At 69.3% G+C, this 47,618-nt stretch carries 45 protein-coding genes and 1 pseudogene; 19 read left to right on the top strand and 27 right to left on the bottom strand.

Features of this window, described 5'->3' with window-relative positions; all coding sequences use genetic code 11:
* Positions 1-142 precede the first annotated feature (142 nt).
* The 4 genes from sucD to ACIHAO_RS10705 form a co-directional block, all read right to left on the bottom strand.
* Positions 143-1,030: a succinate--CoA ligase subunit alpha gene (gene sucD / locus ACIHAO_RS10690; protein WP_125788903.1), complete on the bottom strand. Its 888-nt coding sequence runs from the start codon at positions 1,028-1,030 to the stop codon at positions 143-145.
* Position 1,031: 1 nt separating this feature from the next.
* Positions 1,032-2,201 (bottom strand): ADP-forming succinate--CoA ligase subunit beta, encoded by a 1,170-nt coding sequence (gene sucC, locus ACIHAO_RS10695; RefSeq protein ID WP_396556672.1) that lies wholly within the window; start codon positions 2,199-2,201, stop codon positions 1,032-1,034.
* Positions 2,202-2,318: 117 nt separating this feature from the next.
* On the bottom strand, positions 2,319-2,678 hold the full coding sequence (locus ACIHAO_RS10700; protein ID WP_396556674.1) for a hypothetical protein: 360 nt from the start codon (positions 2,676-2,678) through the stop codon (positions 2,319-2,321).
* On the bottom strand, positions 2,675-4,525 hold the full coding sequence (locus tag ACIHAO_RS10705) for a hypothetical protein (protein ID WP_396556676.1): 1,851 nt from the start codon (positions 4,523-4,525) through the stop codon (positions 2,675-2,677). Before ACIHAO_RS10705 ends, ACIHAO_RS10700 begins: the two co-directional genes overlap by 4 nt.
* Before the next feature lie 640 nt (positions 4,526-5,165).
* Here ACIHAO_RS10705 and ACIHAO_RS10710 point away from each other — a divergent pair.
* Positions 5,166-5,852: a M23 family metallopeptidase gene (locus tag ACIHAO_RS10710; RefSeq protein WP_396556678.1), complete on the top strand. Its 687-nt coding sequence runs from the start codon at positions 5,166-5,168 to the stop codon at positions 5,850-5,852.
* A 707-nt stretch (positions 5,853-6,559) separates the two neighbouring features.
* On the opposite strand, the gene pcrA is transcribed toward ACIHAO_RS10710, so the two are convergent.
* Entirely contained in the window at positions 6,560-8,977 is a 2,418-nt protein-coding gene (gene pcrA / locus ACIHAO_RS10715) for a DNA helicase PcrA (protein WP_396556680.1), read from the bottom strand.
* Positions 8,978-9,067: 90 nt separating this feature from the next.
* Here pcrA and ACIHAO_RS10720 point away from each other — a divergent pair, with 90 nt between their 5' ends.
* The 7 genes from ACIHAO_RS10720 (at position 9,068) to ACIHAO_RS10750 (ending at position 16,079) form a co-directional block, all read left to right on the top strand.
* Positions 9,068-9,487: a DUF1707 domain-containing protein gene (locus ACIHAO_RS10720; protein WP_396556682.1), complete on the top strand. Its 420-nt coding sequence runs from the start codon at positions 9,068-9,070 to the stop codon at positions 9,485-9,487.
* Between the two features lie 167 nt (positions 9,488-9,654).
* A complete protein-coding gene (locus ACIHAO_RS10725) occupies positions 9,655-9,942 on the top strand; it encodes a chorismate mutase (protein ID WP_396556684.1) in 288 nt (95 codons plus the stop codon).
* A gap of 254 nt (positions 9,943-10,196) precedes the next feature.
* Complete coding sequence (locus ACIHAO_RS10730) at positions 10,197-10,502, top strand: hypothetical protein (protein ID WP_125788895.1); 306 nt, start codon at positions 10,197-10,199, stop codon at positions 10,500-10,502.
* 338 nt (positions 10,503-10,840) lie between these two features.
* A complete protein-coding gene (locus tag ACIHAO_RS10735; RefSeq protein ID WP_396556686.1) occupies positions 10,841-12,079 on the top strand; it encodes a hypothetical protein in 1,239 nt (412 codons plus the stop codon).
* Between the two features lie 255 nt (positions 12,080-12,334).
* Positions 12,335-13,180 carry a hypothetical protein gene (locus ACIHAO_RS10740; RefSeq protein WP_396556688.1) on the top strand — a complete coding sequence of 282 codons (846 nt, stop codon included), beginning with the start codon at positions 12,335-12,337 and terminating at the stop codon, positions 13,178-13,180.
* Positions 13,181-13,399: 219 nt separating this feature from the next.
* A complete protein-coding gene (locus ACIHAO_RS10745; RefSeq protein ID WP_396556690.1) occupies positions 13,400-15,019 on the top strand; it encodes a serine/threonine-protein kinase in 1,620 nt (539 codons plus the stop codon).
* Positions 15,020-15,032: 13 nt separating this feature from the next.
* On the top strand, positions 15,033-16,079 hold the full coding sequence (locus ACIHAO_RS10750; RefSeq protein WP_396556692.1) for a serine/threonine-protein kinase: 1,047 nt from the start codon (positions 15,033-15,035) through the stop codon (positions 16,077-16,079).
* Here the strand turns inward: ACIHAO_RS10750 and ACIHAO_RS10755 are convergent.
* Together ACIHAO_RS10755 and ACIHAO_RS10760 are read right to left on the bottom strand one after the other, a co-directional pair.
* Positions 16,076-16,381 carry an alpha/beta fold hydrolase gene (locus ACIHAO_RS10755; protein ID WP_396556694.1) on the bottom strand — a complete coding sequence of 102 codons (306 nt, stop codon included), beginning with the start codon at positions 16,379-16,381 and terminating at the stop codon, positions 16,076-16,078. The two genes, ACIHAO_RS10750 and ACIHAO_RS10755, sit on opposite strands and share 4 nt — an antisense overlap.
* 62 nt (positions 16,382-16,443) lie before the next feature.
* Positions 16,444-17,376: a LysR family transcriptional regulator gene (locus ACIHAO_RS10760; protein WP_396556696.1), complete on the bottom strand. Its 933-nt coding sequence runs from the start codon at positions 17,374-17,376 to the stop codon at positions 16,444-16,446.
* A gap of 101 nt (positions 17,377-17,477) precedes the next feature.
* Between ACIHAO_RS10760 and ACIHAO_RS10765 the strand changes: the two genes are divergently transcribed.
* Together ACIHAO_RS10765 and ACIHAO_RS10770 are read left to right on the top strand one after the other, a co-directional pair.
* Entirely contained in the window at positions 17,478-18,416 is a 939-nt protein-coding gene (locus tag ACIHAO_RS10765) for a DMT family transporter (protein WP_396556698.1), read from the top strand.
* Positions 18,413-18,757: a hypothetical protein gene (locus ACIHAO_RS10770; RefSeq protein ID WP_396556700.1), complete on the top strand. Its 345-nt coding sequence runs from the start codon at positions 18,413-18,415 to the stop codon at positions 18,755-18,757. Before ACIHAO_RS10765 ends, ACIHAO_RS10770 begins: the two co-directional genes overlap by 4 nt.
* Before the next feature lie 77 nt (positions 18,758-18,834).
* Here ACIHAO_RS10770 and ACIHAO_RS10775 read toward each other — a convergent pair whose 3' ends face one another.
* The 3 genes from ACIHAO_RS10775 to ACIHAO_RS10785 are packed head-to-tail and all read right to left on the bottom strand — an operon-like array spanning position 18,835 to position 21,268.
* Positions 18,835-19,203 (bottom strand): DUF4345 domain-containing protein, encoded by a 369-nt coding sequence (locus ACIHAO_RS10775; protein WP_396556702.1) that lies wholly within the window; start codon positions 19,201-19,203, stop codon positions 18,835-18,837.
* Positions 19,204-19,911 carry a response regulator transcription factor gene (locus ACIHAO_RS10780; RefSeq protein ID WP_125680018.1) on the bottom strand — a complete coding sequence of 236 codons (708 nt, stop codon included), beginning with the start codon at positions 19,909-19,911 and terminating at the stop codon, positions 19,204-19,206.
* Positions 19,912-19,918: 7 nt separating this feature from the next.
* Entirely contained in the window at positions 19,919-21,268 is a 1,350-nt protein-coding gene (locus tag ACIHAO_RS10785) for a PspC domain-containing protein (protein WP_396556704.1), read from the bottom strand.
* Between the two features lie 117 nt (positions 21,269-21,385).
* Between ACIHAO_RS10785 and ACIHAO_RS10790 the strand changes: the two genes are divergently transcribed.
* Positions 21,386-22,657, top strand: coding sequence for a PspC domain-containing protein (locus tag ACIHAO_RS10790; protein WP_396556706.1), 1,272 nt, complete (start codon positions 21,386-21,388; stop codon positions 22,655-22,657).
* Positions 22,650-22,892 carry a hypothetical protein gene (locus ACIHAO_RS10795; protein ID WP_125790015.1) on the top strand — a complete coding sequence of 81 codons (243 nt, stop codon included), beginning with the start codon at positions 22,650-22,652 and terminating at the stop codon, positions 22,890-22,892. Before ACIHAO_RS10790 ends, ACIHAO_RS10795 begins: the two co-directional genes overlap by 8 nt.
* Before the next feature lie 73 nt (positions 22,893-22,965).
* Here ACIHAO_RS10795 and ACIHAO_RS10800 read toward each other — a convergent pair.
* From ACIHAO_RS10800 to guaA, 3 genes and pseudogenes are all read right to left on the bottom strand, one after another.
* Positions 22,966-23,167, bottom strand: a pseudogene (locus tag ACIHAO_RS10800) (GMP synthase (glutamine-hydrolyzing)); the annotation flags it as partial.
* Between the two features lie 745 nt (positions 23,168-23,912).
* The gene (locus ACIHAO_RS10805) at positions 23,913-24,218 is read right to left on the bottom strand and encodes a hypothetical protein (RefSeq protein WP_396556709.1); all 306 of its coding nucleotides are present in this window, start codon (positions 24,216-24,218) and stop codon (positions 23,913-23,915) included.
* A 1,101-nt stretch (positions 24,219-25,319) separates the two neighbouring features.
* Positions 25,320-26,876, bottom strand: a complete 1,557-nt coding sequence (gene guaA, locus ACIHAO_RS10810) for a glutamine-hydrolyzing GMP synthase (protein WP_396556711.1) — start codon at positions 26,874-26,876, stop codon at positions 25,320-25,322.
* Positions 26,877-27,002: 126 nt separating this feature from the next.
* Between guaA and ACIHAO_RS10815 the strand changes: the two genes are divergently transcribed.
* From ACIHAO_RS10815 to ACIHAO_RS10825, 3 genes are read left to right on the top strand one after another with little or no spacing between them, the layout of a single operon-like run.
* A complete protein-coding gene (locus ACIHAO_RS10815; protein WP_396556713.1) occupies positions 27,003-27,548 on the top strand; it encodes a DinB family protein in 546 nt (181 codons plus the stop codon).
* A gap of 52 nt (positions 27,549-27,600) precedes the next feature.
* Positions 27,601-28,635: a zinc-dependent alcohol dehydrogenase family protein gene (locus tag ACIHAO_RS10820; protein WP_396556715.1), complete on the top strand. Its 1,035-nt coding sequence runs from the start codon at positions 27,601-27,603 to the stop codon at positions 28,633-28,635.
* A gap of 19 nt (positions 28,636-28,654) precedes the next feature.
* Positions 28,655-30,100 (top strand): aldehyde dehydrogenase family protein, encoded by a 1,446-nt coding sequence (locus ACIHAO_RS10825; protein WP_396556717.1) that lies wholly within the window; start codon positions 28,655-28,657, stop codon positions 30,098-30,100.
* On the opposite strand, the gene ACIHAO_RS10830 is transcribed toward ACIHAO_RS10825, so the two are convergent.
* From ACIHAO_RS10830 to ACIHAO_RS10845, 4 genes are read right to left on the bottom strand one after another with little or no spacing between them, the layout of a single operon-like run.
* Entirely contained in the window at positions 30,097-31,536 is a 1,440-nt protein-coding gene (locus ACIHAO_RS10830) for an FAD-binding oxidoreductase (protein ID WP_396556719.1), read from the bottom strand. The two genes, ACIHAO_RS10825 and ACIHAO_RS10830, sit on opposite strands and share 4 nt — an antisense overlap.
* Before the next feature lie 37 nt (positions 31,537-31,573).
* Complete coding sequence (locus tag ACIHAO_RS10835; RefSeq protein WP_396556721.1) at positions 31,574-32,368, bottom strand: ABC transporter ATP-binding protein; 795 nt, start codon at positions 32,366-32,368, stop codon at positions 31,574-31,576.
* Positions 32,365-33,423: a FecCD family ABC transporter permease gene (locus ACIHAO_RS10840; RefSeq protein ID WP_396556723.1), complete on the bottom strand. Its 1,059-nt coding sequence runs from the start codon at positions 33,421-33,423 to the stop codon at positions 32,365-32,367. Before ACIHAO_RS10840 ends, ACIHAO_RS10835 begins: the two co-directional genes overlap by 4 nt.
* A complete protein-coding gene (locus ACIHAO_RS10845) occupies positions 33,420-34,427 on the bottom strand; it encodes a FecCD family ABC transporter permease (protein ID WP_396556725.1) in 1,008 nt (335 codons plus the stop codon). Before ACIHAO_RS10845 ends, ACIHAO_RS10840 begins: the two co-directional genes overlap by 4 nt.
* Before the next feature lie 53 nt (positions 34,428-34,480).
* On the opposite strand from ACIHAO_RS10845, the gene ACIHAO_RS10850 reads away from it, so the two are divergent.
* Positions 34,481-35,464: an ABC transporter substrate-binding protein gene (locus ACIHAO_RS10850; protein WP_396556727.1), complete on the top strand. Its 984-nt coding sequence runs from the start codon at positions 34,481-34,483 to the stop codon at positions 35,462-35,464.
* A gap of 24 nt (positions 35,465-35,488) precedes the next feature.
* On the opposite strand, the gene ACIHAO_RS10855 is transcribed toward ACIHAO_RS10850, so the two are convergent.
* Both ACIHAO_RS10855 and ACIHAO_RS10860 read right to left on the bottom strand, forming a co-directional pair.
* Entirely contained in the window at positions 35,489-36,211 is a 723-nt protein-coding gene (locus ACIHAO_RS10855; RefSeq protein WP_396556729.1) for a maleylpyruvate isomerase N-terminal domain-containing protein, read from the bottom strand.
* 9 nt (positions 36,212-36,220) lie between these two features.
* Positions 36,221-37,927 carry a GMC oxidoreductase gene (locus ACIHAO_RS10860; RefSeq protein ID WP_396556731.1) on the bottom strand — a complete coding sequence of 569 codons (1,707 nt, stop codon included), beginning with the start codon at positions 37,925-37,927 and terminating at the stop codon, positions 36,221-36,223.
* A 102-nt stretch (positions 37,928-38,029) separates the two neighbouring features.
* Here ACIHAO_RS10860 and ACIHAO_RS10865 point away from each other — a divergent pair, with 102 nt between their 5' ends.
* Positions 38,030-38,425, top strand: coding sequence for a hypothetical protein (locus tag ACIHAO_RS10865; RefSeq protein ID WP_396556733.1), 396 nt, complete (start codon positions 38,030-38,032; stop codon positions 38,423-38,425).
* A 120-nt stretch (positions 38,426-38,545) separates the two neighbouring features.
* Here the strand turns inward: ACIHAO_RS10865 and ACIHAO_RS10870 are convergent, their stop codons facing one another.
* From ACIHAO_RS10870 to guaB, 3 genes are all read right to left on the bottom strand, one after another.
* On the bottom strand, positions 38,546-39,679 hold the full coding sequence (locus ACIHAO_RS10870) for a GuaB3 family IMP dehydrogenase-related protein (protein ID WP_125788875.1): 1,134 nt from the start codon (positions 39,677-39,679) through the stop codon (positions 38,546-38,548).
* Positions 39,680-39,841: 162 nt separating this feature from the next.
* Positions 39,842-40,312: a DUF3574 domain-containing protein gene (locus tag ACIHAO_RS10875; protein ID WP_396556735.1), complete on the bottom strand. Its 471-nt coding sequence runs from the start codon at positions 40,310-40,312 to the stop codon at positions 39,842-39,844.
* 81 nt (positions 40,313-40,393) lie between these two features.
* A complete protein-coding gene (gene guaB / locus ACIHAO_RS10880) occupies positions 40,394-41,905 on the bottom strand; it encodes an IMP dehydrogenase (RefSeq protein WP_125788873.1) in 1,512 nt (503 codons plus the stop codon).
* Positions 41,906-42,040: 135 nt separating this feature from the next.
* Between guaB and ACIHAO_RS10885 the strand changes: the two genes are divergently transcribed.
* On the top strand, positions 42,041-42,427 hold the full coding sequence (locus ACIHAO_RS10885) for a DUF5319 domain-containing protein (RefSeq protein WP_125788872.1): 387 nt from the start codon (positions 42,041-42,043) through the stop codon (positions 42,425-42,427).
* 115 nt (positions 42,428-42,542) lie between these two features.
* Here ACIHAO_RS10885 and ACIHAO_RS10890 read toward each other — a convergent pair whose 3' ends face one another.
* The 5 genes from ACIHAO_RS10890 to ACIHAO_RS10910 all read right to left on the bottom strand — a co-directional run bounded on the left by ACIHAO_RS10890 (position 42,543) and on the right by ACIHAO_RS10910 (position 46,939).
* Positions 42,543-43,487: an anti-sigma-D factor RsdA gene (locus ACIHAO_RS10890; protein WP_396556738.1), complete on the bottom strand. Its 945-nt coding sequence runs from the start codon at positions 43,485-43,487 to the stop codon at positions 42,543-42,545.
* Positions 43,488-44,060 carry a sigma-70 family RNA polymerase sigma factor gene (locus ACIHAO_RS10895; RefSeq protein WP_037314832.1) on the bottom strand — a complete coding sequence of 191 codons (573 nt, stop codon included), beginning with the start codon at positions 44,058-44,060 and terminating at the stop codon, positions 43,488-43,490.
* 381 nt (positions 44,061-44,441) lie between these two features.
* Complete coding sequence (locus ACIHAO_RS10900; protein WP_003073605.1) at positions 44,442-45,038, bottom strand: response regulator transcription factor; 597 nt, start codon at positions 45,036-45,038, stop codon at positions 44,442-44,444.
* A gap of 140 nt (positions 45,039-45,178) precedes the next feature.
* Positions 45,179-46,015 (bottom strand): hypothetical protein, encoded by an 837-nt coding sequence (locus ACIHAO_RS10905; RefSeq protein ID WP_396556740.1) that lies wholly within the window; start codon positions 46,013-46,015, stop codon positions 45,179-45,181.
* 9 nt (positions 46,016-46,024) lie between these two features.
* On the bottom strand, positions 46,025-46,939 hold the full coding sequence (locus ACIHAO_RS10910; RefSeq protein ID WP_396557168.1) for a MerR family transcriptional regulator: 915 nt from the start codon (positions 46,937-46,939) through the stop codon (positions 46,025-46,027).
* A 230-nt stretch (positions 46,940-47,169) separates the two neighbouring features.
* On the opposite strand from ACIHAO_RS10910, the gene ACIHAO_RS10915 reads away from it, so the two are divergent.
* Positions 47,170-47,490 (top strand): WhiB family transcriptional regulator, encoded by a 321-nt coding sequence (locus tag ACIHAO_RS10915; RefSeq protein ID WP_007031108.1) that lies wholly within the window; start codon positions 47,170-47,172, stop codon positions 47,488-47,490.
* Positions 47,491-47,618: the final 128 nt, after the last annotated feature.

Genomic DNA, 47,618 nt, shown 5'->3' on the forward strand with positions numbered 1-47,618 from the left:
CGGCACGTGGTTTCCCCCCCCTGCGGGCCCCGCCGCCCGGGGGGCGGGCTGCGGGCGCCCCCGCGCCGGGGGGCCGTGCCGGGGGGGGCGGGCCGGGGGCCGCCCCCCCCCCCCGCCGGGGAAAGCGTCAGTCTCCGAAGGATCAGAGGCTGTTGTACAGCTCGCGCGCCAGGACGGCGGTCTCGCTCGGGGTCTTCCCGACCTTGACACCGGCGGCCTCGAGGGCCTCCTTCTTGGCTGCGGCCGTGCCGGAGGAGCCGGAGACGATGGCGCCGGCGTGGCCCATGGTCTTGCCCTCGGGCGCGGTGAAGCCCGCGACGTAGCCGACGACCGGCTTCGTCACGTTGTCCTTGATGTAGGCCGCGGCACGCTCTTCGGCGTCGCCGCCGATCTCGCCGATCATCACGATGACCTTGGTCTCGGGGTCGGCCTCGAACGCCTCGAGGGCGTCGATGTGCGTCGTGCCGATGATCGGGTCGCCGCCGATGCCGACACCGGTCGAGAAACCGATGTCACGCAGCTCGTACATCATCTGGTAGGTCAGCGTGCCGGACTTCGACACCAGGCCGATCGGGCCGGCGCCGGTGATGTCGGCCGGGATGATGCCCGCGTTCGACTTGCCGGGGCTGATCACGCCGGGGCAGTTCGGCCCGATGATGCGGGTCTTGTTGCCCGTCGCGACCGCGTGCGCCCAGAAGTAGGCCGAGTCGTGCACCGGGATGCCCTCGGTGATCACCACGGCGAGCGGGATCTCGGCGTCGATCGCCTCGATGACCGCGTCCTTGGCGAACTTCGGCGGCACGAAGATGACCGACACGTCGGCGCCGGTCTCCTTGATGGCCTCCTCGACCGTGCCGAACACGGTGAGGTCCTTGCCCTCGATGGAGACGGTCTGACCGGCCTTGCGGGAGTTGACGCCACCCACGATGTTCGTGCCGGACTTCAGCATCTTGGTCGCGTGCTTCATGCCCTCGGAGCCGGTGAGCCCCTGGACGATGACCTTGCTGTTCTCGTTGATGAAGATCGACATCTCACGCACCTGCCGCGGCGAGCTCGGCGGCCTTGTCGGCCGCGTTGTCCATTGTGTCCACCACGGTGACCAGCGGGTGGTTCGCGTCGGCGAGGATCTGGCGACCCTCGACGACGTTGTTGCCGTCCAGCCGCACGACGAGCGGCTTGGTGGCCTCGTCACCCAGTATCTTCAGCGCCTCGACGATGCCGTTCGCGACCGCGTCGCAAGCGGTGATGCCACCGAAGACGTTGACGAAAACGCTCTTCACGTCGGTGTCGTTGAGGATGACGTCCAGACCGGCCGCCATGACCTCGGCCGACGCGCCGCCACCGATGTCGAGGAAGTTGGCGGGCTTGACGCCGCCGTGCTTCTCGCCCGCGTACGCCACGACGTCCAGCGTGGACATCACGAGGCCCGCGCCGTTGCCGATGATGCCGACCTCGCCGTCGAGCTTGACGTAGTTGAGGTCCTTGGCCTTGGCCTTCGCCTCGAGCGGGTTCTCCGCGTCCTTGTCGACCAGGGCCTCGTGGCCCGGCTGACGGAAGGAGGCGTTCTCGTCGAGGGTGACCTTGCCGTCGAGGGCGATGATCTTGTCCTGCGGGTCACGGACCAGCGGGTTGACCTCGACCAGGGTCGCGTCCTCGGAGACGAAGGTCTCCCAGAGCTTCACGACGACGTCGGCGGCTTCGTCGACGACCTTCTCCGGGAACTTGCCCGCGGTGAGGATCTCGACGGCCTTCGCCTTGTCGACACCGATGATCGCGTCGACCGGGATCTTCGCGAGCGCTTCGGGACGCTCGACGGCCAGCTGCTCGATCTCCACGCCGCCTTCGGCCGAAGCCATCGCGAGGAAGGTGCGGTTCGCACGGTCCAGCAGGAAGGAGAAGTAGTACTCCTCGGCGATGTCCGAGGCTTCGGCCACCAGCACGCGACGCGTGATGTGGCCCTTGATGTCGAGACCGAGGATCGCCTCGGCCTTTTCCGCGGCCTCGGCCGGCGTCTGGGCCAGCTTGACGCCGCCGGCCTTGCCGCGGCCGCCGGTCTTGACCTGCGCCTTGATGACGACCTGGTTGCCGATCTTCTCGGCGGTGGCCTTGGCTTCTTCGGGGGTGTTTGCCACGGCACCCGGCAGAACCGGTACTCCGTGGGCGGCGAAGAGATCCCTCGCCTGGTATTCGTAGAGGTCCACTACTCCAGTCTCCTGACGACACGCCACTGTGGTGGTCCGTTTCCGGACCGCGCTGTCGGACCAGTCGAGGTTAGCGACCTGCGCAGAAGCCGGGCACTCCGCACCTGGTGAAGTCGGTCACCGTACGCGGTCAGACGGTGTTTCCACGGTGTGAGACCGCACACCGGAGACCCAGTTCGCCGCCTCTTCCAGGGTTTCGAAGGCGTTCTCGAACCCGCTCGGGCCGTTACCGACCGCGAAGAAGAGAACGCCGGGAAGCGTTTCGGCGAGCCCTTCCGGTTCACTCTCGCCGCGCAGGACGCCGAGGATGTCCGGATCCTCCTGTTCGACCGTCCGGACCAGTTGTTCGACGGTGTCGAGACGCCCGGCGTAGACGACCTCCACCCCGTCGTCGCGCAGCGCCCGACCGAGCGCGACCGCCGAACCGTCCGGGACGGCGAACTCGGCCAGCACGACCCGGAGGAGGCGGCGCGTCATCCGGTCCGCCGCGCACCCGCGACGGCCATCCCGGCCGCGACGAGGGAGACGAGGGCGCCGCCAAGGGCGAGCCAGAAGCCGATCCCCGCCGACGAGCCGTCGTACTCCGAGCCGACGAGCGGCAGTTCCGCCGCGCGCAGCCCGAGTAGCAGCGCGGCACCGGCCAGGGCGGACGCCGCCGCGACCGGCCGCGAGCGCACGACGAGCGCGTACAGGCCGAGCAAGACCGCGAGCGCGCCGAGCAGGCCCCACGACGCCGCGCCGAAGTTCGACCACAGACCGGGGGCGGTGTAGCCCGGCGCGGTGAACACCGGGGTGCCGAACGCGGCGATCGCCAGGACCGCCGCCGCGACGACCGGGGTCAGCACGGTGCCGTTCGCCCGCGAACCGTCCAGCCCGCTGTCGGCCGGGGCATCGGCGGCGTCATCGGCGACATCGCGTTCCACGACGCCGGTGACCACCGCGGCGAGCGCGGCCACGGCCGCCAGCACGAGCGCGACGAACGTCCACGTGACGCCGGGGCCCGCCGAGAAGCCGACCTTGTCCGGCGACGGCACCGGGAGATCGACCCCGAACAGCGCCGGGTCCACCGCCTTGTCCTCGGTCACGGACAAGGCCGCGCTCAGCACGCCCGCGCCCGCGAGAACCACTCCCGCCCACGTCGCCGCGACGACTCCCCTGGCGAACGCCGAGAGCCGCGGCACGAAGACGAACAGCGCGGGCACGGCGAGCACGACGGCGGCGCCGAGCAGCAGCCAGCGCGCCGGCGTCTCGGGGACGGGCGCCGGACCGTTGGCCTTCAGGACCGGGGCCAGCGCACCCGCGACCGCCGCGGCGGCGGCGAGCAGTGCCAGGCCGCCGGTGGCCAGCCGCCACCAGAACAGCCCCGGCAGCCTTGCCTCGCCGGCGAGGTCACCGGTGACGGCATCGCCTGCTTCCGCGACGTCGAACCGGGTGAAGGCCAGCCCGGCCAGCGCCAGGCCCGCGACGGTCACCACCACCGAACCCGGCGCGACCGAGAGCCGGTCCACGGCGAGCCCCGCGACCACCGCCGGGATCCCGACCGCGAGCGACGCCAGCCCGGCTCCGGCGAACCCGCCCTTGCCGACTGCGGCCGAAGGCGAACTCACGGCCACGAGCACGGTCAACGGAAGCATCGCCGCGAGCAGCAGGTACCCGGCCATCGCGACCGTCGGACCCTCGAAGGCGTTCTTGGCCAGGAGATACGCGTTACCCGAACCGAAGGGTGCGAGCAGCAGGCCGATCCCGCCCGCCACGCCGAGCACGGGCCCGAGCAGCCGCCAGCGGCGCCGTCCGTCGAGTTCACCCGCCAGTTCCGCCTCGTCACGTGCGGTCCCGGCGGCGAACGCCCCGGCGGCGAGGGTGAGCAGGTGGCCTGCCACCAGCGGCCACAGGCCCGGCCCTGCCGGAGGCAGCGCGAGCAGCCTGTCGGCGAGGAACAGTTCCGGACGCGCGGCGAGGGATCCGTCCGCGAGCAACTGCAGGTCGAGCAACAGCCGCCCGGGCGCGAGCGCGGTGAGCCCGAGCACCAGCCCGGCCGTGAGCCCGGCGCGCCCGGTGAACAGCCCGTAGAGCACGGCCACCGCGGGCGCCAAGGCCAGCACGACCAGCAGCGGACCGGCGGTGAAACCGGGCGAACCACCCTGGATGACGGGCAGCAGCGCGCCGGCGGCCAGTGCGACCGCACCGGCCGACACCAGCCCCGCCGACAGCAGGAGCGCTCGCGGGCGGGAGCCCGGTTCGCTCCGGAGAAGTTCGGCGGACGCGGTACCGGGGACGGCTTGCCCGGCGGAGTCGCCGCCAGGATGCCGTGAGCGCGAAGTCATCGACGGCGACGCTAGCAAGCCGGGGACGGCCGGGCCCGGCAGCAGGGGCGCGGCAGGTCTCACCGGCGTTCGGCCAGGCCCCTGACAGCAGCTGAAGACGAGCTGCGGCCGAACTGAAGAGGCGCGGGCGAGGCATGGAAGCGGCCTAGTCCGGGTAAACCTCCTTCAACACCGTCGGGCAACCACTTATTTCCCTCATTTGCCCCCTTTCCGGCCCTTCGGTACCCCCGAACGGCCCTCTGATCTTGTAACGCAAGTCACACGGTTGTGAGTAAACCTGGTTTAACTTTGGGTAATCCCTACTGGACAACGGCCACATCGCCGTCGCCCGATCGGCCGAGAGCGCCGTCAGATCTTGCTGTCCGGGGTGCCGCTTCGTTACTGTCCCGGGGTCCCCATTACAGTCAGATCACGAATGAGAGCGCCGAACGAACCACCCCCGAGGTCGTTCACCGGGTTCCCCCGCCCGGGCTCTTGATCCGACTCCCCGAACATGGAAGGCCCCGTCTTGGCTTCACACCGCTCCCCCGGCGGCCAAGCTCCTTCCCCGGCGCTCGAGAACGCACTCGATGGTGCGGTCGTTCGCGTCCGGGGCTCGCACCGCCTGTCGCCCCCGTCCTCGGCCCTTCGCGGTCGTGTCGTGGTCGCAGCCGTCGCTGCCGGCGCCTTCGCGGCCGCCGCTGCCGGGCAGACCCTGAAGTCCGTTTCGGAATCCTCCGACGCCGCCGTCACCCCCCTGGCCAGCACCCAGGACGCGAGCGCCTCGTTCGCCCTCGGCGGCGGAGCCGGTGGTGGCGCCCCCGAACTGCTGCCGACGAGCCAGTCGACGAACGCCTCCGCCGAAGCCCAGAAGCTCTCGGAGAGCAACAGCATCACCCAGGCCCGCGTCAAGCGTGAGGCCGAAGCGGCCCGCAAGGCCGAAGAAGAGGCCAAGCGGCCCAAGACCTGCATGCCGACCAAGGGCACCTTCACCTCGGGCTTCGGTGCCCGGTGGGGTACGAGCCACCTCGGCATCGACCTCGCGGCCCCGATCGGCACGCCGATCGTCGCGGCTTCCGACGGCACGGTCATCGAAGCGGGCCCCGCCAGCGGTTTCGGCCTCTGGGTCAAGGTCCAGCTCGCCGACGGCACCGTCCACGTCTACGGCCACATGAACTCGTTCTCCGTCCGCGAAGGCCAGAAGGTCAAGTGCGGCGAGGAGATCGCCGAGGTCGGCAACCGTGGCCAGAGCACCGGCCCGCACCTGCACTTCGAGGTGTGGCAGAACGGCACGAAGAAGATCGACCCGCGCCCGTGGCTCGCCGCCCGTGGCGTGAGCGTCGGCTGATCGGAATCCTTTCCCCTTCACCACACCGGTGACACCGCCCGCGGCAAGGGCGCGCCGGGCAACGACGCTCTGGCGCGCCTTCAGGGCCTCCGCTTCCCCCTTCGAGAACACCGGCTTCAAGAGCGCCGGCTTCGAGGACACGGGCTTCAAGAACACCGGGAAGCGTCGTAGGCCATCCGGCCCGGAGCACATGTGGTCTTTCGGGCCCTCAAAGCCTTCACGCGACGCCGTCGGGCAGCTTTCGGACGAAGTACCCCACGGCGATCTGCCATACCGTGCAGAGACCGGCCGGGCGCCGTGCGCTCGGCCGCCATCCGGCGAAAAGTCCCCGGGAACGAATTCGGCACCCGGCTGGCCGCGGCCCGAACAGCCATCGCCGCGCGTGCCCGCATACGACGCACCGTCCGGCCCCGTCCGGTTCGTGCGTCCGCAGTAACGCGCGCCAGGCCGCGACCAGCCTGAGCACTTCCGGCGGTTCCGGACCCCGATCCGGCCCCGCCCCTTCTTCAACACCCCGCAAGTACTCGAGTACCCCACTCGAGAGAACCCCAAACAAGACCCCGTCCACACCGTGCGCCCCCTCCTCCTGATCGGGGCACACCGGCTCTTCCAGCCTACCCCAGCGCATCGAACTCGTGTTCGATGGCACAGGTATACGGGAGGGGTCCGACAGTTTTCGTACGCGGTGAAGAAACCGCAGGTCAGAGCTAGAGTTTGACCATCGGGACGCTACCGATGAGCATCAGCCGGACCTTGCCCGCGGCGCCGAAGTCGATCGTCGCCGTGGCACGCGGGCCCACCCCGTCGCAGGCGATGACGGTCCCGAGCCCGTACTTGTCATGGCTGACCCTGTCGCCGACGTCGAGTTTGAGCGCGACGGTTTCCTTCCAGCCCTTGCCGAACGGGCTCGTGCCCGTCGACCTCGACGGCGAGGCGCCACCGCCACCGCGGCTGCCCCAGGTCGTCGCGGCGCGCGGCGAACCACCCGACGAACCGAAACCACCGGAGGACGAGGTAGGCGCGAGCCTGCGCCAATCGACCAACTCGGCGGGAAGCTCGTCGAGGAACCGCGAAGCCGGGTTCATCTGCGGCTGGCCCCACGCGGAGCGCACCATCGAACGGGAGACGTACAGCCTCTTCCTCGCCCGCGTGATCGCGACGTAGGCGAGCCGGCGCTCCTCGGCCAGTTCGGTCGGGTCACCGAGCGCGCGCATATGCGGGAAGATCCCGTCTTCCCAGCCCGTGCCGAAGACGACCGGGTATTCGAGCCCCTTCGCGGTGTGCACGGTCATCAGCGTGACCACGCCCGCGTCGTGCCCGTCACCGTCGTCGCCACCGTCGGCGGCGGGGATCGAATCCGCGTCGGCCACCAGCGAAACGCGCTCCAGGAACGCGGGCAGCGAGCCCGGCTCCGGCACTCCTGGGTCCACGGCCTCGATTTCGGGGAGTTCACCGTCCGGACCGGCGACCTCGGCGGTGAATTCGGTGAATTCCCGCGCGACGGTGACGAGTTCCGTCAGGTTCTCCACCCGCGACGCGTCCTGCGGGTCGTCCGACTCTTCGAGTTCCGCGCGGTAGCCCGTGCGTTCCAGGACCGCTTCGAGGACGTCGGCGACTTCGGCGCCGCTCTCGACGACCTCGCCGAGTTCGTCCATCAACTCGACGAAACCGGTGATCGCCTTGGCGGAGCGCGGGTTCAGCATCGGCACCTCGCCGCTGACGGCGCCGCGCAGCGCCTGCGCGAACGAGATGCGCTCGCGTTCGGCGTACGTCGCGATGACCGCTTCGGCGCGGTCGCCGATGCCGCGTTTGGGGACGTTGAGGATCCGGCGCAGGCTGACCGTGTCCTCCGGGTTCGCCAGCACCCTCAGGTACGCGAGCATGTCGCGGACCTCGCGCCGTTCGTAGAACCGCACGCCGCCGACGACCTTGTACGGCAGGCCGAGGCGGATGAAGATCTCTTCGAAGACACGCGACTGGTTGTTGGTGCGATAAAAGACCGCGACGTCGGAGTAGTCCGCTTCGCCCTTGTCCGCCAGCGCGTCGATCTCGCCCGCGACGAACGCCGCTTCGTCGTGCTCGTTGTCCGCGACGTAGCCGACGATCTTCTCGCCGTCACCGGAATCGGTCCACAGCCGCTTCGCGCGCCTGTTCGGGTTTCGCGCGATGACCGCGTTCGCCGCGTTCAGGATCGTCTGGGTCGAGCGGTAGTTCTGCTCCAGCAACACCGTCCGCGCGTTCGGGAAGTCGCGTTCGAATTCCTCGATGTTGCGGATCGTCGCCCCGCGGAAGGCGTAGATCGACTGGTCCGCGTCACCCACGACGCACAGTTCGGCGGGCTCGATCCCGGCCTCGTTCGCCTCGGTGCCGACCAGTTCGCGGATCAGCGTGTACTGCGCGTGGTTCGTGTCCTGGTACTCGTCGACCAGCACGTGCCGGAACCGCCGCCGGTAGTACTCGGCGACGTCCGGATACGTCTGCAGGAGTTCGACCGTCCGCATGATGAGGTCGTCGAAGTCGAAAGCGTTGGCCTGGTTCAGCCGCCGCTGGTACTCGACGTAGACCTCGGCGACTCGGCGTTCGAGGTCGTTGCCCGCGTCGGCGACCGCCGTCTCCGGGACGATCAGCTCGTTCTTGAGGTTCGAGATGTGCACGGCCAGCGTGCGCGCCGCGTACTTCTTCGGGTCGATGTCGAGATCGCGGGCGACGAGGGTGATGAGCCGCTTCGTGTCGTCCGAGTCGTAGATGGAGAAACTCGACGACATCTCCAGCGTTTTGGCCTCACGCCGCAGGATCCGCACGCACATGGAGTGGAACGTCGACACCCACATCGCGTTCGCGCGGCGGCCGACGAGGTCGCTCACCCGCTCCCGCATCTCCGCGGCCGCCTTGTTGGTGAACGTGATCGCCATGACCTGGCCGGGGTGCACGTCCCGTTCGGCCAGCAGGTACGCGATCCGGCGCGTCAGTACCCGGGTCTTGCCGGAACCCGCGCCCGCGACGACGAGCAGCGGCGAGCCCGCGTGGGTCACGGCTTCGCGCTGTGCCGGGTTCAGGTCGTCGAGCAGGTCCGAGTGCCGGGGCTTGGCCGGACCGTCCGCTGGGAGATCGAAGAGGGTGTTCATCGCCGGTCCACGCTACAGCGCCGGGCGTAGGCGGTGTTGCCGCCTGCCGTCCGACGCGCGGACGGTGTTCGCGGCGGAGGATCGGATGCCATGGACACCAACGGAATCCCCTCCCGGCTCAGGGCCGCCGACACCGACCGGGAGCGGGTCGTCTCGCTCATCCAGGCCGCCGGCGGCGAAGGCCGTCTCACCCTCGAAGAAGTAGAAGAGCGGCTCGGCACTGTGTATTCCACCAAGTACACAGACGAACTCTCCGCGCTCACCGCCGATCTGCCGAAACCCGTGCCGAAGCGGCGCCCTGTCGTCTTCGGACATCCGGCGGTGCGGGCCCACCTGGCGGTCGTCGTCGTGCTTTCGGTGCTGCTGATCGTCCGCTGGACGGCTTCGGGGGTGCCGTTCTTCTGGCCGGCGATGCCGATGTTCTGGCTGGCCATGAGCGTCCTCGTGCACGCCCGCGTACGCGGAGTACGCCGCCGCTTCAAGCCGGAGGAGGGTCTCGCTGTGGCATAATGATCGGCATGCGGCGCGTGACGCGATTTTTTTACGGGACCCGGACTCCGGCTCCCGTGATCGCATAGTGCCGAAATGCCATCACCCGAAGCCCCGGAGTCCACGGACCCCGGGGCTTTACGCTGTTCCGGGGGCCAGCAGGGAATCCGGACCGAAGAAAGGTCCCGATGAACACCACACAGAAGCCGGACGCCGAAGAACCCACCGCCACGGCCGAAGAGATCGATGAGCTCCGCAAGGAGATCGACTGGCTCGACGGCGAGATCCTGCGGCTGGTCAAACGCCGCGTCGAAGTCTCCAAGACGATCGGTGCGGCCAGGATGGCCGCGGGCGGCACCAGGATCGTCTACAACCGTGAAATGGACGTGCTGGCGCGCTACCGCGAACTCGGGCCCGAGGGACGGCAGCTGGCGATGGCGCTGCTGAATCTGGGCCGGGGCAGGCTGGGGCGCTGAAGGGGACTTTCCCCGCGTCTCGCGTGGGGAAAGCGCCCTTCGCAAGCTCGGCAGACGGCGGCCGAGCCGTGACGCCCTGCGAGAGTGCCGGCCACGCGTGACTGGACGGACGCCACGCGTGACTGGATGGACGGCTCGGTCCCGGTGGTCGTGAGTGATGCGGACCACGGCCTCACGTCACGATCGCGTGCCGTGAGGCGAAACTCAGGGTGTTCCCCGAGCCACGACGACGCGGGACAGGGCAAACTGGACCCATGATTAACCTCATCGCCGTGATCATCGCGATCGCCGGTGTCCTGGCGACATTGGGCCATCTCGGTTACCTCGCCATGCTGAACAACGCGGCGGGTAAGCGCGCGGGCGGCACGCCCATCGCCCAGTACGTCAAGACACGCTGGCCGATCGCAGCGGGTACCACTGCGGCCTCGCTTTTCGCCTGGTTGCTCACCAGTGGGGGAACGACGCTCGACATCATCGCCATTTTGCTTGCAGCGGGTAGCGGGATCACCGCCACCAAAGCCCTGCAATCGACCCAGCAGAAGTACCGCAGCGGCAACTGAGCGGCTCCACCAGCACTGATAGCACTGCGTAACGTCACCAAGGCCCGTTCGGCCGCGCCCGACCGAGTGAAACATCTGCAACTTGCAGACTGGGTGAAGACTTGCGCTTGTCGAACTTTTAGTGTGGATCCCGTGAGGACCCTTGCGTCTGGGTCGGGCGATGCCCGTATGACGCGCGGGGGCGATGGCCCCGCGCGTCCACCCTCGCATGCGCGTGCATTTGCTCACGAGAGTGCCCGGGAGTCTGCAAGCGAGGGATCCCGTGAAAGCACTGCTCCGTTCGGCTTAACCGGTGTCACATCGCCGTCAGGGACGGCCCGCGAGGGGGTCGCTCGGACATGAACGGCTGGGCGGAACACCAAGGACGGGACGGCGCCACGCACGCGGGCCGCCACCGGGCGGGCGGTACCGAGAGCTGGACCCCACCCGTGCCGCCGAGGCGGCAGCGCGCAGGCGGGCACGGGCATCACGCACAGCGTGAGTTCGCCCCGCCCTCCACCGGTTCCCTGCCGCTGCCGCCACCGCGGAACGGGAGGGCGCCGAGTCCCGGCTACGCCCCATCGAGCGGCCGCCTGCCGCTCCCCCAGCCCGCTCGTGAGGTACCCGTGGAACGCCCGGCCCGCGTCGAGGTCTCGTTCACCGAACCGGTCCGGCCCTCCGCCGAGGAACGGCGTGCGAAGGCCGCCCAGCGCACGAAGGTGACGCTGACCGCCCCCGCTCCCCGCCGTCCCGAGCCGGTGGAGATCGACGGTGACACCGATGACGTCCGCGTCTATCTCGCCCCGCCCGTCGACGGCCTCAGCACCTTCGACCTCGGCTCGGTGCCCGCCTCGGTGACCCCGCCCAAGACCTGGCGCAAGGCCGCCTGGTTCGCGGCGGCGGCGTCCGCGCTGGTCGTCGTCGGCCTGCTCTTCGCCGGTTCGTTCCTGGTCGGCAAACCCCTCCCGGAACAGCAGAGCCAAGGCGGCTGGCCCGGATACCGCGGGGGCAGCCCGCTGACGCAGGACGGTCTCGCCGGCAACCCGGCCACGCCGCCGCAGGGTGGTGCGGCGGGCAATCCGTCCAGCTCCGAGTCCGATTCCTCGACCAGGGACGACCGCAGTTCCGCCAATTCCGGCACCTCGTCGGACAACGGCGGCTCCGGCAGCAGCGAATCCCAGCCGGATTCGGGCGGGCCGGTCACGTCCGGGCGGCCCGCGCCCTCGTCGAGCGACCGGCCGCAGAAGCCGCCGGTCATGCCCGCGGACCGCACCACCACGACGTCCCCCTGGTACGCGTCGCAGCCGGACGCGGAGACGATGGGCGACAACACCGAGATCTTCCTCAACAACGTCACCACCGATCCCCACGAGGCCTCTTCGGTGACCTCGGGAAGCCTGAGCGAAGAAGGCGCGCAGGGTCTCCGTGAGCGCTACGCGGACGTCGCCTACTTCGAGGTGAAGAAGGTCAGCATCGACCAGCGCCGCGGCGTCACGGTCAACACCGTCGAGGTCACCCACAAAGACGGAACGAAGACCATGGAGCAGCGCACCCTGACCTTCGGTGACGACGACAAGATCGTCGACGACGGCATGTAACCACCCGCGCACGTGCAGGTGTCCTGTTCCTCTGCACGTGCGGTGCGGCGAGCGGTCGTCCCTGGTCCGGGTGGGTGACCTAAGCTGCCGTTCGTCGTATGGCGACGGCATTCCGGCGATAGAGCCTGGCCGCGAACCGTCCGCACAGGGTTACCTGGCGACTGCAGGGTCCGCACCGTTCAGAAGACGGCCGCGCGGACCAGAGGCGTCGGCCGAACGGCCCAGCGCCTGCCCCGGACCAGAGCGAGGAATTTCGTGCTTGATCGACAGCGCATACGGCGTGAGGACGCCGTACGTGTCGAGGACGTCATCCCGGAAGAGATCCTGAACGACACCCGTGTGGACCGCGACTACCTCGAGCAGGTCTTCCGCGAGCCGCAGAAGTTCGTTCCCGCCCGCACCCGTGAAGTGCCGTCGGCGCGGCCCGAGCCCGAAGAGGACGAGCCGGAGAGCCGCGCCGCCCGGCGGGCCAAGCTGGCCGGGCTGGTCGCCGCCGGACTGCTGGTCGCGGGCGCCGTCGTCACCGCGGGCGTGCTCGCGGGCGCCCAGCGCCAAGGCACGGCACCGGGTGCCGCCGCACCCGAGGTGATGAGCGGGGCCGCCGCGCTCGGCGGGCTCGCCGTGCCGGACTCCCCGGAGCCGCAGCGGAAGCAGGAGACGCCGACGTCCGCGGGCACCAGCACGACACCGCAGCCGTCTTCGGGTACCGCCTCGGGCTCGCTCACGCAGCAGGGTTCGACGTCCAGCAGCGCCAGTTCGCAGCCGGTCTCCAAACCGGCCGCGGTCACCACGGCCGAGGGCAAGCTCGACGCGGTCCGGAAGTTCTACCAGACCGTCGACGCCGACCCCTACGGTGCGATGTCGCTGCTCACGCCGGTATTGGCCGAGTCCGAAATGGGCAGGCTGGTCGAGGCGTGGAGCGCCATGGACGCCATCCAGATCCAGGATCTCCGCGAGCAGGCCGACGGCACCGTCCTCGCCGTGGTGACCATGCGCAACGCGGACGGCGGCATGGTGCGCGTCACGCAGGTGCTGGAATTCGCCGACGAAACGACCGGTCTGATCACCGACGCGCGGCTGCTGTCCGCGCAGCACATGTGACGGACACCCCGCGTGTAACGGCTCTCCACCCAGTGCGATCAGAGTGTGCCGCGTGTGTGTGCGCAGAGTGAGCGCCTAGCCTTGTCACGAGTCGGTCTCGGAAAAGCCGGCACACAGACCACTACATGTGCATACGCTCCAACGCTGTGGCGTGCTGACGGCCGCACCGCGTGCGCGGACGATTCCGCGACGTGAAGACGGAGCCCAAAGGGAGGTCGCGTGAGCGACGAGGGTCGCCTGGTCGCCGGTCGATATCGCATCGCCGGGCGGATCGGCACGGGCGCTATGGGGGCCGTGTGGCAAGCGCACGACGAGGTACTCGGCCGCACGGTGGCGATCAAGCAGTTGCTGCTGCAACCCGGTCTTGAAGCTCACGACGCCGAAGACGCCCGCCAGCGGACGATGCGCGAGGGACGGATCGCCGCCAGGCTGCACCACCCGAACGCCATCTCGGTGTTCGACGTCGTCACCGACGACAACGGCCAACCGTGCCTGATCATGGAGTACCTGAACTCCACCAGCCTCGCCCAGGTGCTGCAGGAGGAGCGGACGCTGCCGCCGACGGAGGTGGCCCGGATCGGCGCGCAGGTCGCGGCGGCGCTGACCGAGGCGCACGCGGTCGGCATCGTGCACCGGGACATCAAACCCGGCAACATCCTGCTGGCCCCCAACGGCACCGTGAAGATCACCGACTTCGGCATCTCGCGGGCCAAGGACGACGTCACGGTCACGAAGACCGGGATGATCGCCGGAACCCCCGCCTACCTGGCGCCCGAGGTGGCCATCGGCGGCGACCCCGGCCCGGAGTCCGACGTCTTCTCCCTCGGCTCGACGCTCTACGCGGCCTGCGAAGGCCAGCCGCCGTTCGGCCTCAGTGAGAACACGCTGAGCCTGCTGCACGCGGTCGCGGCCGGGCAGATCATCCCGCCGCGTCAGTCCGGCCCGCTCGCCAGCGTGCTGGCCGTGCTGCTGCACCCGGAGGTGCGGCACCGGCCCACCGCCGAAGAGTGCGAAGAACTCCTCGCCGCTGTCGCGCGGGGTGAAACGCCGCTGGGCGGTCCCGCGGACGAGACCGTGCTCGCCGCCCCGGTCGCGGGGGCGCTCGCCGGCGCGGGCGCGACACAGGCGCTCGACAGCGAAGCGGCGGGCCACTCGGGCTCGCTCCTCGACGAGCAGGCCGCGGCGGGTTCGTACTACGACGAAGACGACTACCACCAGCCGCCCGCGTCGGGTTACCCGGAAGACGACTACGACGGGTACGACAACTACGACGAGACGGCGTTGCTCGCCGAACGCGGCCACCCCGGCGGCGGCCCGGCGCCCACCCGCGCCGTCCCGATCCCCGCGGGCGAATACGACGACGATCCCTACGACGACGACTACGACACCCCGCCTCCGCCGCCTCCGCCCACCCGCGCGCAGACCAGCCCGGTGGACGAGGACGACGAGAAGCCGGGCGCCTGGAAGAAACCCGCGATCATCGGCGGTGTCGTGGTCGTGGCGCTGGCCGCGCTGGGCTTCTGGCTGCTGAGCCCGAACAACCCGGAGACGCCCGCCCAGGTGGGGAACTCGTCGACGAAACCGACCCCTTCGGCGACGTCATCGGCTCCCGAGACGACGGAAACGCCGTCGGAGACGCAATCGGCCGAGCCGCCCAAGGAGACGACTTCGTCGAAGAAGACTTCGAGCAAGGCGAGCCAGACTCAGGAACCTGATCCGCCGTCCCCGACGAAGACGCCTTCGAAGACCCCGACGAAGACGTCTCCTACGACGACACCGACCACGCCGACTACGCCGACGACCCCGACCAGTCAGACGGGCGAGCCCGGCGGAGCATGATCCGAGGCTGCAATTGAGTTCTGAAGGTTCCATCGTCGGCGGCCGGTACCGCCTGGACCAGCCCATCGGGCGCGGCCGGGCGGGCATCGTGTGGCTGGCGTTCGACACGCGTCTGCTGCGCACGGTCGCGATGAAGCGCATGTACCTGCCCGTCGGCCTGCCGCCGGACCGGGCGGAGCAGGCGAAGGCCGTCGTCATCCAAGAAGGCAAGGACGCGGCCAAGTTCGAGCACGCGACCGCCATCAAGGTGTACGACGTGCTGCCCGACGGGGCGGACGTGTGGCTGGTGATGGAGTACATCCCGTCCCGCGGGATGGCGACCTTCCTCGCCGAGCACGGCAGGCTGACCGCGGAACAGGCCGCCGGGCTCGGCATCGTGCTCGGCCGCGCGCTGGCCGCGATGCACGAGGCCGGGGTGGTGCACCGGACGGTCGAACCGGGCACGGTCCTGCTGGCCGACGACGGCGGCGTGAAGCTCACCGACATCGGCATCACCGGTGGCGGGCCGAGCCCGGCGTACCGGGCACCCGAGGTGGCGCGCGGCGAACCGGCGACTTCGGCGTCCGACGTGTTCTCGCTGGGCGCGACGCTGTACACGGCCGTCGAGGGGGTGCCGCCGTTCGGTGAGGACGGCGAATCTTCGGAACGGCCGCCGCAGACCGCCGGCCCGCTGGCAGGCGCGCTGCGCAAGATGCTGCGGCCCGAGCCGGATTCCCGGCCGACGATGGCCGACACGGTCCGCTCGCTGAGCGCGATCACCGAGGGCAGGCAGACGGCGTTCATCCCGCCGACCGCGCCCGCGATGCCGACGGTTCCGGCCTCGATGCCGATGCCGATGAACCAGGCGCCGCAGCAGCCGCCGGTTCCGCAGTTCCCCCAGCACCAGCCGCAGCAGTATCAGCCGCCGCAGCCGCAGTACACGCCGCCGGCGCGGCAGTACGCGCCCGCCGCGCCGGCCGCGGCGAAGTCGCCCGACACCCGGAAGTGGCTGATCGTGGCGGGTGCCGTCGTGGCGGCGATCCTCATCGGTGTGCTGTTCGCGGAACTGTTCCTGATTTAGAGCCGCTCCAGGACCAGCGACGCCAATTCCACGGGACGGCTGAGGTACGGGCTGTGACTCGCCCGCCAGGTCACCGTCGTTTCGCAGCGCGCGGCGCAGTGAGCCACCAGTTCCGGCGCGAGCGCGCGGTCTTCGGTGCAGGCGATGTACGTGGCCGGGGTGTCCTTCCACGCCGAGCCTTCCGGCGACTCGTCGAAGATCGTGACGGGCTCGGGGCGCAGCAACGCCGTGGCGCGGTCGGCGACGTCGTCGAAATGGGCGGGCTGGTGCCAAGAGCCGTGCAGGACGATCAGGGGACGCACCGGGATCCTTTCGCAGGCGGGTTCCCTGCCAGGTTGTCGACCGCCGGTGCGGCTGCTCAAGCTCAGCCGGTTTTCGTGCCCACTCGGCCAGTCCCGGTTACCTGTCCGGCCCCTTCGCGGATCGCGCTGAGGAACCGTCGCACCGCGGGGTGATCCCTGGCGTGCGCGGCCACGGCCGCGTGGATGGACCGGATCGGATCCGGACGGCGGACCTTGCGGATGGCGACGCCGGGGTGCGGGGCGCCGAGGCCGAGCTCCGGGATCAGCGCGACGCCGAGCCCGGCGGCCACGAACCCTTGTGCCGTCTGGTAATCCTCGGATTCGACGACGTGGTTCGGGGCGAATCCGGCCGCGCCGCAGGCGTCGAGCAGGATGTCCCGGCAGGCGCCGGGGAGACCGTCGACGCCGACCCACGGATCCTCCGCGAGTTCGCCGAGATCCAGGACGCGTTTGCGGGCGAGCCGGTGGTTCTTGGGCAGGATCGCGCGGTACGGGTCGTCGAGGAGGTGGATGTACTCGACTCCCTTGACCCGGGGCGTGCTGCTGGGGAGCACGATCATCGCGACGTCGGCCTTGCCCGACTCGATCTCGGGCATCGAATCGTCGGGCTCGACCAGTTTCAGGTCGAGGCGGACGCCCGGGAAGTCCCGGCGCAGCGCGGCGACGGCCAACGGCACCAGTGAGGCGCCCGCCGTCGCGAAGTAGCGGATCGCGAGCCTGCCCGTGCGGCCTTCCTTGAGTTCGCTGAGCGCGGCTTCGGCCTTGGCGAGCTGGGTGCTCAGCGTTTCCGCGTGTTCGGACAGCAGCGAACCGGCCGGCGTCGGGCGCACGCCGCGGCCGACGCGTTCGAGCAGCTCGACCCCCGCTTCCCTTTCCAGGGTGGACAACTGCTGGCTGATCGCGGAGGGTGTGTAGCCGAGATTCCTGGCGGCGGCGGTGATCGAACCACTGCTGATCACGGCTCGGAGGACCTGCATGCGGCGGACGTCCAGCATGGCCCGATCTTACAGTTCTTCTTAAGGCTCCCTGCAGTAATTTTCGCTTGTCCTTACGCGTCGGCGCGGCGAAGCTGAGCCAGGCACTAAGGAGGACTGGGGTGGGCGAGACGAAGACCCTGCTGCGGATCGGCGCGCTGGCGCTCATGTGGGGATCGAGTTTCTTCTGGATCAAACTGGGGCTGGGCGCGTTCTCGCCGGTGCAGCTGGTGCTGGCGCGGGTGGTGCTCGGCGCGGCGGTGCTGATCGGGCTCTGCTACCTCGGCCGGGACCGGCTGCCGTCGGGACGGCGGATCTGGGGACATCTGGCCGTCGCGGCGTTCTTCCACAACGCGCTGCCGTTCCTGCTGTTCGCGTGGGGTGAGCTGACCGTCGACTCCGGGATCACCGGCGTGCTGAACTCGACCACACCCCTGTGGGTGCTGCTGGCCGCGCCGATGATGGGCGCGCGGACGAAGATGACCGCGGTGCGGGTCGCGGGCTTGGTCGTCGGCCTCGTCGGCATTCTGCTGATCTTCGCGCCGTGGGAAGCGTCCGGGCTGGTCAGCTGGGGTGCGCTGGCGTGCCTCGCGGCGGCCGCGAGCTACGGGTTCGCGATCGTCTACGAGGGCAAATACCTCACCGGCACCGGTGACTCGCCGCTCTCGTTGGCCGGCGGGCAGATGCTGCTCGCGACCGGGTTCGTCCTGCTCGCCATGCCGATGGGCGGTTTCGAACCGGTGCACCTGAGCACCGGCGCGATCGTCGCGGTCGTGATCCTGGGCATCGGGTCGACCGGGATCGCGTTCGCGCTGAACTACCAGCTCCTCGCGAGCGAGGGCGCCGTCGCGGCGTCGATCGTCGGCTACCTGCTGCCGGTGGTGTCGGTACTGCTGGGGGCGGTGTTCCTGGCCGAGCCGCTGAACTTCCGGGTGATCGCCGGGATGGTCGTCGTGCTGGGCGGGGTCGCGCTGACCCGGCTCCGGCCGAAGGAGCAAGGGACCTTTGCTATCACTCCGCAGGTCGAGCCCCCTCTCGCCGCCGATAAGGTCGCGCCATGACGGACACGACCACACTGTGGCGCCCGACCGGGCCCGTCGAGCTCGACCTCGTCCGCGAGTCGGGCTGGCGGGAGTGGCCACCGCGGCTGCCGGAGCAGCCGATCTTCTACCCGGTGCTGAACGAGGACTACGCGATCAAGATCGCCCGCGACTGGAACGTGCGATACGACGGCGCGGGCTTCGTGACCCGGTTCGACGTGGAGACCTCGTTCGTCGAGCGGTACCCCGTCCAGCAAGCGGGCGGGAAGACCATCCTCGAGCTGTGGGTCCCGGCCGAGGACCTCGCCGAGTTCAACACGCACATCGTGGGGAAGATCGAAGTCACCCACGAATTCCGGTGACTCGCCTTTAGCGGGCTGATCGCGATGCGGTGGGGCCTGGGGGCTCGCCGGATCGCGATCAGCCCGCTAAACGCAAGTCAGAGGGTCGCGACAACGAGCAGGGTGGCCATGACCAGCTCCACCCAGAAATAGAGCCAGCTCGGATAAAACCGCTCCGGTCGCTCCGCGAACCGCGCGACCAGCCGCCCGAAGGCCATCCCGGCGAGCGCGACGGCCACCGCGATCGCGGCACCCCGCTGGATCCCGCCGACGTCGAAAGCCGCGAATCCGAGCAGCACCGCGACAGCCACACCGAAGCCGCCGTACACCGCGCGCACTTCGGTCCGCGCCGTCGCCGACTCCAGCGTGATACCGAACGGCCGGATGAGCCGCCCCGGCGCGACGAGCCCGAGCAGCCCCATGCCGAGGAAGAACACGGCCACCAGGCCGATGAGGACAGGCGCCACCTAGACGAGACGCCGGTCGGAAGCCCAGCGCGAAAGCTCGTACCGGTTCGAAAGCTGCGTCTTCCGCAGCACGCTCGACACGTGCGTTTCGACGGTCTTCACCGAGATGAACAGCTCCGACGCGATCTCCTTGTACGCGTACCCGCGCGCGAGCAACCGCAGCACGTCGCGCTCCCGCGGCGTCAGCAGGTCGAGGTCCGGATCGCTGATCGGCGCGGAACCCGGCCGGTCGGCGAAGGCGTCGAGCACGAACCCCGCCAGCCGCGGCGAGAACACCGCGTCGCCGTCCGAGACCCGCACGACGGCGCGCACGAGCTCCTTCGACGAGATCGTCTTCGTGACGTACCCCCGCGCCCCCGCGCGGATCACGGCGATCACGTCCTCCGCGGCGTCGGAGACCGACAGCGCGAGGAACACGACATCCGGCAGTTCCGGCCGGATCCGGCGCAGCACTTCGGCGCCGCCACCGTCGGGCATGTGCACGTCGAGCAGGACGACCTGCGGTTTGGTCCGGGCGATACCCGCGACCGCCTCGGCCACCGAGCCCGCCTCACCGACCACGCGGACGTCGTCGGTGATCGAATCCAGTTCGGTGCGCACTCCGGCACGGAAGAGCGCGTGGTCGTCGACGAGGAAGACCTTGACCGGCTCCCGCGTCTGCTGGTTCTCCGTCACGATGCTCCCTCGCTCGCCCTGTCCCGTGAGCATAGCGACCTCACGCCGCGCCCTTCCCCGCCTTGACCGGCATCTCCAGCTGGACCTCGGTTCCTTCACCCGGTGCGGTACGGAGTTTGCACTTGCCCCCGTGCCGTTCCATCCGCCCCCGGATGGAATCGGCGAGACCGTGCCGATCGCCCGGCACGACATCGGGGTCGAACCCCTTGCCCCTGTCCCGCACGAAAACCGTCACCGCCGTCGGCTCGACCTCGGCGTACACACTGACCTCGTCGACGCCCGCGTGCTTGGCGGCGTTGACGATCGCTTCGCGCGCCGCCTGGACCAGCGCGGTCAGCGGCTCGTTCAGGGTGGCCTCCCCCACGACGACCTGCTGCACCGAGATCGCGAACGCGTCCTCGACCTCGCCGCACGCGGCCGCGAGTACTTCGGACAGCTGACCGCTGATGGCCTCTTCCTCGGTCTTCTTGTTCTTGCCGTACCCCGACGGCCCGTACAGCCAGCCGCGCAGCTCGCGTTCCTGCCCGCGCGCGAGCCGGGCGACCTCACGCGGCGAATCCGCCTGCTTCTGGATCAGCGCGAGGGTCTGGAGGACCGAATCGTGCAGATGCGCGGCGATCTCGGCGCGTTCGTCGGTGCGGATGCGGGCGGTGCGCTCGTCGGACAGATCGCGAACCAGGCGCAGCCAGAACGGGACGGTCAGCACGGCCACCCCGAACAGCGTCGCGATCACCGCGACCAGCGCGAACTTGACCTGGTCGATACTGCCGCTCTCCAGGACGACGACGCCGATGCCGGTCATCACCAGCGCGACACCGGCGACCACGCGGATCGCGGCCGACCAGCCCCCGCCCCCGAGGAACGCCGTCGCGACGCCGCCCTTGGCGCCGAGACGCCAGCGCCGTCGTTGCGACTCGTCGGCCTCCCGCCAGACGACGGCCGCGCCGATCATGGCCAGCGCCAGCGGAATGGCGACCCAGCCGCTGATGAAGCCGGTCAGCGTGCCGCTGGCGACGGCGAGGCCGACACCCAGCGCCATCAGGCCGAAAGCCTGCTGCTTCTCCTTCGGTGCGGATTTCTCCGGCTCGACCTCACCGGATTGCTGCTGGACGAAAACCCACAGCAGGCCGTACGCGAGAAGACCGACGCCGTTCAGCGCGGCGAGCAACGCGAACGCGGTCCGGACCCAGAGCACCTTGACGCCGAGGTGGTCGGCGAGACCGCCGGCGACACCCGCGATGGCGCGGCCGGAGCGGCGGCGGTACATCTTGGGCGGCTCGAACGGCGCCGGGGACAGGCTGCCGGCGACGGGCACCAGCGGGCGCTCGATGATCGTCGGCTTCACCTGTCCGGCGAGGTCGGTGGGGGCGGTTTCCTGCACGTACTCCATGGTCACACGGAGTGCGGCACTGATCCATCGGGGAAACCCCTGACTCTTCCCGCTGGGGGAAACCTCAGGGACGTTCCCGGATGTGGCGAGGGTCCGGCGGAGCGCATTCTTTGTGGCATGAGTGGGAGTGAGACACAGGTTCCGAAGCGCGGCCCCGCGGCCGGCTTCGAGGAGACCGTCAAGGATTTCTGGCGGAGCAGGCCGGTCCGCCCGGTGGCGGGCCGCAAGTTCGCCGGGGTGGCCGCCGGCATCGGCTACCGGTACGGCATCGACCCGACAGTGGTGCGTGTCGCGCTGGTCGCGGCGACCGTGTTCGGTGGTTTCGGCGTCTTCGTCTATCTGCTGGGCTGGCTGTTCCTGCCGCAGGAAGGTGACCCCGTTTCCGCGTTCGAGGGCCTGATCGGCCGGGGGCGCGCGTCGAGCTCGCCGGCGTTCGCGGTGCTGCTGCTGCTTTTGCTTTTCCCCGGTCTCACCTGGACCTTGAGCGGCGGCTGGATGACCGACGGCACCGGCCTGATCGGCTTCGCGCTGATGGCCGTCGCGCTGTACCTGCTGCACCGCAACCGCGGTCAGTTCAACCGGCCGACGATGCCCGCTCCGGCCTATCCGACGGCCGCGTTCTCGATGGCGTCCGCGTCGGCGGCCTCCACCTCGACGGCGACCGAAGGCGGCTGGGACCCGCTCGCGGCCGACCCGTCGGCCTGGGACCTGCCGAACGCTTCGCCGTCCGGCGGGCTGCCGCCGCAGACCCCTCCGCCGCCTCCCGCGCCGCCGGCGCCTCGCGGCCGCAAGTCGAAGATCGGCGCCGCGACCTTCGGGCTCGCCGTGCTGGTGGCCGGCGTCGGCACCGTCCTTGGGCTGGACGGCGAGACTTGGTTCACCCCGCAGCACGTCGTCGGGCTCACCCTCGGTGTGGTCGGTATCGGGCTGGTGGCCGGTGCGTTCGTCCGGGGTGGTCGCGGACTGATCGGGCTGGCGGTGCCGCTGGCGATCGTCGGGATGGCGCTCACCACGGTCCCGTTCGAGAACTTCTCCGTGAAGGGCGGCGTCGAGGACCTGAAGGCGACGCCGAGCCAGGTATCCGAGGTGCTGCCGGAGTATCGCCGCTCGGCGGGAGACATCGACGTCGATCTGACCAAGCTGCCCGCAGGTGCGTCGGTGACCACGAAGGTCTCCAACGGGGCGGGTAACTCGACGGTGCTCGTGCCGGCGGGTGCCGAAGTGAAGGTCTCCTGCGAGACGGGAGCGGGCGAGGTCGACTGCCTCGGTCAGTCCCGCTCGGGGGTCGGCGAGGACGCCGTCGACTTCACCGCGCCGGGCGACAACGGGCAGAAGATCACTCTGCAGGTCAAGAACGGTGTCGGGAACGTGGAGGTGCGCCGTGGCTGAGTACGACTACGACAACTACGACAGCACGCAGACTCAGTCGGCTCGGCCCGCGAAGCGCGGGGTGGACGTCTTCACCCTGATCATCGGGATCGCGACGCTGCTCGTGTCGGGTTACGTCCTCTCGGACGGCGCCTCGTGGCTCCCGCAGTTCGACTTCCGGTGGGTCATGGCGGGTGGGGCGATCTTCGTCGGCGTCCTGCTTCTCGCCGCTTCGGTGCGCAAGAGCCGCCGCTAGCGGCCCCGCTCACGATCCACCCCACTCCGAAGGCCCCGGCCCCTCGCCGGGGCCTTCGCCTTGCCCGCACCCGCTCGATGGTGCCCGGCGGTTTGGACGTCACGTCCAGGACAACCCGGGTGAGCTCGGCGACCTCGTTGGTGGTTCGGGTCGAGATCCGCTCGAGCACGTCGTAGGGCAGGCGCGTCCAGTCGGCGGGTCATCGCGTCCTCGGACAACACCGGCCGCAGCACCACCGGATGTCCGTAGGTACCCCCGTCGCCGCCCCGCCCGCCCCTGGACACCGTCCTTGGCATGCGGACGGCGTCGCATTTCGGTGGGCCCACGATGAGCTCGACTCCTGCCCCTACCCAGGAGCGGCCGAGGAAGCGCTCGCCCAGCTCGACGACGCTTACGCGAACTGGAATCGAGAGCGTCCGAGGGCTGGACGCCGACAGTTTTGCCCGCCCGCGCGGTCCAGCCGAGGGCCCCTACGCGGACGAGCCGCTCCCCCGACGCTCGTCCTCCACATCAACCGCGAAATGATCCATCACTCCGCCGAGGTACTACCCTCCGCGTCCTTTACTTGCGTCACACCAGCCCCACCAGGCCCGAACCCGCGTTTAGCGGGCTAACCGCGCCTCGGAGGCGACGTTGGCCCGCTAAACGCGATGCCGGACATGGAAGGAGCACGACCGCGAGCGCCATGCCGAGCAGGAACTGGTGATCGTGAACGCCTATCGGAAGCCGCCAGCACCGAGGCCAGCCCGAATCCCTTCAAATACCAGAACAGTCTAGATCCAAGAAGAGCCCCTGTTCCAGGGGCTGGACGGGGTTGAAGAGCTGTACCGGAACTCAGGAGTTATTTCTTGCTGGCAAGCTGAACTGCACGTCTGGCAGGTGGGCTACTACGCTGGTCAACGTGACCGGTTGCTCCCTGCCGCCCATTTCCGTCGGCGATCTTGGCACGCCATGCACCGGATCGGGCATGCCGTACCAAGATCGCCAAGACGTGTGATCTCAAGTAAGGTGCGGGATCAGTCAGTAGTCGACATAGAGGTACCACGTCAGATATGGGCTCAGGTCGCACGAATATCCGTAGATGATGCCGCGCACCAGCATTTTCGCACCGGCCTCATTGCAGGCACTGCGTGACCAGTACCAGTCGTAGTACTCATGCTGGCCAACCTGGGTCTGCGGAACAATTTTCTGCACCGCACTAGCGGCAGGTGGAACAACTTGCTGCACCGCACTAGCGGCAGGTGCTGCCGTCGCCGGACTGCCGCCTGCAAGCAGCGCGCCACCTAGCGCAAATGCGGTAATTCCTGCGGAGATGAGTTTACGCATCGTCAATCCCTTTCTTGCCCGGATCATTGGACGTTACGACAATTACAGCCATGCCGGTCGTCATGTCATCGAAGAAAACCTCCCGCCCAGTAGTCGAAATAGAGGTACCACGTCAAATATGGGCTCAGGTCGCACGAATATCCGTAGATGATGCCGCGCACCAGCATTTTCGCACCGGCCTCATTGCAGGCACTGCGTGACCAGTACCAGTCGTAGTACTCATGCTGGCCAACCTGGGTCTGCGGAACAATTTTCTGCACCGCACTAGCGGCAGGTGCTGCCGTCGCCGGACTGCCGCCCGCAAGCAGCGCGCCACGCTAGAGCCAATGCGACGAGCGAGTGTGCTGACGATCCTCAGCGAATCAACAACAGGACTCTAAGGACGATTCGCAGTTCGCGATCCAAGGCTCCCCCTCAGGACTTCCAATACCTGGACTGATCACGCCACGCTGAGAGCTAACGTATCGCCCTTGAATCGTGCTGCGCGTCCACCATTTGAGTGAATCTCACTACAAGCGAGATTCACTGGACATGCCTGCAAAGGTGCGACGATAGTCCCACAGAACCGACCAGTCGACTACGAAATTCGTATCGGCGAATAACAGACAACTTTTCGGCCGCCGGTGAGTCGAGGACAAGTTTTTTACGGAAAATAGAGGCACTGACCGGAATGCCGTGGAAGTAGAACGTGCTGGAGCTGACGGGGATCACACAAGGGGAAGTCAGGAAGCCCGGCTGGCCTGAAGCCGATGGATGCCTACAGCTTGACGCGGACGCGTTCGGGTTGAAGGTGCGGAACCCGGTCCGGTCGGGCCCAGGTAGGGGGTGTCTCGGTCCAGGCGTCGGTGAGCATGGTGCGTTTCTCGCCGACATTGGCGACATCCCATTTCGCTTCCGCTTCCTCCCGCGTCAACCGTGGTCAGCCGGTCCGAGATTTGAACGCGGGCGACCTTGATCGCCGCAGTTGACGAACGGCGAAGGCCTCCCGCTTCGACTTCCGATGGATCGTCACAGGGGGCGCGGTGTTCGTGGGCCTGCTCGACCCGTCCTTCCGCGGCAAACCAGGAGGGCCCGGAACCCACATCCGGGACCTCCGTCCGGTCACTCCCACTCGATGGTGCCCGGCGGCTTGGACGTGACGTCCAGGACCACCCGGTTCACCTCGGCGACCTCGTTGGTGATGCGGGTCGAGATCCGCTCCAGCACCTCGTAGGGCAGCCGCGTCCAGTCCGCGGTCATCGCGTCCTCGGACGACACCGGCCGCAGCACGATCGGGTGCCCGTAGGTTCGCCCGTCGCCCTGGACGCCGACGCTGCGGACGTCGGCCAGCAGCACCACCGGGCACTGCCAGATCTCGCCGTCGAGCCCGGCCGCGGTGAGTTCCTCGCGCGCGATGGCGTCGGCCGCGCGCAGCGTCTCGAGCCGCTCGGCGTCGACGGCGCCGATGATCCGGATGCCGAGCCCCGGGCCGGGGAACGGCTGCCGCTGCACGATCGTCTCCGGCAGCCCGAGCTCCAGCCCGACGCGGCGCACCTCGTCCTTGAACAGCAGGCGCAGCGGCTCGACGAGCTCGAACTGCAGGTCGTCGGGCAGTCCGCCGACGTTGTGGTGGCTCTTGATGTTCGCCGCGCCCTCGCCGCCACCGGACTCGACGACGTCCGGGTACAGCGTGCCCTGGACGAGGAACTTGTAGTCGCCCTCGGCCTTGAGGTCGCGCTCGGCCTGCTCGAACACGCGGATGAACTCGCGGCCGATGATCTTGCGCTTCTCCTCGGGGTCGGTGACCCCGGCGAGCGCGTCGAGGAACCGGTCGCGCGCGTCGACGGTCACCAGGTTGACCCCGGTCGCGGCGACGAAATCGCGTTCGACCTGGGTGCGCTCGCCGGAGCGGAGCAGACCGTGGTCGACGAACACGCAGGTCAGCCGGTCACCGATGGCGCGCTGGACCAGCGCGGCGGCCACGGCGGAGTCGACGCCGCCGGAGAGCCCGCAGATCGCCCTGCCGTCGCCGACCTGCTCGGCGATGCGCTTGACCTGGTCGTCGACGATGGACGACGTCGTCCACTGCGGCTTGATGCCCGCGATGTCGTGCAGGAAGCGGCGGAGCACCTCCTGGCCGTGCGGCGAATGGTGCACCTCGGGGTGGTACTGGACGCCGGCGAAGCGGCGCTCGACGTCTTCGAACCCGGCGACGGCGGCGCCGTCACTCGACGCGGTCACGGTGGCGCCCTCGGGGGCCTTGGTGACGCTGTCGTTGTGGCTCATCCAGGCGGGCTGGTTGCTCGGGAGGCCGGCGTGCAGCACGCCGCCTTCACCGGCGACGCGGACTTCGGTGCGGCCGAACTCGCGGATCCCGGTCGGTTCGACCGTGCCGCCGAGGGCCTGCGCGAGCACCTGGTGGCCGTAGCAGATCCCGAGGATCGGCACGCCCGCGTCGACAAGGCCGGGCGCGAGCGCGGGGGCGTTCTCCGCGTACACGCTGGAAGGACCACCGGAAAGGATGATCGCGGCGGGGTTCTTGGCGAGGATGTCCTCGGCGGTGGCGGTGTGCGGGACGACCTCGGAGTAGACCTGGGCCTCACGCACGCGGCGCGCGATCAGTTGCGCGTACTGCGCCCCGAAGTCCACGACGAGTACCGGACCGGTGGGACTGGGCACCTGAAACCTCCAGATCAGAGCAGTACGCTTCCCTACCATCGTCCCAGGTGGGCCGGGTCACCTCGCCGCCAACCCCCTCACGATTCAGGACAGCGGATGACCGCGAGGCGTCCTACCGTCCGGGACATGGACATCGACTGGAGCAAGGAACTCTCCGAACAGCTCGACTGGCATTGGACGCAGCACCTGCGGCCCCGGCTGGACACCCTCACCGACGACGAATACCTCTGGGAACCCGTCGAGGACTGCTGGACGATCCGCCCGGGTGAGAACGGCGCTTTCACGATCGACTGGGCGTATCCGGAGCCGTCTCCGCCGCCGGTGACGACGATCGCGTGGCGCCTCGCGCACATCGTCATCGGCGTCTTCGCGATGCGGAACGCGTCGCATTTCGGCGGCTCGCCCGTCGACTACCAGACCTTCCCCTACGCAGGTTCCGCCAAGGAAGCGCTGGAGCAGCTCGACGACGCCTACGCGCGCTGGCGGGACGGCGTCCGCGGCCTCACCGCCGAAGACCTCGCGCGCCCCTGCGGCGAGGCCGAAGGCCCGTACGCGGAGTACCCGCTCGCGGCGCTCGTCCTGCACATCAACCGCGAGGCCATCCACCACGGCGCCGAGGTCCTCCTCCTGCGCGACCTCTACCGGTCCCGTCCGCGAGCGGATCGCGTTTAGCGGGCTAAACGCGACGCGCCCATACTGGGGCCAGCCGAGGAAAGGACCCGTCTTGCGAGCGACTCTCATCTACGGCGCCGGCGACGTACGCGTCGAGACCGTCCCGGACCCGAAGCTGAGCGAACCGACCGACGCCCTCCTCCGGGTGGTCCGGTCCTGCATCTGCGGCAGCGACCTCTGGCCGTACGGCAGCATGCCCGCACGCGATCGCGGCGTCCGGATCGGGCACGAGTTCCTCGGCGTCGTCGAGGCCGTCGGCTCCGACGTCACCACGCTCAAGCCGGGCGACCTGGCCGTCGCGCCGTTCGTCTACTCCGACAACACCTGCCAGTTTTGCCGCGAAGGCCTCCACACCTCGTGCCTGAACGGCGGCAACTGGGGCGCGAAGGGCGTCGACGCCGGCCAGGGTGAGGCCGTCCGCGTCCCGCAGGCCGACGGCACGCTGGTGAAACTGCCGCACACCGAGGACGACGACCTGCTCGCCTCGTTCCTCACGCTGTCCGACGTGTTCGCGACCGGCCACCACGCCGCGGTCAAGGCGGGCGTGAACGAGCGCACCACCGTCACCGTCATCGGTGACGGTGCCGTCGGCCTCTCCGCGGTCCTCGCGGCGAAGCGGCTCGGCGCCGAGCGCATCATCCTGATGGGCCGTCACCGGACCCGCACGGACCTCGGCCGCGAATTCGGCGCGACAGACGTCGTAGCCGAGCGCGGCGACGAAGGCATCGAGAAGGTGCGAGAGCTGACAAACGGCGAAGGCACGCACACCGTTCTCGAATGCGTCGGCACGAAGCCCGCCTTCGAGATGGGCGTCGGCACGGTCCGTCCCGGCGGCACGGTCAGCCGCGTCGGCGTGCCGCAGTACGCCGAGGGTCCGATCGGCCCGTCGCTCTTCCGCCGCAACATCACCATCACCGGCGGTGTGGCGCCCGCGCGCCACTACATCCCCGAACTGCTCGAAGACGTCGTCGAGGGCAAGTACCAGCCCGGCAAGGTCTTCGACCGGACCATCGGGCTCGAAGAGGTCCCCGACGGCTATCGCGCCATGGCGGACCGCGAAGCGCTCAAGGTGCTCGTCAAGCCCTGACTGCAATACCTTCTTACCCATGGACATGATCACCCCGGAGCCGCGCCCCGCCTGGATCGCCGGACGCCCCGAGCAGGGCGCTTCGACGGTCACCGTGCACCACCCCTTCGACGGCAGCGAAGTCGCCACCGTCGCGGTGCCCGGACCGGAGCAGGTCGAACGAGCGGTGAGCGCGGCGGCGAGCGTCGCGAAGGAGTTCCGGCGTTCCTCGGCGCACAGCCGTGCCGCGGCGCTCGACCACGTTTCGCGCGTCATCGCCGGCCGGGCCGAGGAGATCGCCGAAGTCATCACCGCCGAGAACGGCAAGCCGCTCAAGTGGGCCGACGCCGAGGTGCGGCGTGCGGTGTCGGTGTTCCGGATCGCGGCCGAAGAGGCCCGCCGGTTCAGCGGCGACCTGCAACGCCTGGACACCGACCCGGCGGGCGAGGGCAGGCTGGCACTGACCCGGCGCATCCCGCGCGGCCCGGTGCTGGGCATCGCGCCGTTCAACTTCCCGCTGAACCTGGTGGCGCACAAGGTCGCGCCGTCGCTCGCGGTCGGCGCGCCGATCATCGTCAAACCCGCGCCGCGCACGCCGTTGTCCGCGCTGATCCTCGGCGAGATCCTGGCCGAGACGGACCTGCCGGAAGGCGCGTTCTCGGTGCTGCCACTCGGCAACGAGGAGACGTCGGCGCTGGTCGCCGATCCTCGGCTGCCGGTCGTGTCGTTCACCGGTTCGGGTCCGGTCGGCTGGTCGATCGCGGATGCCGCGCCGCGCAAGCACGTCGTGCTCGAACTCGGCGGCAACGCGGCCGCGGTCGTCCTCCGCGACTGGCCGGATCCGGAGGGTGCCGCGGAGCGCATCGCGACCTTCGGAAACTACCAGGCCGGGCAGTCCTGCATCGCCGTGCAGCGGGTCATCGTCGAACGCGAGGTCGCCGAAGAATTCGTGCCCGCCTTGGTGGAAGCCGTGCGGGCACAGCGAACCGGTGACCCGTACGACAAGAACACCGACGTGGGCCCGGTCGTCGACGAGGCCGCCGCGGAACGGATCGTCGCCTGGATCGACGAGGCCGTCGCCGCGGGCGCGAAGATCCTCACCGGCGGCAAGCGAGAGGGCGCGACGGTGGAACCGACCGTGCTCACCGACGTGCCACCGTCCACAAAGGCCTGGGCGGAGGAGATCTTCGGCCCGGTGCTCGCCGTGTCCATTGTGGATGGTGTCGACGAGGCTTTCGCGTCGGTCAACGAATCCGCCTATGGATTGCAGGCCGGCGTGTTCACCCGCGACGTGCATCTCGCCTTCTACGCGTCGACAGAACTCGAAGTCGGCGGCGTGATCATCGGCGATGTCCCGAGCTACCGCGCGGACCAGATGCCGTACGGCGGCGTCAAGGGATCGGGCGTCGGCAGGGAAGGCGTCCTCGCCGCGATGCACGACCTCACCGAGGAACGGGTCACCGTCTTCACCGGCATCGACCTCTAGCCGGGGGTGATGGCCTGCGCGAACCCGAACACCTTGTCCGGGTCGTAGGTCTTCGCCACTTGCTTGAGGCGGGCGGCGTTGCCGCCGTAGTAGGCGGTCATCCAGTCGGGCAGGGCGGGGTCGATGTAGTTGACGTAACCCCCGCCCAGCCCGAGCCCCGCCACCACTTCCGCGACGGAATCCGTTGCCACGGAACGGTTGCGCGCGTCGGCCTGACCGTAGATCTGCACGCTGCCGATCGCCTTCCGATGCCAGAACGCGGTGGCGTCCGGAGCGATGTCGGCGACCGCGCCGCCGAGCCCGTCGACCAGCAGGTCCATTCCGCGCCTGCCCTTGAGGACGGACGTCAGTTTCGCGGGATCCGCCGGCTCACTGAGAATCCGCGACGAGGCCACAAAGGACTGTCGGGTTTCACCGCCGGAGAAATACTTCATCGCGCCGAGATAGTCGAGCTGTTTGACCGAACGCGTCGCGCCGCCGAAGCGGTCCAGGATCTTGCCCAAGGAATCGGAATCGCCTACGTAGCAACCGGAAACGCGCGCGCCGACCGGTGATCCGCCGGACAGTACGACGTTCGCCCACAACTCCGGCGGCGCTTCGGGAAGCCAGCGCTGCCACTCCGCGACGACGTCGTCCGCGCTGCCTGCCGGGAAACGCAAGGAGAAAACCGAAACCGCCGACGGCGCCGGATCCGTGCGGAAGGTGAACGAGGTGACCACGCCGAAGTTGCCGCCTCCCCCACCGCGCAACGCCCAGAACAATTCGGGTTCGGAATCCGCCGACGCCGTCCGGAGTTTCCCGTCCGCCGTGACGACCTGCGCGGACACCAGATGATCGCAGGTGAGTCCGTATTTCCGGGCGAGCACCCCGATTCCGCCGCCGAGCGTCAGCCCGGCGATCCCGACGCTGGGGCACGAACCCGCCGGCAGGCACCGGCCCGCGCCGCCGAGCGTGGCGTAGACGTTCTTCAGCTTCGCGCCCGCGCCGATCACGACCTGTTCACCTTGGACGTCCACAGAGGACATACCGCCGAGGTCGATCATCAAGCCACCGTCGGGAACCGAGTAGCCGGCGTAGCTGTGCCCGCCACTGCGCGCGGCTATGGGAACCCGCCGTGCGGCGGCGGAAACGGCGGCCTGCACGTCTTCAGGCTTGGCACATTGGGCGATCGCGGCGGGCTTGAGGCCGTCGAAGGCCGGATTGAACACGCGCTTGGCGTTGTCGTAACCGGAATCCCCAGGCAGGAGCAGGGAGACTTTGGTCCGTAACGCCGCCCAGTCCGGCGGGCCGGACGGCGGCGTGACGCTGGTGCTCGGCGGCAAGGAAGTGCCTGGAGCCGAACTGGGCGCCTGCACGGGAGGCGCGGCAGAACACGCCGTCGCGGCCGCCCCGGCCACGGTCGCGCCGGCGAGCTTGAGGAACGCCCTTCTCTCCATGCCCGATAGACGCCCAGCGGGCGGGCAGGTTGCGGCCCTACCCCCGAAGGTGTGCGCTCACCGGCACGACCAGCGGCGTACCGGAAACCGGATCCGCCATGACCTTCGCCGTCAGGCCGAAGATCTCGTCGAGCAGCGGCTCGGTGAGGACTTCCGCGGGCGGCCCTTGCGCGACGATCCGGCCGTCCCGCATCGCGACCAGCTTGTCCGCGTACCTGGCGGCGAGATTGAGGTCGTGCAGCACCATCACCACGGTGGTCCCGCGTTCGTTGTGCAGCCGGTACACCAAGTCCAGCACATCGATCTGATGCGCGAGGTCGAGGTAGGTGATCGGTTCGTCGAGCAGGAGCAGCCCGGTCTCCTGTGCCAGCGTCATCGAGATCCACGCCCGCTGCCGCTGCCCGCCGGAAAGCTGGTCGACGACCCGGCCGGCGTGCTCGTCCATCCCGGTCAGCCGCAGTGCCCGATCGATCGCCTCGTCGTCGGAGGACGACCACTGCCGGTACCAGCTCTGATGCGGATGCCGCCCCCGGCGGACCAGGTCGGAGACCGTCAGCCCTTCGGGTGCGGACGGCGTCTGCGGCAACAGGCCGATGATCTTGGCGACCTCGCGGGTCGGCAGCTTCTCGATCCGCTCGCCGTCGAGCAGCACCGCGCCCTGCCGTGGCTTGAGCAACCTCGCCAGCGCGCGCAGCAGCGTCGATTTGCCGCAGCCGTTGGGGCCGATGATCGCGGTGACGGTCCCGTCGAGGACGTCGAGGTCGAGGCCGGTCACGACGGGCGTTTCGCCGTAGCCGAGTTCCAATTCCCGGGCACGCAGTCTGGCTTTCACGCGCGCTCCTCCTTACGGCTGCGGACGAACAGGAAGATCAGGTAGGGCGCGCCGAGGATCGCCGTCAGCACTCCGACCGGGAGCCCGGACAGCCCCGGCGTCACCCGGACGGCGAAATCCGCGCCGACGGTCAGCAACGCGCCGAGGACCATCGATCCGAACAGCGGCGGCTGCGCCGAGCGGACCAGCCGCAGGGCGATCTGCGGGGTGGCCAGTGCGACGAAGGTGATCGGGCCGGCGGCCGCGGTGGCGACGGCGGCCAAGGCCGCGCCGAGCAACAGCAGGGTCGCGCGGGCGCCGTCGACCCGGATACCGAGGCCGCGCGCGGTGTCGTCGCCGAACTGCAGGCCGCCGATGGTGTGCCCGGCGACCAGCGTGATCGGCGCGAGCACGGCCAGCGCGAGCAGGACCGGCGCGACCGATTCCCAGCCGACGTCGGCGAGGCTGCCGACGATCCACGTCGTCGCCCGCGCGGCGTTGTCGACGTCTCCGATGGTCAGCATCCAGTAGACGAGGTTGTAGCCGACCGCCGACAGCGCGATGCCGATCAGGACGAGCCGGTAGCCGTCGATCCCGCGCCGCCACGAAAGCGCGTACAGCAGGATCCCCGCGATCACGCCGCCCGCCAGCCCGGCGAGGGGGACGCCCAGCGTGCTCGCCAGTCCGCTGACCTGGCCGCCGGTGCCCCCGGCGACGATCACGCCGACCGCGCCGACGCCCGCGCCCCAGGTGATGCCGAGGATGTCCGGGCTGGCCAGCGGATTCCTGGCGACGGTCTGGAACAGCGCGCCGGACAGCCCGAGGGCCGCGCCGACGCCGATCGCGGTCAGCGTGCGGGGCATCCGCAGGTCGAAGATGATCCCGCGTTCCCGCGCGGTGCCACCACCGAACAGTGTCTTCAGGACGTCGCCGAGGCCGATGTGCGAGGTGCCGATGCCGATGTTCAGCGCCGCGACCAGCACCAGCGCGACCGCCGCGAGGGTCACGACGGCGAGCGTCCTCGGCCGGACGGTCCAGGCCGCCGGGCCGAGCGAGATCACCTTGGGAGCCGTCATATCCGTGCCAAGCCCTTCTTGCGGACCAGGTGGACGAACACCGGCACGCCGAGCACCGCCAGCATGATGCCGACCTCCAGGTTGTCCGAGGCGACGACGCGGCCGAGCAGATCCGCCGCCAGCAGCAGGATGGCGCCGAGCACGGCGGAGAACGGCACCAGCCACCGGTAGTCGGGGCCGCTGATCGCCCGCGCGAAATGCGGCACCAGCAGGCCGAGGAACGCGATCGGCCCGCAGGCGGCGACGGCGGCACCGGTCAGCAGCGTGATCGCGGCGACCCCGAGCAGCCGCGTGCGCCCGACCCGCCGTCCGAGCGCGACGGCGACGTCGTCACCGAGCGCCAGCGTGTTCATCCCCGGCGTGTTGATGACCGCGAGCAGCAGGCCCACCGCCACGAACGGGGCGATCTGGCCGATCATCGCGGGGTCCCGGCCGGCGATCGAACCCACGTGCCAGAACCGGTAGGTCTCCATCCCGCGGTCGTCGCCGAGCACGATCGCGGAGATGACGCCGTTGAGCAGAGCGCTCACCGCGGCTCCGGCCAGCGCGAGCGTCACCGGCGTGGCGCCGCGGCCGCCGACCGCGCCGAGCAGGAACACCACGGCGCTCGCGATCAGGGCGCCGGCGAAACCGAACCAGATGAACGCGTACAGGTCGTCGATGCCCAGCACGACGACGGCGAGGACGACCGCGAACGCCGCACCCTGGGTGACACCGAGCAAGCCGGGGTCGGCGAGCGGATTCCGGGTGTGGCCCTGCATGAGCGCGCCGGCCGCGCCGAGCGCGAGCCCCGCGAGGACACCGAGCAGCGTGCGCGGGACGCGTAACGAACGGACGATCAGATGATCCGGCACACCGGCGGGATGGAAGATCGCGTCCCAGACGACACCCAAAGGAATCGAACGCGCACCGAGGGCGATGCTCGCGACGCAGATCACAGCCAGAAGTGTGACGAGCAGGACTCCCGCTGTCGGCTTCCCAACACGAACTTCCACTGTGGACATCCGCCATCCTATGCTCCGGTTAGGAAAGCCTAACCGCACAGAAAGAGTGGCCCATGACCCCACCCCGGCGCGCAGTCCTCGCCCTCGCCGTGACAGCCTGCCTGGCACTCTCCGCCTGCGGTGGCGGTGAACAGGAAGCCGCTTCCCCCGGCACCGGCCAAAGTGGATTCCCGCGCACCGTCGAACACGTGATGGGGTCGGCCCAGATCGAAAAGCAGCCCGCCACCGTCGCGGCGCTCGACTCGAGCTACGTCGATGCCACGCTGGCGCTCGAGACGAAACTGGTGGCGTACACCAAATATCGCAACTACGACAAGCTGCCGGACTACCTTGGCGACGACCGCAAGTACGCCGAAGGGGCCAAGGAGATCGGCGCGCTCGAGAGCCCGGACATCGAGCAACTGTACGACATCAAGCCGGATCTGATCGTTTCCGCGAAGGTGCGGCACGAGAAGTTCTACGCGGAGTTCAGCAAGGTCGCACCCACGGTGTTCAGCCAGACCACCGGTGCCACCTGGAAGGACAACATCCGGCTGCTCGGCAAGGCGCTGGGCAAGGAAGCGTTGGCAGAGCAGAAGATCAAGTCCTACGAGGAGCGGGCCCGCAAGGTCGGCGACGCGATCAAGGCGAAGCTCGGCAAGCCCGCGGCCGTCTCCGTGGTCCGCTTCATCGAGGGCGAGCCGACGGTGCGGCTCTACAGCAGCGCGTCGTTCCCCGGCACCGTGATGGCCGACGCCGGGCTCCAGCGCCCCGCGGGCCAGCCGGACAACAAGGCGAAGATCTCCAACGACCTGAGCCAGGAGGAGATCGGGAAGCTCGACGCCGAGGCGATCTTCATCGCCAGCTACACCGATGAGACCAAGCAGGCCGAAAACCCCATGACGAAGTTCCAGTCGAACCCGCTTTGGGGAACTCTCAAGGGAAAGAAGATCGACGTCAACGACACCACCTGGTTCACCTCGGTGAGCCTGCAGGGTGCGAGCGCCATGCTCGACGACATCGCCAAGCAGTTCGGCGTGGACTCGTTCCGGAGCTGATCACGTCCTCTTTGGACGGTGGTGTCACAGCCAGCGCGGAAGCGTGGGCACGTCACCATCCAAAGAGGACCCATCGCTGCGACCGGTGACCCAGGCCAATACCTCGCCGCGGGTCCCGGTCAGCGTCGTCAGTTCGCCTTCGCTCATCCGCCACTCGTGGCGGTACCCGTTCTCTGCGGCGGCGACCAGGAGCACGGCGGGCAGTTCGCCGCCGTACATCCCGATGGCGTTGCCGACGACGGTGTCGAACTCGTCGCCGAGCAGATCGGCGACGCGGGCGAAGTCGTAGCCGAAGTCGAGGTCGGCCAGATGGATCGAGGTTTCGGAGAGCCGGAGCCAGAGCACGAACTCCGCCGAGATGTCACGCCCCTGCCTGGCTCGCACCCGGGCCTGCCACGCGCCGTCCGGCAGGCTTTCCGCGACCTCGACGAAGCGCGCGGCGGAGCCGACGACGTCCTCGGCGATCTCCTCGACCGACCGGTACGCGCCCTTCTCGATGTCGTGATCCCTCACCGTTTCACCGGCGTACATCGGCGTCTCGACGCCCGATTTCGCCCAGGTGAGCAGGTTGACCAGGCCATCGGCGTTCCGCGCGAGGTGGGACAGCAGATGCGCTCGCGTCCAGCCGGGCAGCGCGCTGGGACCGCGCACGGCCTCCTCGTCGATCCCGCGCACGACGCGCTCCCACTCGTCATGAAGGGCGCGGACGCGGTTCAGCAGGACGTGTGCGCGTTCGGAAGCTGTCACACTCCCAATTTAGCGCCGAAGCGCCGCGGGCGCGCCCGCCGGAACCGAGGGGTTCTTCGGTGCGATCGGTTCGAGCCGCGCGTACGGCGAGTCCTGTGACGGCCTGCTGTCCCGCTCACCCTTGTTGGGCCAGAACGAGAAGGCCCGCTCGGCCTGCGCGGTGATGGTCAGCGAGGGGTTCACGCCGAGGTTCGCCGTGATCGCCGAACCATCCACAATGGACAGGCCGGGATAGTTGTAGACGCGGTGGTACGGGTCGATCACGCCGTTGTCGGGCGACGTGCCGATGGGGGCGCCACCGATGAAATGCGCCGTCAGTGGGATGTCGAAGATCTCGCCCCAGGTGCCGCCCGCCATCCCGCCGATGCGGTCGGCGGTGCGGAGGTTGGCCTCGTGCCCCGCGGGGATGAAGCTGGGGTTCGGCTCGCCGTGGCCCTGTTTGGAGGTGTACTTGCGGCGGCCGAAGAGCCCGCGTTTGGTGTACGTGGTGATGGAGTTGTCGAGGCTCTGCATCACCAGCAGGATCACCGTGCGCTCGCTCCAGCGGTAGCCGTTGAGCAGCTTCACGGTCTGGACCGGGTGCTTGACCATGAAGTTCACGGCCTGACGCCAGCGCGGCACCGCCGAATCGCCTTCGGTGGCGATGGTCTGGAGCAGGCTCATCGCGTTGCTGCCCTTGCCGTAGCGGACGGGCTCGATATGCGTGTTGTCGTCGGGGTGGATCGACGACGTGATCGCGACGCCGCGGCTGAAGTTCCGGTCCTCGTCGACCGAGGTGCGGGCCGCGCCGATGATGGCCTCGGAGTTGGTGCGGGTCAGCTCGCCGAGACGCGGCGAGAGCTTCGGCAGCTTGGCGGTGTCGCGCATGCCGTGGAGCAGGTTCTGCGTGCCCCACGTGCCGGCGGCGAGCACCACCTGCGCGGCGGTGAGCTTGTGCCGGAACTTGCGCGAGGTGGTCCCGGTCTTCTTGACGCTCACCTCGTACCCACCTGCGTTCAGCGGGCTAATCGCGCTCACGGTGGTCAGCGGGATGACCTTCGCGCCGTCCTTCTCCGCAAGGTAGAGATAGTTCTTGACCAGCGTGTTCTTCGCGCCGACGCGGCAGCCGGTCATACAGGCGCCGCATTCGGTACAGCCGGTGCGCGCCGGGCCCGCGCCGCCGAAGTACGGATCCTCGGCGCGCTCCCCCGGCTTGCCGAAGTACACGCCGACGGGCGTCGGGTGGTACGAGTCCGCCACGCCCATGTCCTCGGCGACGCCCTTCATCACGACGTCCGACGGCGTGACGCTGGGGTTGGTGACGACCCCCAGCATGCGGCTGGCCTGGTCGTAATGCGGGCCGAGCTCGGACTCCCAGTCGGTGATGTGGGACCACTGCGGGTCGACGTAGAACGGCTTCAACGGGCGGTACAGCGTGTTCGCGTAGACCAGGGAGCCGCCGCCGACACCCGCGCCGGCGAGCACCATGACGTCCTTGAGCATGTGGATGCGCTGGATGCCGAAGCAGCCGACCTGAGGCGCCCAGACGTAGCGGCGAAGGTCCCAGGACGTCTTCGCGAACTCGTCGTCGGCGAAGCGGCGGCCCGCCTCGATGACGGCGACGCGGTAGCCCTTCTCGGTCAGGCGAAGGGCGGCGACACTCCCGCCGAACCCGGAGCCGACGACGATCACGTCGTAGTCGAAGTCGTCTTCAGTGGTGGTGTTACTGGCAGTCACACCTTGGACTGTAACCTCGGCCACCACTTCTGACCAGAGGTAAGTTACCGGCCAGTTACCTTCCACCCGGATGCGCGAACGCGGCTGAGGCATCATCGATCGGTGGATACGGATGCCCCGGTGGCGATCGACTTGACGCGTGACGAGCGCACGGTATTGCGCTGTAGCCTGGCGGAATGGGGAGGACCGGCCGCCTGCACCGACGACCTCGCCGTCGCGATGGGCTTCAAGGACGTGCCCGACCTCTTCGAGCAGGCGCGAAGGTTGCGCGCGGCGCTGGCCGACGAAGAACCGCTACGCGCATCGGAATGGCGCAAGACCCTGATCGCCACCGAGATCGTGTTCGCCAGCGACGTCTTCGGCTCCGGCATGGACTGGTCGATCACCACCGGCTTCGCGGACGACGAAACCCTCCCGATCCTGCGGGACCTCCAGCGAAAGATCGCCCGGGCACTCGGCTCTGCCCACTACCGCCCCCGGCCGCCAGAGCGCCTTTAGCGGGCTAAACGTGACACAGGAGGGACGCCTGGGGCTCCTGTGACACCTGAGGCACGTGAACGCAAAGCGGCCCGGATCGCGTTTAGCGGGCTAAACGCGATCCGGGCCGGGGAGCGAGCATCAGCGGCGAACGGTCAGGCCGACCCGCTGGAACTCCTTCAGGTCCGAGTAGCCCGTCTTCGCCATCGCGCGGCGAAGCGCGCCGAAGAGGTTCACGACGCCTTCGGCGTCCGAGGATGGCCCGAAGAGCAGCGTCTTCAGGTCGACGGCGTAGTCCGGGCCCAGCGCCACGCGCGAACGCGGCAGCGACGGGTGCGCGGCCGCCGACGTCCAGTACAGCCCCTGCCCCGGCGCCTCGGAGGCGGCGGCCAGCGGCGCACCCAGCATGACCGCGTCGGCACCGCAGGCGATGGCCTTGGCGATGTCACCGGACACGCTCATCCCGCCGTCGGCGAGCACGTGGACGTACCGGCCGCCGGTCTCGTCGAGGTAGTCGCGGCGCGCGGCCGCGGCGTCGACGATCGCGGTCGCCATCGGCGTCCCGATCCCGAGCACGCTGTCGGTGCTCGTCACGCCGCGGCTGGCCCCGTGGCCGACGATGACGCCTGCCGCGCCGGTGCGCATCAGGTGCATCGCGGTGCGGTAGTCGCTGACGCCGCCCGCGATCACCGGGACGTCGAGCCGTCCGATGAAGTCCTTCAGGTTCAGCGGCTCGACGTCACGCTGGACGTGCTCCGCGGAGATGATCGTGCCCTGCACGACCAGGATCTCGACACCCGCCGCGAGCAGGTCCGGCGTGAGCTCGGCGGCGTGCTGCGGGCTGACCCGCGCGGCCACCGTGACCCCGGACTCGCGGACGGTCTTGATCGCCTCGGACAACAGGTCCAGCCGGATCGGGGCGGAGTGCAGTTCCTGCAGCTCACGCACGATCGCGGTCGGGTCCTCGGTGTCCTCGGCCGCCCGGACGAGGCGGAAGATCGCGTCCTCGACGTTCGGGTGCCGCGCCCACAGCCCTTCGGCGTTGAGGACGCCCAGCCCGCCGAGCTCGCCGACGGCCACCGCGGTTCCCGGCGACACGATCGCGTCGGTGGGGTGGGTGACCAGCGGCAGCTCGAACCGGTACGCGTCGATCTGCCAGGCGGTGGACACGACCGACGACGACCTGGTGCGCCGCGACGGCACGATCTCCACGTCATCGAGGTCATACGCCCGCCGCGCGGTGCGGCCCATGCCGATCTCGACCAGATCCCGCACGTCAAGTCCCTTCTCACCGACGACCGTTACACCCCATTGTCGCTAGGCCGCGTGGGTGACCTGCGCACGGGGCACCCGAACCGGGCCCGAAGTCACACCGGCCCCACATACCCCACCTGTTTCACGTTTAGCCCGCTAAAGGCGCTCCGGGGGTGGAGAGGGTCAGAAGGAGACCTTCTCCACGGAGTCGGTCCGGAGGACGGATTCCTGCGAGAAGGCCTTCTTGTAGTCGGTCCGGATCTCTTCGATCTCGCGGTTCGCGTCACGGTCGCTGAACGGGTACACGACGATGATCACCTTCGACCTCTCCCGCGAGATCGCCCCGTCCGAACCGCGCCACCGGCCGCGTCCGGTCAGCTCGGTGAACCCGTCCGGGAACCTCGGCGTGACGGCCTTGTCGGTGAACGCGGCGAACTCGGCGTCGGTCAGCTCCCCGCCGCCCGGCTTCGTCGTGCCGAAGTACAGCTCGGTTCGTTTCCACAGCTCACCCGGTGACGCCTGGAGAGCGGCGGCCTCGGGTGCGGAAGGCGCGGCGGAAGCGGTGGGGACGGCGGAAGCCGCCACCCCGCCGCCGAGCCCGAGGGCAGCGGCGGCGAAGACGGCCAGCGCGGTGCGCCGCGAAGTAAAGGACATCGGTTCCTCCCAGGGAGACTTGATCAGCGGACCAAGTCTCCCGAGAACGGAACCGAACGCGTAAGTGTCCTAAAGGGCGGACTACCGGGTGGTGTAGTTCGGCGCCTCGACGGTCATCGTGATGTCGTGCGGGTGGCTCTCCTTGAGCCCGGCCGCGGTGATCCGCACCAGCTGCGCCTCCTGCAGCTCGGGGATCGTCGACGCGCCCGCGTACCCCATGCCCGACCTCAGCCCGCCCACCAGCTGGTGGACGACGTTCGCGAGCGGCCCGCGGAACGGGATCCGCCCCTCGATGCCCTCGGGGACCAGCTTGTCCTCGCTCAGCACGTCGTCCTGCGCGTAGCGGTCCTTCGAGTAGGACTTCGCCTGGCCGCGCGACTGCATGGCGCCCAGCGAACCCATGCCGCGGTAGGTCTTGAACTGCTTGCCGTTGACCAGGATCAGGTCACCGGGCGATTCGGCGGTGCCCGCGAGCAGGCTGCCGAGCATCACGGTGGACGCGCCGGACGCGATCGCCTTCGCGATGTCACCCGAGTACTGGATGCCGCCGTCGCCGATCACCGGGATCCCGGCCGGGCGCGCCGCCTGGTCGGCCTCGTAGATCGCGGAGATCTGCGGCACGCCGACCCCGGCGACGATGCGGGTGGTGCAGATGGAACCGGGGCCGACGCCGACCTTGATCCCGTCCGCGCCCGCCTCCACCAGCGCCTGCGCGCCGGCCCGGGTCGCGACGTTGCCGCCGACGATGTCGACGGTGTCGCCCAGTTCTTTCTTCAGCAGCGCGACGGTCTCGACGACGGCGCGGGAGTGCCCGTGCGCGGTGTCCACCATCAGCACGTCGACCCCGGCGTCGGCCAGCGCCATCGCGCGTTTGTGGCCGTCCGGGCCGACGCCGACGGCGGCACCGACGATCAGGCGGCCGTTGGTGTCCTTGGAGGCGTTGGGGTACTGCTCGGTCTTGACGAAGTCCTTGACCGTGATCAGCCCGCGCAGCTTGCCCGCCCCGTCGACGATCGGCAGCTTCTCGATCTTGTGGCGGCGCAGCAAGCCGAGCGCGGCCTCCGCGGTGACCCCGACCTGCGCGGTGACCAGCGGCGGCTTCGTCATCACCTCATGCACCGGGCGGGTGTGGTCGACCTCGAACCGCATGTCGCGGTTGGTGATGATGCCCACCAGGTTTCCGGCCGCGTCCGTCACCGGCACACCGGAGATCCGGAACCGCGCGCACAGCGCGTCGACCTCGGCGAGGGTGTCCTCGGGCGAGCACGTGACCGGGTCGGTCACCATGCCGGCTTCGGAGCGCTTCACGACCTCGACGGCGGCGGCCTGGTCGTCGATCGGCAGGTTGCGCTGCAGCACGCCCATTCCGCCCTGGCGCGCCATCGCGATCGCCATCCGGCCTTCGGTGACCGTGTCCATGGCGGCGGAGACCAGCGGGATGTTCAGGGTGACGTTGCGGGAGAGCCGGGTGCGGGTGCTGACCGCACTGGGCACCACGTCGGACTCGGCCGGCAGCAGCAGCACGTCGTCGAAGGTCAGCCCGAGCATGGCGAACTTGCTCGGGACGGGGGCGGTGACGCTGTCGCTGGTCATAGCAGGCGAACGGCCTTCCTAGCGGTGACTAATGGGGGCCGCCGTGGCTGTTGGCATCACGGCGAGGGCCTGCCCCTCATGATATCCGGGCCGGGCGGCCGCCCGGCCCGGGTGGGCGCCCGGTAGCGTGCAGGCGTGCCGCAAGATGCGTTGCCCCCAGACCCGTTCGCGGATGACCCGGACGACCCGGCCCGCGCGTTCATCGACGACGCTGACCGGCTCGATGAGCCGATCAGCGACGACGAGCGCACCGAGTTGCTGGCCGACCTCTCCGATCTCGCCGTCTACCAGGCGCTTCTCGAACCGCGCGGAGTACGCGGGATCGTGGTCGACTGCGGTGAATGCGACGAACCCCACTACCACGACTGGCATCTGCTGCGCGCCAGTCTCGAACAGCTGCTCGCCGACGGCCGGATGCGACCGCACGAGCCCGCGTTCGATCCGAACCCCGGTGACTACGTGAGCTGGGACTACTGCCGCGGGTTCGCGGACGGTGTCACCGCCAACGAGAGCGCCTACTGATCGCGTTTAGCCCGCTGAAGTCGAGCGACTTCAGCGGGCTAAACGCGATTTGAGACGCATAACAAAAGGGCCTGGTGAGAGCGATCTCACCAGGCCCTTCGGCGTATTCGGGGTGCTACGTCGTCTCGCCCGCGGCGGGCGCCTGCGCTCCGGCACCGGGTGTCGGCTCGTTCCGCGAGCCACCGGGATCGTTCCCCGAGGCCGGCGGTGTCGTCGACGTCGTGGGGGGCGGCGGTTCACTGGACGAGGTCGGCGGAGTCGGCGAAGGAGTCGTGGTGCCCGGCAGACTCGTGCCGGGGTTGCCGCCTCCGGGCAGCGACGTCGGCGGAGCGGTCGGCTGCGGGCTGGGCGGAGGCGTGGTCGCGACCGGGGTCTGCGACGGTGACTGCTGATCCGGCGGCAGCGGCTGCTGCCCGGGGTTCTGCAGCTGAGCACTCAGCTGGCGGTGCTGTTCGAGCAGCTGGTCGCGGTTCTCTTCGTCGGTCACCTGGCTCAGCGCGGCCTGTGCCTCGTCGAGCGCCTTGCGCGCGTCGTCGAGACGTCCACCGGCGAGCGCGAGGTTCGCCTTTTCGAGATCGAGTTTGGCCGCCGCGGCGGCCTCGACCGACCGGGCGTGGTCGGCGTAAAGCACCTTGGTCAGTCCCCAGAGCGTGTCACCAGGCTGCGCGTCCTTCGCGGCGAGACCGGTACCGGCGAAGGCGATGGCCAGGACGGCCGCGGCGGCGGCCACCGGGACCAGCAGCCGGCGTCTTCCCCCGTGTTTGCGGGCGAGCGCGGCGGTCTTCACGGTGACGACGGCGGTGTCGACGTCGACGAGTTCCGCGAGCGGTTCGCTGTCGATGTCACGCCGCCAAGCCAGCAGCAGCGCGTTCAGCTCCTGATCGCCGAGGTCGTCGGCCATCTTCGGATCCGAGCCACCAAGGGCGTCGAGCAACGCGTCATCGGCCTGGACGGCCGAAAGATCAGCTGCGAACTCTGCTTCCGAGGGCGTCAGCCCTCTTTCGAAAGCCGTCAGTTCACGATCGGTCCCGGGGGAGAACCGATGGTCGCGATCGGTCACTCAGATCACCTCCTCAGCGGCCAGAACCTTACGTAGGCGCGCGAGGGCGCGATGCTGGGCCACCCGGACGGCGCCGGGGGTGGACCCCACGGCCTCGGCCGTCTCTTCGGCGGACAATCCCACGACCACCCGCAGGACCACGATCTCACGCTGTTTGTCGGGAAGTACACGCAGCAGCTGCGACATGCGCTCGTTCAGCTCGCCCTGGAGGGCACGCTGCTCGGGGCCGACGCCGCCCTCGATCTCGTCGGGGACTTCGGCGACCGGCTCGGCACGGTTACGGGCCGCGGCGCGATGCGCGTCGGCCACCTTGTGCTGGGCGATCCCGTAGACGAAGGCCAGGAACGGGCGGCCCTGATCACGGTACGAAGGCAATGCCGTGAGCACCGCGAGACACACCTCCTGAGCAACGTCGTCTGCGGAAGCGAACGAACGCTCCTGCCTGCCAACCCGAGCGCGGCAGTACCGCACTACCAAAGGACGGATGGCCGCCAGCAACCGCTCGACCGCTTGAGGATCACCCTCAACAGCAGCGGCGACCGGCTCATCCAGTCCGTCCCCCACATTGGCCATCGCAGACAACAGTCCCAGTGTTACGTATAGGCGTGCAAAGAGTCCGGCGTGTGACTTCGGAGACCACTACCGGTGACAGCTACCGTACCGCCCGGGCCCGCCGCCTTCGCTGACGGCCGTCATCGGCGCGCCGCCCTTCCGGCGAGCGCGCTGAACCCGGGTCTTCCTGGTTCCCTCCGCTCGTAGTCGAACTTTCAACGAGCTGGAACGCAGTGGGGTACGACGGTCCACCCTGAGGTGGACACGCTCGGGCCAGCGTGCCCGAGCGGTGAGGATAAATGCGCGAAGCGTGACGGGGAACACAGGTACGGGCCAGGGGTACACCCCCGGCCCGTTCGTCACCCGTTGTGCAATCTCAGCGATGAAAGCAAGAAAGCGTTGTCAGGAAACAAGCCCACGGCGGAATCCGTGGGCGACCGCCTGTGCGCGGTCCCGAACGCCGAGCTTGCGGAACAAGCGGCGCGCATGGGTCTTCACGGTGTCTTCGGACAGGTACAGCTCGCGGCCGATCTGTCCGTTGCTCTTGCCCTGGCTCATCCCACGAAGCACCTGAAGCTCGCGCTCGGTGAGCTGGACGCCGGGGTCGGACGGCTGACGCGGCGCCGGCACCGAGGTGCTGGCGAGCGTGTGGGCCAGTGCGGCGACCAGCTCGGGACGCGAGGCGTCCCAACGCAGGTAGCCGCGGGCACCGCCGGCGATGGCGGCGGCGATGCTGCCCGCATCGTCCGGGGCGCCGAACACGATCACGTTCGCTTGGGGGTTCGCCGAGACGAGCCGCCGGGTGGCTTCGACGCCAGTCGGGACAGCGCGCTGGGTTCCGACCAGCACGACGTCGACCGGCTGACGGGAGTACCGGGCCAGCAGCTCGTCACCGTGCGCTACGCAGTCGATGCGACTGACCCCTGGGACCGCGGACATCACTCGAGTGAGCCCTTCGCGGACACTGCGTCGGTCGTCGCAGATCAAGACCGTCGTCACGGGGTTTCCTTCCTGCAGCCGGGTGACATTCCACTTCCCCTATCGGACGCTTTAGCCCGAACCTTGACACGATCCGGTGGCTTTTTTTGAAAGTTCTTAGCCCGGTTGCCGGAATGGGCCCTCCAACAGGCTAGACGCCCTCAGCGGGGGACCCACGGAGATTCCCGTGCGAGCCGCCTCCCGCAAGGATCTGCGTGCCGTAACACTGCGTGCAACAGTTCGGCCCCTCTGAATCGATACTCATCGGCGTGTCCTGCCGAGAAGTCGGCCGACACCAGGCACGCCACCCACAGAAGTGAATTGATTTCGTATTTCTCGGCGGTTTCACGAGCGCTCTCGACCAGCGCTTTCGCCTGGTCCCGCTCAGCGGAACCGGCATTCACGATCGTCACGCCGAGTACAAGCTGTGATTTGACGACGTGCCGGGACGCACCCCTCGCCCGCGCCGTTTCCAACGCCATTTCCGCAGGTGCGATCCCCGCATGGGAAATGTTACTCGCCAGTTCGATTTCCGCGCCCACCCAACCGGCCCTGGTCCGGGTCCGCCAGTTGCCGGTGTGCGCGCCCGCACGGGCCAGCAGCCGCCGGGCGGCGGTCAGCCTGCCGCGCCCGAGGTTGTCCGCCGCGAGACCGAGGAGCGCGTCCGCCCGCGCGCCCTCGGCGTCCAGACCGTCCGGGTCGGGTTCACCGTCTGGCTCCGAGATCACCAGCGCGAGCGCTTCACCGTCGAGGACGAGCGCCGCCGCGTGCCCGCCCAGCTGCCGTCGATGTGACGCCAGCGTGCTCGCGGCCAGCGACGCGACCACCGGATCCTTGCCCGCGCGCAAACCGTTCAGCAGCGTGGCCGCGGCCGCGTACCGGCCGCGGGCACCGAGCCCGATCGCGGCCAGCAGCCGTCCGCGAGGCGACGCGGGCACCGCGAAGGAACTCGGCGGCACGCCGTCGCCGAACGCGGCGGACCGCAAGGACGCTTCCATGCGTCCTTTCTATCGCCTCGCACCGACAAGAACGTGCTCGATCCGGTCGGCGGCGGTCGTCAGTTCGCCGAGCAGTTCGATCTTGTCCGGGAGCGTGGCGGGATCCCAGCCCGGACCGCAGGCGAACATCCTGCTGCGCTGACGGCCGCGCGAGACCCTGGCGAACAGACGCGGATCCGCGGTCGCATGCCGTCCCGACCACAGCACGACAGCGGCCGGGACACTGCGGCGGACCGTCACCGCGAGCACCTCCGCGGGCAGGGAGGCGCCGAACAGCTGGGCACCGATCCGGCGTCCCGCGAGCGCCGCGGCGAGCGCGTACATGGGCAGGTTGTCGCGCTCGTCCGGCACGCAGGTCAGCAGGACCGGCCGCTGGTTACGTGGCTCGCGGAGCACCGGCGTCGCGCGGACGAGGGCGGCGTACACACACTCGGCGAGCAGGTACTCGACCTCCGCCCCGGCGCTGACACCGCGCCAGCGCGCGCCGAGCGCCGTCAGGACCGGCGACACGACGCCGGTCCAGGCGGGCAGCACACCGAGTTCGCGGATCGTGTCGGCGAGCATGCGCTGCACCGCGCCGAAGTCCATCGCGAGCGCGGCCGTGCTCAACCGCCTGGCGAGCCGGGACGGGACGTCGTGATCCTCGGCGGGCGGCGCGGTGGCGCGCTCCTCCACTTGGACCTCGACGGTCTCCGGAGGTTCGGTCGCCGTCCGGGGCATCTGCTCAAGCGCGTACTTCGCCGCTTCGGCCGTCGAGGCGCCGCGGAGCAACGCGCGCTGCATCAGTTCGAGGCGGCCGATGTCGGAGCTGCCGTAGCGCCGGTGACGGCCGTTGGTGTGGCGACTCGGTCCTACGCCGTATCTGCGGTCCCAGGTGCGCAGGGTGGACGGTGCGACCCCGAGCCGGCGAGCGACCGAGGCCACCGGCAGGGTGGGTTCTTCACTGCTGATCCGAGATCCCACTCGACCCAATATCCAGGCAGGCAGGGACCGGGGCAACCGGAACGGAAAGTACCGCTCACACATCCGGGGGATGCCTAACGGCTGAATCGTCTTGAATCTCTTGAACAAGTATTGGCGCGCTTCTAACGTTACCGCCGTTGCACCGAATGGAGTATCCGCAGCGCAGCAGAGCAGGTAAACGCTTCGACCGGATGACGGAGGCGGTCAGGATGGCGGACACACGCAGGCTCCCGGGGCCCAACGCGGATGTATGGGACTGGCAGCTCGAAGGGTCGTGCCGAGGCATGGACAGCGCGTCCTTCTTTCACCCTGACGGCGAGCGCGGGCCGGCCAGAGCCCGCCGCGAGGCGAGGGCCAAAGCCGTGTGCCTGGCCTGCCCGGTACTGGCCATGTGCCGGAACCACGCACTCGCCGTGCACGAGCCGTACGGGATCTGGGGCGGACTGTCGGAATCGGAACGCGAGCACATCATCAAGGCGGACAAACGCACATTGAGCATGTCGAACGGCTGATCCGGCCGAGTCGGCGAGGGGGGGGGGGGGGGGGGGGGGGGGGGGGGGGGGCGGGCGGGGGGGGGGGGCAGCACGACCGCAGAGAACACACCCACCAACAACACCCCGCCGCGCAGGCGGGGCTCCAG

The sequence above is a fragment of the Amycolatopsis sp. NPDC052450 genome (genome assembly GCF_044547565.1).
Taxonomy (GTDB): domain Bacteria; phylum Actinomycetota; class Actinomycetes; order Mycobacteriales; family Pseudonocardiaceae; genus Amycolatopsis.

What these genes read in the sequence shown, in the direction of transcription:
- sucD (WP_125788903.1), bottom strand. Translation starts at nt 1,030, where the DNA reads ATGTCGATCTTCATCAACGAGAACAGCAAGGTCATCGTCCAGGGGCTC.
- ACIHAO_RS10905 (WP_396556740.1), bottom strand. Translation starts at nt 46,015, where the DNA reads ATGGAAGCGTCCTTGCGGTCCGCCGCGTTCGGCGACGGCGTGCCGCCG.
- ACIHAO_RS10895 (WP_037314832.1), bottom strand. Translation starts at nt 44,060, where the DNA reads ATGGCCAATGTGGGGGACGGACTGGATGAGCCGGTCGCCGCTGCTGTT.
- ACIHAO_RS10770 (WP_396556700.1), top strand. Translation starts at nt 18,413, where the DNA reads ATGACGGACACGACCACACTGTGGCGCCCGACCGGGCCCGTCGAGCTC.
- guaB (WP_125788873.1), bottom strand. Translation starts at nt 41,905, where the DNA reads ATGACCAGCGACAGCGTCACCGCCCCCGTCCCGAGCAAGTTCGCCATG.
- ACIHAO_RS10805 (WP_396556709.1), bottom strand. Translation starts at nt 24,218, where the DNA reads ATGCGTAAACTCATCTCCGCAGGAATTACCGCATTTGCGCTAGGTGGC.
- ACIHAO_RS10840 (WP_396556723.1), bottom strand. Translation starts at nt 33,423, where the DNA reads ATGACGGCTCCCAAGGTGATCTCGCTCGGCCCGGCGGCCTGGACCGTC.
- ACIHAO_RS10915 (WP_007031108.1), top strand. Translation starts at nt 47,170, where the DNA reads ATGACGGAGGCGGTCAGGATGGCGGACACACGCAGGCTCCCGGGGCCC.
- ACIHAO_RS10780 (WP_125680018.1), bottom strand. Translation starts at nt 19,911, where the DNA reads ATGCTCACGGGACAGGGCGAGCGAGGGAGCATCGTGACGGAGAACCAG.
- ACIHAO_RS10825 (WP_396556717.1), top strand. Translation starts at nt 28,655, where the DNA reads ATGGACATGATCACCCCGGAGCCGCGCCCCGCCTGGATCGCCGGACGC.
- ACIHAO_RS10850 (WP_396556727.1), top strand. Translation starts at nt 34,481, where the DNA reads ATGACCCCACCCCGGCGCGCAGTCCTCGCCCTCGCCGTGACAGCCTGC.
- ACIHAO_RS10875 (WP_396556735.1), bottom strand. Translation starts at nt 40,312, where the DNA reads ATGTCCTTTACTTCGCGGCGCACCGCGCTGGCCGTCTTCGCCGCCGCT.
- ACIHAO_RS10785 (WP_396556704.1), bottom strand. Translation starts at nt 21,268, where the DNA reads ATGGAGTACGTGCAGGAAACCGCCCCCACCGACCTCGCCGGACAGGTG.
- ACIHAO_RS10830 (WP_396556719.1), bottom strand. Translation starts at nt 31,536, where the DNA reads ATGGAGAGAAGGGCGTTCCTCAAGCTCGCCGGCGCGACCGTGGCCGGG.
- ACIHAO_RS10705 (WP_396556676.1), bottom strand. Translation starts at nt 4,525, where the DNA reads ATGACTTCGCGCTCACGGCATCCTGGCGGCGACTCCGCCGGGCAAGCC.
- ACIHAO_RS10730 (WP_125788895.1), top strand. Translation starts at nt 10,197, where the DNA reads ATGATTAACCTCATCGCCGTGATCATCGCGATCGCCGGTGTCCTGGCG.
- ACIHAO_RS10815 (WP_396556713.1), top strand. Translation starts at nt 27,003, where the DNA reads ATGGACATCGACTGGAGCAAGGAACTCTCCGAACAGCTCGACTGGCAT.
- ACIHAO_RS10720 (WP_396556682.1), top strand. Translation starts at nt 9,068, where the DNA reads ATGGACACCAACGGAATCCCCTCCCGGCTCAGGGCCGCCGACACCGAC.
- ACIHAO_RS10725 (WP_396556684.1), top strand. Translation starts at nt 9,655, where the DNA reads ATGAACACCACACAGAAGCCGGACGCCGAAGAACCCACCGCCACGGCC.
- pcrA (WP_396556680.1), bottom strand. Translation starts at nt 8,977, where the DNA reads ATGAACACCCTCTTCGATCTCCCAGCGGACGGTCCGGCCAAGCCCCGG.
- ACIHAO_RS10735 (WP_396556686.1), top strand. Translation starts at nt 10,841, where the DNA reads ATGAACGGCTGGGCGGAACACCAAGGACGGGACGGCGCCACGCACGCG.
- ACIHAO_RS10700 (WP_396556674.1), bottom strand. Translation starts at nt 2,678, where the DNA reads ATGACGCGCCGCCTCCTCCGGGTCGTGCTGGCCGAGTTCGCCGTCCCG.
- ACIHAO_RS10790 (WP_396556706.1), top strand. Translation starts at nt 21,386, where the DNA reads ATGAGTGGGAGTGAGACACAGGTTCCGAAGCGCGGCCCCGCGGCCGGC.
- ACIHAO_RS10760 (WP_396556696.1), bottom strand. Translation starts at nt 17,376, where the DNA reads ATGCTGGACGTCCGCCGCATGCAGGTCCTCCGAGCCGTGATCAGCAGT.
- ACIHAO_RS10845 (WP_396556725.1), bottom strand. Translation starts at nt 34,427, where the DNA reads ATGTCCACAGTGGAAGTTCGTGTTGGGAAGCCGACAGCGGGAGTCCTG.